General features: G+C 43.3%; 58 protein-coding genes, 1 tRNA gene and 1 riboswitch (1 of these 60 only partly in view). Of the genes, 26 read left to right on the top strand and 33 right to left on the bottom strand.

The window, feature by feature from the left end; translation table 11 throughout:
• Positions 1–286: 286 nt before the first annotated feature.
• The 6 genes from MHZ95_RS07360 to MHZ95_RS07335 form a co-directional block, all read right to left on the bottom strand.
• Entirely contained in the window at positions 287–1,231 is a 945-nt protein-coding gene (locus tag MHZ95_RS07360; RefSeq protein WP_239389964.1) for an L-threonine 3-dehydrogenase, read from the bottom strand.
• Between the two features lie 296 nt (positions 1,232–1,527).
• A complete protein-coding gene (locus MHZ95_RS07355; RefSeq protein ID WP_370642940.1) occupies positions 1,528–2,760 on the bottom strand; it encodes a glycine C-acetyltransferase in 1,233 nt (410 codons plus the stop codon).
• 20 nt (positions 2,761–2,780) lie between these two features.
• Positions 2,781–3,848 carry a hypothetical protein gene (locus MHZ95_RS07350; RefSeq protein WP_239389962.1) on the bottom strand — a complete coding sequence of 356 codons (1,068 nt, stop codon included), beginning with the start codon at positions 3,846–3,848 and terminating at the stop codon, positions 2,781–2,783.
• An 87-nt stretch (positions 3,849–3,935) separates the two neighbouring features.
• Positions 3,936–4,568, bottom strand: a complete 633-nt coding sequence (locus MHZ95_RS07345; RefSeq protein WP_239389961.1) for a YczE/YyaS/YitT family protein — start codon at positions 4,566–4,568, stop codon at positions 3,936–3,938.
• Between the two features lie 35 nt (positions 4,569–4,603).
• The gene (gene ybaK, locus MHZ95_RS07340; RefSeq protein WP_239389960.1) at positions 4,604–5,095 is read right to left on the bottom strand and encodes a Cys-tRNA(Pro) deacylase; all 492 of its coding nucleotides are present in this window, start codon (positions 5,093–5,095) and stop codon (positions 4,604–4,606) included.
• A 64-nt stretch (positions 5,096–5,159) separates the two neighbouring features.
• Positions 5,160–5,762 carry a hypothetical protein gene (locus tag MHZ95_RS07335; RefSeq protein WP_239389959.1) on the bottom strand — a complete coding sequence of 201 codons (603 nt, stop codon included), beginning with the start codon at positions 5,760–5,762 and terminating at the stop codon, positions 5,160–5,162.
• 450 nt (positions 5,763–6,212) lie between these two features.
• Between MHZ95_RS07335 and MHZ95_RS07330 the strand changes: the two genes are divergently transcribed.
• The 12 genes from MHZ95_RS07330 to MHZ95_RS07275 all read left to right on the top strand — a co-directional run bounded on the left by MHZ95_RS07330 (position 6,213) and on the right by MHZ95_RS07275 (position 13,674).
• Entirely contained in the window at positions 6,213–6,677 is a 465-nt protein-coding gene (locus MHZ95_RS07330; RefSeq protein ID WP_239389958.1) for a hypothetical protein, read from the top strand.
• 116 nt (positions 6,678–6,793) lie between these two features.
• Entirely contained in the window at positions 6,794–7,075 is a 282-nt protein-coding gene (locus MHZ95_RS07325; protein WP_239389957.1) for a colicin immunity domain-containing protein, read from the top strand.
• A 141-nt stretch (positions 7,076–7,216) separates the two neighbouring features.
• On the top strand, positions 7,217–7,483 hold the full coding sequence (locus MHZ95_RS07320; protein ID WP_239389956.1) for a hypothetical protein: 267 nt from the start codon (positions 7,217–7,219) through the stop codon (positions 7,481–7,483).
• Positions 7,480–7,992 carry a hypothetical protein gene (locus MHZ95_RS07315; RefSeq protein ID WP_239389955.1) on the top strand — a complete coding sequence of 171 codons (513 nt, stop codon included), beginning with the start codon at positions 7,480–7,482 and terminating at the stop codon, positions 7,990–7,992. The genes MHZ95_RS07320 and MHZ95_RS07315 overlap by 4 nt, the downstream gene beginning before the upstream one ends.
• 419 nt (positions 7,993–8,411) lie before the next feature.
• The gene (locus MHZ95_RS07310; protein ID WP_239389954.1) at positions 8,412–8,771 is read left to right on the top strand and encodes a hypothetical protein; all 360 of its coding nucleotides are present in this window, start codon (positions 8,412–8,414) and stop codon (positions 8,769–8,771) included.
• 146 nt (positions 8,772–8,917) lie between these two features.
• On the top strand, positions 8,918–9,085 hold the full coding sequence (locus MHZ95_RS07305; protein WP_239389953.1) for a hypothetical protein: 168 nt from the start codon (positions 8,918–8,920) through the stop codon (positions 9,083–9,085).
• A 171-nt stretch (positions 9,086–9,256) separates the two neighbouring features.
• A complete protein-coding gene (locus tag MHZ95_RS07300) occupies positions 9,257–9,814 on the top strand; it encodes a hypothetical protein (RefSeq protein WP_239389952.1) in 558 nt (185 codons plus the stop codon).
• Positions 9,815–10,080: 266 nt separating this feature from the next.
• Positions 10,081–10,200, top strand: coding sequence for a putative holin-like toxin (locus tag MHZ95_RS07295; protein WP_239389951.1), 120 nt, complete (start codon positions 10,081–10,083; stop codon positions 10,198–10,200).
• Positions 10,201–10,575: 375 nt separating this feature from the next.
• The gene (locus MHZ95_RS07290) at positions 10,576–11,169 is read left to right on the top strand and encodes a hypothetical protein (RefSeq protein ID WP_239389949.1); all 594 of its coding nucleotides are present in this window, start codon (positions 10,576–10,578) and stop codon (positions 11,167–11,169) included.
• Positions 11,170–12,303: 1,134 nt separating this feature from the next.
• Positions 12,304–12,552 (top strand): hypothetical protein, encoded by a 249-nt coding sequence (locus MHZ95_RS07285; protein WP_239389948.1) that lies wholly within the window; start codon positions 12,304–12,306, stop codon positions 12,550–12,552.
• Positions 12,553–12,869: 317 nt separating this feature from the next.
• Positions 12,870–13,016, top strand: coding sequence for a hypothetical protein (locus MHZ95_RS07280; RefSeq protein ID WP_239389947.1), 147 nt, complete (start codon positions 12,870–12,872; stop codon positions 13,014–13,016).
• A gap of 148 nt (positions 13,017–13,164) precedes the next feature.
• Complete coding sequence (locus MHZ95_RS07275; RefSeq protein ID WP_239389946.1) at positions 13,165–13,674, top strand: hypothetical protein; 510 nt, start codon at positions 13,165–13,167, stop codon at positions 13,672–13,674.
• Between the two features lie 200 nt (positions 13,675–13,874).
• Here the strand turns inward: MHZ95_RS07275 and MHZ95_RS07270 are convergent, their stop codons facing one another.
• The 4 genes from MHZ95_RS07270 to MHZ95_RS07255 form a co-directional block, all read right to left on the bottom strand.
• Positions 13,875–14,318 (bottom strand): hypothetical protein, encoded by a 444-nt coding sequence (locus MHZ95_RS07270; RefSeq protein ID WP_239389945.1) that lies wholly within the window; start codon positions 14,316–14,318, stop codon positions 13,875–13,877.
• Entirely contained in the window at positions 14,287–15,546 is a 1,260-nt protein-coding gene (locus MHZ95_RS07265; RefSeq protein ID WP_239389944.1) for a replicative DNA helicase, read from the bottom strand. Before MHZ95_RS07265 ends, MHZ95_RS07270 begins: the two co-directional genes overlap by 32 nt.
• On the bottom strand, positions 15,543–16,346 hold the full coding sequence (locus MHZ95_RS07260; RefSeq protein WP_239389943.1) for a DNA replication protein DnaD: 804 nt from the start codon (positions 16,344–16,346) through the stop codon (positions 15,543–15,545). The genes MHZ95_RS07265 and MHZ95_RS07260 overlap by 4 nt, the downstream gene beginning before the upstream one ends.
• Positions 16,347–16,537: 191 nt before the next feature.
• Positions 16,538–17,665 (bottom strand): trans-sulfuration enzyme family protein, encoded by a 1,128-nt coding sequence (locus MHZ95_RS07255; RefSeq protein ID WP_239389942.1) that lies wholly within the window; start codon positions 17,663–17,665, stop codon positions 16,538–16,540.
• Between the two features lie 242 nt (positions 17,666–17,907).
• Here MHZ95_RS07255 and MHZ95_RS07250 point away from each other — a divergent pair, with 242 nt between their 5' ends.
• Entirely contained in the window at positions 17,908–18,345 is a 438-nt protein-coding gene (locus MHZ95_RS07250; RefSeq protein ID WP_239389940.1) for a general stress protein, read from the top strand.
• Between the two features lie 419 nt (positions 18,346–18,764).
• Positions 18,765–18,983, top strand: coding sequence for a hypothetical protein (locus MHZ95_RS07245; protein WP_239389939.1), 219 nt, complete (start codon positions 18,765–18,767; stop codon positions 18,981–18,983).
• Positions 18,984–19,168: 185 nt separating this feature from the next.
• On the opposite strand, the gene MHZ95_RS07240 is transcribed toward MHZ95_RS07245, so the two are convergent.
• Positions 19,169–20,125, bottom strand: a complete 957-nt coding sequence (locus MHZ95_RS07240; RefSeq protein ID WP_239389937.1) for a bile acid:sodium symporter family protein — start codon at positions 20,123–20,125, stop codon at positions 19,169–19,171.
• A 181-nt stretch (positions 20,126–20,306) separates the two neighbouring features.
• On the opposite strand from MHZ95_RS07240, the gene MHZ95_RS07235 reads away from it, so the two are divergent.
• Both MHZ95_RS07235 and MHZ95_RS07230 read left to right on the top strand, forming a co-directional pair.
• Entirely contained in the window at positions 20,307–20,759 is a 453-nt protein-coding gene (locus MHZ95_RS07235; RefSeq protein WP_239389936.1) for a hypothetical protein, read from the top strand.
• Between the two features lie 584 nt (positions 20,760–21,343).
• A complete protein-coding gene (locus tag MHZ95_RS07230; protein ID WP_255726633.1) occupies positions 21,344–21,463 on the top strand; it encodes a putative holin-like toxin in 120 nt (39 codons plus the stop codon).
• 188 nt (positions 21,464–21,651) lie between these two features.
• Here MHZ95_RS07230 and MHZ95_RS07225 read toward each other — a convergent pair whose 3' ends face one another.
• The 6 genes from MHZ95_RS07225 to MHZ95_RS07200 form a co-directional block, all read right to left on the bottom strand.
• A complete protein-coding gene (locus tag MHZ95_RS07225) occupies positions 21,652–22,203 on the bottom strand; it encodes a cob(I)yrinic acid a,c-diamide adenosyltransferase (RefSeq protein ID WP_239389935.1) in 552 nt (183 codons plus the stop codon).
• On the bottom strand, positions 22,196–23,590 hold the full coding sequence (locus MHZ95_RS07220; protein WP_239389934.1) for a cobyrinic acid a,c-diamide synthase CobB: 1,395 nt from the start codon (positions 23,588–23,590) through the stop codon (positions 22,196–22,198). Before MHZ95_RS07220 ends, MHZ95_RS07225 begins: the two co-directional genes overlap by 8 nt.
• Positions 23,583–24,971, bottom strand: coding sequence for an ABC transporter ATP-binding protein (locus MHZ95_RS07215; RefSeq protein WP_239389933.1), 1,389 nt, complete (start codon positions 24,969–24,971; stop codon positions 23,583–23,585). Before MHZ95_RS07215 ends, MHZ95_RS07220 begins: the two co-directional genes overlap by 8 nt.
• The gene (locus MHZ95_RS07210; protein ID WP_239389932.1) at positions 24,968–26,038 is read right to left on the bottom strand and encodes a FecCD family ABC transporter permease; all 1,071 of its coding nucleotides are present in this window, start codon (positions 26,036–26,038) and stop codon (positions 24,968–24,970) included. The genes MHZ95_RS07215 and MHZ95_RS07210 overlap by 4 nt, the downstream gene beginning before the upstream one ends.
• Complete coding sequence (locus MHZ95_RS07205; RefSeq protein ID WP_483315925.1) at positions 26,001–26,945, bottom strand: ABC transporter substrate-binding protein; 945 nt, start codon at positions 26,943–26,945, stop codon at positions 26,001–26,003. The genes MHZ95_RS07210 and MHZ95_RS07205 overlap by 38 nt, the downstream gene beginning before the upstream one ends.
• Positions 26,946–27,114: 169 nt before the next feature.
• Positions 27,115–27,316, bottom strand: a riboswitch (cobalamin riboswitch).
• Positions 27,317–27,392: 76 nt separating this feature from the next.
• A complete protein-coding gene (locus MHZ95_RS07200) occupies positions 27,393–28,721 on the bottom strand; it encodes a sigma-54 interaction domain-containing protein (protein ID WP_239389930.1) in 1,329 nt (442 codons plus the stop codon).
• Positions 28,722–29,510: 789 nt separating this feature from the next.
• On the opposite strand from MHZ95_RS07200, the gene MHZ95_RS07195 reads away from it, so the two are divergent.
• Entirely contained in the window at positions 29,511–30,851 is a 1,341-nt protein-coding gene (locus MHZ95_RS07195) for a 2-hydroxycarboxylate transporter family protein (RefSeq protein WP_239389929.1), read from the top strand.
• Between the two features lie 56 nt (positions 30,852–30,907).
• Here the strand turns inward: MHZ95_RS07195 and MHZ95_RS07190 are convergent, their stop codons facing one another.
• The 9 genes from MHZ95_RS07190 to MHZ95_RS07150 all read right to left on the bottom strand — a co-directional run bounded on the left by MHZ95_RS07190 (position 30,908) and on the right by MHZ95_RS07150 (position 40,083).
• On the bottom strand, positions 30,908–31,126 hold the full coding sequence (locus tag MHZ95_RS07190; protein ID WP_370642942.1) for an acetyl-CoA carboxylase biotin carboxyl carrier protein subunit: 219 nt from the start codon (positions 31,124–31,126) through the stop codon (positions 30,908–30,910).
• A gap of 52 nt (positions 31,127–31,178) precedes the next feature.
• Complete coding sequence (locus MHZ95_RS07185) at positions 31,179–32,318, bottom strand: acyl-CoA dehydrogenase (protein WP_239389927.1); 1,140 nt, start codon at positions 32,316–32,318, stop codon at positions 31,179–31,181.
• Positions 32,319–32,345: 27 nt separating this feature from the next.
• Positions 32,346–33,614, bottom strand: a complete 1,269-nt coding sequence (locus MHZ95_RS07180; RefSeq protein WP_239389926.1) for a dihydrolipoamide acetyltransferase family protein — start codon at positions 33,612–33,614, stop codon at positions 32,346–32,348.
• A gap of 18 nt (positions 33,615–33,632) precedes the next feature.
• Positions 33,633–34,616 carry an alpha-ketoacid dehydrogenase subunit beta gene (locus MHZ95_RS07175; protein ID WP_239389925.1) on the bottom strand — a complete coding sequence of 328 codons (984 nt, stop codon included), beginning with the start codon at positions 34,614–34,616 and terminating at the stop codon, positions 33,633–33,635.
• A gap of 12 nt (positions 34,617–34,628) precedes the next feature.
• Entirely contained in the window at positions 34,629–35,621 is a 993-nt protein-coding gene (locus MHZ95_RS07170) for a thiamine pyrophosphate-dependent dehydrogenase E1 component subunit alpha (protein WP_239389974.1), read from the bottom strand.
• Positions 35,622–35,683: 62 nt separating this feature from the next.
• On the bottom strand, positions 35,684–37,108 hold the full coding sequence (gene lpdA / locus MHZ95_RS07165; RefSeq protein ID WP_239389924.1) for a dihydrolipoyl dehydrogenase: 1,425 nt from the start codon (positions 37,106–37,108) through the stop codon (positions 35,684–35,686).
• A 41-nt stretch (positions 37,109–37,149) separates the two neighbouring features.
• Positions 37,150–38,409 carry a 3-isopropylmalate dehydratase large subunit gene (locus tag MHZ95_RS07160; protein ID WP_239389923.1) on the bottom strand — a complete coding sequence of 420 codons (1,260 nt, stop codon included), beginning with the start codon at positions 38,407–38,409 and terminating at the stop codon, positions 37,150–37,152.
• Entirely contained in the window at positions 38,409–38,918 is a 510-nt protein-coding gene (locus MHZ95_RS07155) for a LeuD/DmdB family oxidoreductase small subunit (protein WP_239389922.1), read from the bottom strand. The genes MHZ95_RS07160 and MHZ95_RS07155 overlap by 1 nt, the downstream gene beginning before the upstream one ends.
• A 1-nt stretch (position 38,919) precedes the next feature.
• Positions 38,920–40,083, bottom strand: coding sequence for an aconitase family protein (locus MHZ95_RS07150; protein WP_239389921.1), 1,164 nt, complete (start codon positions 40,081–40,083; stop codon positions 38,920–38,922).
• Positions 40,084–40,454: 371 nt separating this feature from the next.
• On the opposite strand from MHZ95_RS07150, the gene MHZ95_RS20855 reads away from it, so the two are divergent.
• From MHZ95_RS20855 to MHZ95_RS07135, 4 genes are all read left to right on the top strand, one after another.
• A complete protein-coding gene (locus tag MHZ95_RS20855) occupies positions 40,455–40,580 on the top strand; it encodes a hypothetical protein (protein WP_255726632.1) in 126 nt (41 codons plus the stop codon).
• A gap of 420 nt (positions 40,581–41,000) precedes the next feature.
• Positions 41,001–41,477 carry a DUF4362 domain-containing protein gene (locus MHZ95_RS07145; RefSeq protein WP_239389920.1) on the top strand — a complete coding sequence of 159 codons (477 nt, stop codon included), beginning with the start codon at positions 41,001–41,003 and terminating at the stop codon, positions 41,475–41,477.
• Positions 41,478–41,537: 60 nt separating this feature from the next.
• The gene (locus tag MHZ95_RS07140; RefSeq protein WP_239389919.1) at positions 41,538–41,912 is read left to right on the top strand and encodes a hypothetical protein; all 375 of its coding nucleotides are present in this window, start codon (positions 41,538–41,540) and stop codon (positions 41,910–41,912) included.
• A 92-nt stretch (positions 41,913–42,004) separates the two neighbouring features.
• Positions 42,005–42,568, top strand: a complete 564-nt coding sequence (locus MHZ95_RS07135; protein WP_239389918.1) for a methyltransferase family protein — start codon at positions 42,005–42,007, stop codon at positions 42,566–42,568.
• Positions 42,569–42,677: 109 nt separating this feature from the next.
• On the opposite strand, the gene MHZ95_RS07130 is transcribed toward MHZ95_RS07135, so the two are convergent.
• Positions 42,678–44,843 carry a DNA topoisomerase III gene (locus tag MHZ95_RS07130; protein ID WP_239389917.1) on the bottom strand — a complete coding sequence of 722 codons (2,166 nt, stop codon included), beginning with the start codon at positions 44,841–44,843 and terminating at the stop codon, positions 42,678–42,680.
• A 302-nt stretch (positions 44,844–45,145) separates the two neighbouring features.
• Positions 45,146–47,056, bottom strand: coding sequence for a cation:proton antiporter (locus tag MHZ95_RS07125; RefSeq protein WP_239389916.1), 1,911 nt, complete (start codon positions 47,054–47,056; stop codon positions 45,146–45,148).
• Positions 47,057–47,434: 378 nt separating this feature from the next.
• Here MHZ95_RS07125 and MHZ95_RS07120 point away from each other — a divergent pair, with 378 nt between their 5' ends.
• Positions 47,435–48,529 carry a hypothetical protein gene (locus MHZ95_RS07120; protein ID WP_239389915.1) on the top strand — a complete coding sequence of 365 codons (1,095 nt, stop codon included), beginning with the start codon at positions 47,435–47,437 and terminating at the stop codon, positions 48,527–48,529.
• 23 nt (positions 48,530–48,552) lie between these two features.
• On the top strand, positions 48,553–48,738 hold the full coding sequence (locus MHZ95_RS07115) for an SE1832 family protein (RefSeq protein WP_239389914.1): 186 nt from the start codon (positions 48,553–48,555) through the stop codon (positions 48,736–48,738).
• Between the two features lie 108 nt (positions 48,739–48,846).
• Here MHZ95_RS07115 and MHZ95_RS07110 read toward each other — a convergent pair whose 3' ends face one another.
• The 3 genes from MHZ95_RS07110 to MHZ95_RS07100 form a co-directional block, all read right to left on the bottom strand.
• Positions 48,847–50,307 carry a phospholipase D-like domain-containing protein gene (locus tag MHZ95_RS07110; RefSeq protein ID WP_239389913.1) on the bottom strand — a complete coding sequence of 487 codons (1,461 nt, stop codon included), beginning with the start codon at positions 50,305–50,307 and terminating at the stop codon, positions 48,847–48,849.
• A gap of 236 nt (positions 50,308–50,543) precedes the next feature.
• Entirely contained in the window at positions 50,544–51,089 is a 546-nt protein-coding gene (locus MHZ95_RS07105) for an RNA polymerase sigma factor (protein ID WP_239389912.1), read from the bottom strand.
• 169 nt (positions 51,090–51,258) lie between these two features.
• Positions 51,259–52,497, bottom strand: a complete 1,239-nt coding sequence (locus MHZ95_RS07100; protein WP_239389911.1) for a hemolysin family protein — start codon at positions 52,495–52,497, stop codon at positions 51,259–51,261.
• Positions 52,498–52,752: 255 nt separating this feature from the next.
• Between MHZ95_RS07100 and MHZ95_RS07095 the strand changes: the two genes are divergently transcribed.
• Both MHZ95_RS07095 and MHZ95_RS07090 read left to right on the top strand, forming a co-directional pair.
• Positions 52,753–54,150: a dipeptidase gene (locus MHZ95_RS07095; protein WP_239389909.1), complete on the top strand. Its 1,398-nt coding sequence runs from the start codon at positions 52,753–52,755 to the stop codon at positions 54,148–54,150.
• 437 nt (positions 54,151–54,587) lie between these two features.
• Entirely contained in the window at positions 54,588–55,433 is an 846-nt protein-coding gene (locus MHZ95_RS07090; protein ID WP_239389907.1) for a DegV family protein, read from the top strand.
• Between the two features lie 82 nt (positions 55,434–55,515).
• Here MHZ95_RS07090 and MHZ95_RS07085 read toward each other — a convergent pair whose 3' ends face one another.
• Both MHZ95_RS07085 and MHZ95_RS07080 read right to left on the bottom strand, forming a co-directional pair.
• Positions 55,516–56,010, bottom strand: coding sequence for an amidase domain-containing protein (locus MHZ95_RS07085; RefSeq protein WP_239389905.1), 495 nt, complete (start codon positions 56,008–56,010; stop codon positions 55,516–55,518).
• Positions 56,011–56,249: 239 nt separating this feature from the next.
• Positions 56,250–56,322, bottom strand: a tRNA-Ala gene (locus tag MHZ95_RS07080).
• Between the two features lie 68 nt (positions 56,323–56,390).
• On the opposite strand from MHZ95_RS07080, the gene MHZ95_RS07075 reads away from it, so the two are divergent.
• Positions 56,391–56,573, top strand: partial view of a DUF2804 domain-containing protein gene (locus MHZ95_RS07075; protein WP_239389904.1) — the 5' portion only. The gene runs 837 nt beyond the window's last position; only the first 183 of its 1,020 coding nucleotides appear in the window; the start codon lies at positions 56,391–56,393; the stop codon falls past the right edge of the window.

The raw sequence follows: 56,573 nt of genomic DNA, 5'->3' as shown, positions 1-56,573 counted from the left end.
TGAAGAAAGTTATGAGCACTCCCTAACTCCTTTGATCACTTGAAGAAAGTTATGAGCACTCCCTAACTCCTTTGATCACTTGAAGAAAGTTATGAGCACTCCCTAACTCCTTTGATCACTTGAAGAAAGTTATGAGCACTCCCTAACTCCTTTGATCACTTAAAGTAAATAATGAGCGCGCCAGACGTAGTTTGATCGTTTAAAGTAGATTATGAGCTCCCCCAAAGTATTGCGTGCACTCCCTCCATGGAATAAAGGCCTCGGAATCAGTTCCGAGGCCTTCTTTTCAAGCTTTCAGTTTCAATTGTAATTTCTCCAGCATATCGACAGTCATTTTATCAAGATCATATTCCGTTTTGAATCCCCATTCCTCCACTGCTGCGGTTGCGTCGATGGCGTCGGGCCAGCTATCGGCGATGGCTTGGCGTTCCGGGTCGACGTCGTAGTCGATTTCGAAGGTTGGGATTTGTTTACGGATGGCGGCTGCGATTTGAGAGGGTTCGAAACTCATCGCGGTGACGTTGAATGCGTTGCGGTGGACGAGTTTTGCAGGGTCCGCTTCCATCAAGTCAACGATTGCTTGCAGTGCATCAGGCATATACATCATGTCCATATAGGTGCCTTCCGCAATATAGGATGTGTATTTTCCTTCTTGCAATGCTTTGTAGTAAATATCAACCGCATAATCGGTCGTTCCTCCGCCCGGCTGTGCTACATAGGAAATGAGCCCCGGGAATCGGACGCCACGTGTGTCCAGACCGAATTTATGGAAATAGTAATCACAGAGCAATTCCCCTGCAACTTTATTGACCCCATACATCGTCGTCGGGCGTTGCAGCGTATCTTGCGGTGTCCCTTGTTTTGGCGTGGACGGTCCAAAAGCACCGATTGAACTTGGTGTAAAAAATTGCAAATCCAGTTCACGGGATACTTCCAACGCATTCATCAATCCACCCATATTGAGATTCCAAGCGAATAATGGATTTTTCTCCGCAGTGGCAGACAATAAAGCAGCCATATGCATCATCGTATCCGCTCCGAAATCTTTCGCGAGCACGTGCATTTTATCCGCATCGGTCACATCAAGTCTCTCAAACGGTCCCTCTTCCTTGTTATCCGATACCCGTATATCCGTTGCCAATACATTAGCCGTACCGTATTCGGCGCGAAGCTTCGCAACCAACTCTGAACCGATTTGACCAAGCGCGCCTGTTACCATAATTTTCTTCATTCTCAACCACTCCTTACCTTAAAACATATGTATTTTTAGAGAGGACATTAATTTTTAATTTAATATAAAACCCTTTAATATTAACTTTAATATACTATAATTCGTTCTCCCCAAAAATACAACTAAATTTTAGTGAAAAATAAATTCTTTCGATGAGAACGCTTGAAAAGAAAATTCCAACGATTTTCCGTTTATCTCAGTATGTGTTCGTTTCAGTAAAAATGCGCATGATTCTTTAAACTTCGCCCCAACAAAAAATCCCGGACAGCACAAAGGCTATCCGGGATTTCTCGTAATTATGAAATGACGCCGAGCTCTTTTCCTACTTTTTCGTAGATCGCGAGCGCTTCGTCGAGCATTTCTTTTGTATGGGCTGCAGTCGGCATGTTGCGGACGCGGCCTTTTCCTTTGGCGACTGTCGGGAAGACGATCGATTTTGCGTAGACGCCTTCTTCCGCCAGACGTGCTGAAAACTGTTGTGTCAACTTCTCCTCGCCGATAATGCATGGCGTGATCGGCGTTTCGGATACACCGATATCGAAGCCTAATTTCGCCAATCCTTCTTTTAAGTAGTTTCCGTTTTCCCATAGTTTGTCATGCAGCTCTGTGGATGCTGTAATCTTATCGAGCGCGCCCATGATAGCAGCGACATCGCCTGCCGGGAGTGCTGTTGAGAATAAGAATGGACGGGAACGGACTTTCAGCCAGTCGATCAAATCTTGTGAGCCCGCCACATAACCGCCGACAACACCGATCGCTTTGGAAAGTGTACCGATTTGGAAATCGATCTCTTTTTCCAAACCGAAATGTTTCACAGTCCCTTTCCCTTTTCCAGTGACGCCAGAACCGTGCGCATCATCCACATAGGTGATCAAATCGAATTCTTTGGCGATCTTGACGATTTCCGGCAAATTCGCAATGTTGCCGTCCATTGAAAAGACGCCATCTGTAATGTACATCACTTTTTCATATAGACCGGATTCCGTCGCTTCTTTCGCTTTCGCTCGTAAATCATCCATGTCTTGGTGATTGACACGGATAATTTTTGCACCGGACAGGCGGCAGCCGTCGATGATGGAAGCGTGGTTCAATTCATCGGACAAAATGGCGTCTTTTTTCGTCATGACAGCGGAAATGGCCGCCATATTACAGTTAAAGCCCGATTGGTAGGCAATCGCCGCTTCCGTCCCTTTGAATTCCGCCAGTTTTTTCTCCAATTCTACGTGTATATCAAGCGTTCCGTTAATGGTTCGGACCGCCCCTGCACCGACACCGTATTTTTCAGTCGCTGCAATCGCTAATTTTTTTAGGTCTTCATCCGTCGCAAGTCCAAGATAGTTATTGGAAGATAAGTTCACCAGTTCTTTTCCTTTGATTTTGATCTTCGGGCCATTCGGGCCTTCTACTGGATCAATTTCGTTGTAGAGCCCTTGATTGCGGAGCTCTGCTAAATTTTCCGTTAAAAAAGTATTGAGTATGTTAGACAATGGAATCTTCCTTTCAAACAGGTGATGCCTCCATAGTAACATACGACCCCGATGGAATGAAGTCAGATTAAATTCAATAACGCGATCGCTTTCTTTTCAAAAACGGGCTGTTTGATAGCGGTATCCATCGTGATTTTCATACTGTTTTCAGCCTGTGCATAGGCCTGCATATAACCGGAAGCATCGAGCATTGTTTCGGCATAAATGCCGCTGATCACGTTAATTTTTTCATCGGCTTCTTTATTTTCCTCACACATTTGCACGAGGTCGAGAATTTCGTCTCCCGTACGTTCAGGGTCATACGCATGCGGTTTCGTCGCATCGAAAAGACATACCGACAGTTCGGGGATCTGAACGAGATCGACACCACTCGGATCCAAGCCGCACCAACCGTAGAGCACATCGAATCCCCGCTCTTCCGCTTCAGCGCCCACCGCTTTCATCAGCGTTGACTTCCCTGTCCCTGGCAGCCCTTTAATGAGCATGCGCCGCTCCAAATCTCTCGTAATCGATGGAATAAAATCTTGCGCCCCCGCCGAAGTCAACGAGCCGATTAGACGATGGGAGACACCTGCAGACTTATTCAATCGAATCGTGCCAAAGAGCTCTTCCTTCAAAGCTCGTATGCGTTCTTCATGGAACTCCCACATCATGCGCTCGATATTGACCGCTTCCCAATCATCGTGAATCTTCTTCGCTTCGGATAGTGTCTGGAGTGCTTTTTCGAGTGCGGTTTCCGATTCCGTCAGCTTTTCGACGATGACACCATTTTTTTCACGCAGCAGATTTTCATCGTACATATCATAAAAACTGATGACGCAATGTTTTCCGCCCAAATCCGATGGTTCGAGGGCCACAGGATGCGATGCCTGCAAAACAAGCAAGTTCGGTCCATTTACATAGATGGCGTCCGTTTTATCGGGTTGAATAGGACTCATGAATTTATCAACGTCAAACCCCCGCTTCAGATAAAGTGCTGCCGTTTCATTCAACACATCGGAAAGGGTATTGGTAGGTGGACATTTCAGAAAAATCGTTTTGGACGCATTGGCAATCAATTTATCGTACTTATGGGAGATTCCAAGACCTGTATAGGCTGTCCCCATATATTGGGTTATTGTTCCATACATGCTCATCATCCTTTCTCTACATACGATTAGCCTATGCCCAAATCATAAAAAAAAGCACGGCTCCATCGCCTATGCTTCAAAAAAATTTCAGTATAGTAGATTTTCATTTTCTTCATGAATGATTTTCAGTAAAAGCTTCCGACATTGCGGCAATGTATAATGGACGACCTGCCCTAAAAACAATGCAATCAGAGCCGTCCCAAAGCCGATCGGCCCCCCGAATATCCAACCGATAATGGCCACACACACTTCGATCGTTGTCCGGATTTTCTTTACACTGGCACCTGTTTTTTGGACAAGCACAAGCATCAGACTATCGCGTGGACCTGCACCGATATTCGGACAAATATAAATGCCAACCCCGATTCCTTGTACGATAATTCCTCCCGCAAAAATGATCATTTGCGCCCAAATCGCAGTCATATCCGGAATCATCCAGTTGAATAAATCAATAAAAGCCCCGACCAACACCATATTCAACCATGTGCCGATTTTCGGCCATTCCCTTAACACAACAGCCGTGGAGGTGACAATGATACATCCCGTCAAAACGCTCCACGTGCCAATCGACAATCCGAAATGCTGGAATAAGCCTACATGCAGGACATCCCAAGGTCCGATGCCAAGCCTTTGCCCTTTAATAGTCATGGAGATCCCTAAGGAAAGGACAAGCATCCCGACCAAGTAAAAGGCCCATCTCCATAATAAAACTTTTCTCATACACGCCCTTCTCTCTTTAACGCTCAAACATCCTTTCAATCTTTTAATACATCATGAAATGTAGAATCCGTCACTTGTGCCAAATGTTCCGGTAACAGCTTCATCTGCAAGCCGATCTTTCCGGCACTGACAATCATATAGTCTAGTTTTTCAGCGGACTGATCCATGAATGTCGGATATTTCTTTTTCATTCCGACTGCCGAACAGCCGCCCCGCATATAACCTGTTTCTTTTGTCAGCTCTTTCAGCGGGAGCATCTCCAGCTTTTTCACACCTGCCACGCGCGCCGCTTTTTTCAAATCCAATTCCTTAGCGACGGGGACTAAAAAAACAAAAAGTTCTTGGGGCCCTGCAATCGTCACAAGCGTCTTGAAGACTGTCTCCATTTCTTGACCGGTTTTATCCGCCACGGAAACGCCATCGAGCAACCCGTCGTTGACCTCGTACGCTTTGAGCTCATAAGGAATCCCTTCTCCATCTAAAATGCGTACCGCATTGGTTTTCACTTTTTTCTGTTGTTTTGCCATGCGCTGTTAACCCCTTCTTCAAATATGAAAAGGCCGCCATTGGTTGGCAACCTTCTCGGATCATTTATGCGATTTTATAAAAACTCGGACGTTCGATTTCAAACCCATTTCGTTTCATCTGTACATGGAAAGAGTAGGACGAAATGGCTTGATCATATCGTTTCTGCAGTAGGAGCACTTCCCTGTCAAGAGAGGGAAGGTCCTCGGATGCCATGCTAGCCGTTTGCAATTCATCCTGAAACAGCTCCGTTTCCACTTCCGATTGCGCCCGCTTCTCCAGTGCAATCTGCGCTTCGGTCTGCCTGATGTTCGCCGAAGCGGTTGCCGCCAGCTGATAATCCGCAGTGGATGGTTCCGGTACCGACAGCGCATCCGCCCGCACACCTCGCCACAAATCGATCGTCTCCTCGAGCGTCTTCCCTACCGGAAACGTCACTTGTTTCACTTGACCGGCGTCAAGTGTTTGAGGGGGTTGACGATCTGATTGGGGCGTCGCGGCTGGTCCGCCCTCACCTGCCAATAAAGCATCCAGTTCTTTCAACACTTTCTGATTTTCCCCGTTGTAACGGGCATGGCGATCATAAGCGGCTTCCGCATTTTTACGCCGGACCGCATCATATCGTTGCAATGGATCCCTTCCACTGGCATAGGTCATCACAGCATTCATGGATCCTCACCTCCGCAAAACCGTATTTGCAAAATTCTAGTTCTTCCATTATACCCGCTGCAATTGAAACAATAAACACAACAAAAGGGCTAGCATTAATGAATTTATAAACTAGTGCTTTTTGCCATTATGAGAACAGTAGATACTCAGATAATAAACCTAAAACTATATCACTCCCAATTTATCAAAAGAAAAAGGTTATACTTATTATTGGAGGTGTGAATATTCAATAAAAAAGGAAACATTGGATAGGTTTATTTGTTGGAATTGTGGTTTTATTATCTGAAATTTAATTCCCAATACAAGTCTTATTACCCCAATGATAATTGCCGGATTATCTGCTTTGGTCGGTGGGTTAATGGGGATAAGCTATTTCCAAATATATCTCGAAGAAATGCCCTTAACTAACGTAAAGAGGATTTTACAGAAATTACAGGAAGACATCTCATATTGAACGGGCAGGTTAGCGCAACAAGCGTGTTAACTTTTGTTGCGCAGTTGGAATCAAAAGGGAGAGTTAATATCGTGGAGATTTCCAAGAAAAAGACACTGAAAAATCGGATTGCTTTCTTAATATTAATTTTAGTAATGGTTGGTGGAGCAACGTATTATGATGTTTTCTATACACCTAAAAATTCGTTAGAACTATATCAAGCAATTTCATTTGCAGATGACTTTGAAGACGCAAAGAAGTTAATGTTAGATGGGTATGAAGCTAATTTCAAGGAAGCAGATTTTGAATTTATAAATAGTTTGGATACGTCTCCAAATCGTGTAGGTCAATTCACTTTTTTTGAATATGACGAAAGAACTTTTGTGGTCATGACTTCACCAGGTACAAAAAAATTAGAAGTGCTTGCAGTTGATGAATTGCCAACAGATATTAGGAATTACTTTCTCCAATTAGCACAATAAATCCTCAGCTCAATTAGGGGTTAAACACCCTTTTCTTATCTTACTAAAGGGGTTAGTATAATAAGAAAACAGTAGAGAGAAGAAAATTAAAAGTTACTTATTGTGGGTAGGGAAAAATGGACGTAAACAAATACAAAAAATTGATGGTGGATTTTTTAGAAGAGAAGTTATCAGCAGATGAATTTCAAACACAATATTTTAAAGTGTTTAAAGAATCGGATGATATAATGGCCAAACCCTTATTTGAAATTCTGAATGGGGTATTTGAATCAGCAGATTGTTACTGGCATGAGTGCCTTCCTGGACAAGAGACTACATTCGAAATATCAGAACAACAACTAAGAAAAGAAATAAATGAAGCATTAATTAAATTAAATAACCTGTTACATAGTCGTTAGAGCTTCTTTAACTAACGGGTGCTTTACTTCAAGAAGGAGTAAAGCCTTTTTTCTTATTACAAATAGAGAATTTACTTAAAATTGGAACCCCCATTCGTTTCAAACGTAGTAGAAGTAGTATTTTGATTTAGGGGTGAAGGAATGGTCAGAAGAAGAGGAACGTATCGAATAAAAATTCGTGACAAGCAGCTCATTTGTTTATTTTGTCAGCACGATGAATTTCTGCATCGTGAAGTTTATATGGATTTAAATCCTTTAGAGGAACCAATAACAGAACAGCTCACATTGCAAACATTTTCCTGCACATCATGTGGTGATATCCGGATGTTTCAAGAAAAGAATCGATTTGATCATACGTTACAACAACATGTATCTATTATTGAATACACGGAAGTGACAAAAGTATGAGTGTCGATTATTTATCGCCGGAAAAAAGTCGTATTACGATTTTTGATGAGCCCGTTATTTGTAGTTTTTGTTCACATGATGTGTATATCCCCTATGAAGTTTTTGTGAATGTTGAACAACCAGGTGTCGGTGTACGTCATGTCCGTTATCTAGCAATTTGTCAACATTGTGGGCAAGCCAAACAATTTGGAGATCCAAGCCATTATGATTCTGAAAAAGAGGATTTTATTTGGGCCTTGAATCAGTATTTAATTTCCATTAGAAGTTATAGGATTAAAATTTTATTTTATGTCGGGAAAACAAATAACGATAAAATAACTAGTTTTACAAATAAGCTTATGCAAGATTTTGATATAGAAAAAGAGGATATAAAAATCAGAAATTCAAAAGGAATCGCAGAACTTCAAATAAAGATTTCTAGTTTAAATGAAATACAAAATATCAGAACCCATATAATGGATATCGCAAGGCGACTTTATATAACGATTAAGGAACTGATCATTAAATAGATTTTCTAGGTGCTGTCATTATGAGTAAAAACATTATTATTGGCACAATTAGTAATGTTTTTCTCCAAACAAAATCAACCTCAGTTTTTCTGGCTACTCAGACGGTTCTTTCTTGTTTAACCTTACAGGCTCCAATCAGGCTATTTAGTGAAGTTTGGAGGTGTGTAAAGTGGGTGTATTAGCTGTAATAGTCACAATAATATTTGGACTTTCAATTTTAGTGTCCTTCCTCTCTTTTTTCTATGCTGTGAGTAAACTTTCATGGAGAGCTATGTTAGTTTGTTTTATTACAAGTCTTCCTATTTCTCTGTACTTTCTAAGCGGTAATCCACCCATATCTTTTATAGGTTTATCGCCTCTTCTTTTCTTGATCTTAACAATTTTATTTCGGATGCGCTTTCAAAAGGAGGTACTCTAAATTGAAACTGATTTGTAAATCCTGTAATTTAGAAGTTTCCAAACAAGTATCGGAGTTACTAGACTTGAATTTGTTGGATAGGAATGTTGGTCACAATTATATTCCTGAAGGTTTTTATGTAATTGATGATGGAATAACTTACCCAGTAGGATTAAAAGGTTATATCCTAATTAACATCAAGGATTTAACGAATACAAACTACCATTCGGATCAAAGCAGGTTAAACGGTTGTTGCGGATATGATGGTTGTGATGGTCTGAATAGGATTTGCTTAAATAATCACGAAATCGGTACGGAACGCTCTGATTGCTGGATGCCTCATTATGTAGCATTTAATCCAGAGTTAGTACAATTAATTTAACAGATATATTTATTATTTTTTCACAAAGGAGGTTATGAAAAGTCGAAAGGAAGTATAGTACGTATTCCATCATTCTAATTGTCGTTGGGATTTTTATTGCGTATATGATTTTCCCACCATTCAATTTAACCTTCGGAGAGTGGTCTATGGTAGCCATACCCATTGGTTTTGCTATCTATTTAACAGGTGTAGCACTTGGAATTATCGCTTTCATTAAGAAGGAAAAAGGGTTTATTAAATATATCTCGCTAATTTCCATTTCATTGGGTGTTTTATTTGTTGTATTCCTCTTTTCGATATTCGGAGGGATCTAGGTAATGATGAAGTAGCAACTTAACAAACTGATGCTTTACTCGAAGATCATTGAGCCACGTAGAAGTATGTTTTTCTTGTTCAACTAAAAGTGAAGGTTATGATGACGTGTATACAATAAATATTAAATCAAATACTACTAAGGATAATGAAAGAGAAGGATGTGTTTATCCTTGGTTCAAAAAAGTCTTTTTATATTTTTCATTGTTTCTTTTTTCACTCTATTCTTATCAGCTTTTGAAGAGACCGATGAAAATACAGTATCTGCAATACTAACCGCAAAAGTAGAAGCACCTTTTAATGAAGATGCACCCATTCGTAACGCCCGAATTATTGTCATAAATTCACTAGGCGCGGTAATCGGAACAGAGTTAACAAATTTTGAAGGCGAAGCAAATATACCTGTTACGGTTCACAAAGACCCTAGATTCCCCATGAAAAACATGGGAGAAGTTACTGTCATAGCAGTTGCGAATGGCTATAACGAGCATATAAACTTCAGTGTTCCGATAAATGAGTTAAACGATAATTCAGCAAGAGTTTCTGTACCTCTCTGGAATATAGATTCAAACAGACGAAATGAACCGCAATTTCTCAATGGCAGTTTTCATCGTTTTGCAGTTTTTGAAATGCTTGATTATTATGCTGAGAAAGTAGGATTAAAAAGGCAAGAGATAACCGTAGATATTGGAAAAGAACCACCTTGGAGTTCTGAATTGAGAGTTGACTAAAGTGATTGGCTTTCCTTTTGTTTCAAGGTAGTCCATTAACTGTACATCCACCCTATTCTGCGCCAGCTCCCCTCTTGAATGGGATGCAAAAAATCCGGCTCCTCTATTTGATTGCTTAGCCGAGGGGCCGGATTCTCCATTATGGGATATTGCTGTGCATTCTTTCAAGATCCCTTACAGCTTACCGAAATTATGCTAAACTAAGGGCAGCAGTCGTATAAGGCAGATGAGCGGTTGGCACTCCCTTCTGAAAGGGGGTGTTATAGATGACGGTAACCTTTGAAGCTATGAATATGCTATTTCAATTCGGCATATTCCTTGCTACAACATTAACAGCAGTTGTAGCCATAATAGTTGCAATCGTTATCACAAATCAAAAAAAGTAACCGCCATCACCTCTAGCCAAGGATAAACATGGGGTTACTTTTTTTGTTACACTCACTTGTTATACTTGGTCAACCGCTCTTCAAGCGGTATGTGACTGTGACTAGCTGGACGTTTGCCGACGTTCAGCTTTTCTTATTATACGTTGATTGTAGCATAATCATACCGCTTAATTCAATCCACGCACTTACACTGTAACGTATGAAAAAGACACAATGCAAAATCACCGCCCCGCTTCTTCCCACTCATCTCCCCCATATTTTCAATAACCCCAAAGTGATAGCCGGTAATAAGGACAGTTTTGTTGAAAAGATAGTTATTTGAAACTTAGGACTATTTATGAACGTATATATAGAAAGAAAGGAGTTGTATTTATAATGAAAAGCAACGGGATGTTAAAGTTTGTTATAAGTATTTTCTCAGTTCTATTACTCTTGGCAGGGTGTTCGAGTAAACCTTCTGTAGATTTAGTCGGCTCAACAGTTGAAATTCGAAGTGATGAAGCGAGATCAGGAGGAATCGGGATTACTTCAGGCGAAAAAAAGGGAGAAATTATAGTACCCGTTGCACTCAGTTATGAGTTCGTTTTAAAGAATACCGGTAAAAAGAATCTTGGGGAAGCCAAAAAGATAAATGAATTGAACTTTGTATTTGACGATGGAATAAAGGTTAGAATCGAACCTCATGAAAAGTTGAAAGCCATTTCAGAAGAAGTGATGGGTATTAATATTTATAACGAAGAAGAAAATTTAGGTATGGGACTATCGAGTATGCCTGTTCTTGAACCCAATCAGGAAGGCAAATACACCTTTGATTATACTTTAGGAGCGTTAGAGGAAAATCCCGAAATAAGACTTGCCCCGTCGCCCGAACAATTGGAGAAATTAAAGGAACATGCGATGGATGCAATTTTAATTGTGACGGTTGAAGATGAAGAAATCGCACGTTTTGACCTTAGTCATTCAGAATAATGTTATAATTATATACAAACTTTTATAAGAAGATTAAAGGGAGAATTGATTACTAACGGATGTCCGTAATGGATCGACCTTCCTCCCCCAGCTAACAAAACAGCAGGTGGTGATAATTATGTACGAAACCAATGACTCGTATTTCTTTATTTTTGATACACCTTCCTTAATTATGATTGGTGTCGCCATTATTTTGGTAATAGTTAGTGTTTTCTTCTTCAAAACAAATAGGAAACAAAATAGGGAGAGGTAGTTATGCTTTTACTGTGGTACGCTTCATTTTTGACATCAATGATCACATTGGCGTTCGGGATTTCTAGGCGTTCTTGGCTTTTCATGCTAATCAGTACAATTACTTTTATCCCTATCGCCTACTATTTTTTCGGAGCAAATAATGCTTTCAAATATGTAGGCCTGATCCCAATTGCTTTTCTGTTGTTGACGGTATTCTTTTGGTTCCCAGGAAGAAAACATACTATATAATTCGGTGAACAGGCGCTCCACTCAAAGTTCGTAGGGCTGCTAGACGGCTCTTTTCTTTATTGAACTATTGGACCAAATCGTTAAGGTAAACTGTACTTGACTCCCAAGCACCAATAAAAATCGTGTCCTTCATATGAAAATGGACACGATTTTTTATAGGATCAATTTTATTTCAACCACATCTTTTCCACAACAATCTTAATCCGCGTAGAACTAAAGGGAGGTTAGTTGAAGAGTGTTGTTTAACTTGTGTTCAACAATCGGTTCAGAGTGCGGAAGAAAGAGAATGGATTTCATAGGAAGTAGGTAGCCGTTTGAAAAAGAATGTTATCCCCCATTTATATCTATTGTCCGGAATACTTATATTTATTTCGAATGAAGGGGTTTTCCAGTCATCTGGTTTTTATGGTCACCTGTTTTATTATCTTTCAAATGTCATGATATTAGTTAGCATTATAGTAATAGTAAGCAATTTATTCAGAAGGAAAAGCGAAGAAAATTGAATTTCACCAATCGGACGCGATTGTTTAAGAAGCGTCACTGTTTTTCTTAAACTAACAAGGCAGGTTAGTTCAATAAAGGTAATATAGAAAAAAAAAGAATTTGTTCATATAAGGTATTATTCGTTTTATAGAGGAAGGGGTATTTAAAATGACAAGACGAGGTACTGGAATTGCGTTTATAGCTATATCTGCTTTTTTAATATCAACGAAATATATAAGTGCTGCAATTTTTGGTTCAGGGGTTTCAAGTTGGAGTCAAGATTTATTCGATGGGATGTTATCTTATGTAGGATATACTTTAAACATTTTTAGTGTGCTGTCTCTACTTGTAGGTATTCTTTATATCGTATGGGGAGAATATGAAGAATTAAAACTTAAAAGGAGAACTAATAAATAGTCTTCTTCAACTAACGGGGTGCTTTACTTGAAGAAGGAACCAAATCCTCGGCTTCGTGATAAGCGAAGCAGAAAAATTTCTTTCTCACGATGAAATGTATCCGAAAGAAAGGAATACGCCCTATTCTGCGCTAGCTCCCCTCTCGAATAGAATATAAAAATTCAGGCCCCTTCTAACTGATTTCTTAGTCAAGGAGCTAAAGAAGCGAATTTCTTCCAATAGAACCTCGTTGAATAAACTATTTCCATTATGTTTCCCTAGAGGAAAGTAATGTTAAACCGGAATTACCAAGTTATATGTGGCGGGAGGAGATATTGTTGTTGGGATTTGTGAAAGACTTTGCAGGTGCTGTATACGATGTTTTAAAATTTATGATATGGGCGGTTGCCTATTTGTTTGCTGGTATGATAATTGTTGCAGTTCCACTGTATTTGATAGCTTGGATCTTTGGACTTTTTCAGTGAACAACTTCGATTAATGGGTGCTTTACTTGAAGCTTGTTAAGCAGCTTAGATGGCTCTTTTTTCTTGTCCAACTAAAGAACAGGTTTGTTTAGACTGATGTAAAGATTTCACAAGCGTTTTTTGCTTTTTCAGGAGGGATTTTAAGCAAGTGGAGAAAAAATCGAAGAAATTTTTAGTTCTCACTATCGTCCTATCCATCTCTTTAAATCTCATCTTTGCTATAAATTATTTTGTAGAAAAACAAAATAAAAAAATTGAGTTAATAGAAGCAGTAGAGTCTATCTTGAATCGAATTCATTATGCAGATAGTCTTTTAAACGATGGAGACGATAGTACATCCGATTATGAAAAATGGATTATGTTAGCAGCATTTGAAATAACAAAAAGTAGAAGTTTGGTTGATACACATGAGAAAGATTTACCTCCGAATCTCGTTTCTTGGATTGGTGATGTGGAATTAGGGCTAAGGAGTGGTGCTCTCGAAGCGAATGAAAGTAGCTTTAGACGTACTGCGCAGAACTTGAAAAATTTTAATGATGGGGTTGAAAAAGAAGTTCAAAACTTACATAACGGAAAAAACCATACTGAAATACTGAAAATTGTTGAAGATGTCCTCAGTAGCCAAGAATATATGGGAAACAATTATATAAGTAAATAGCATTCAATTAACGGGCGCTATCGTTATCACAAATCAAAAAAGTAACCGCCCATTCCTTTGACGAGGACTAAGATGGGGGTTACTCTTTGGTTTAACACCTGTTCGACCTTGGCCAACCGCTCTTCACGCGGTATGTTAACTGTGATCAGCTAGACGTTTGCAGACGTTCAGCTTTTCTTATTATAGCATCAGCATACCGTTTAATTTAATCCACCCATCTCCCCCACATAATACGGAAACTGAAGCACTTGCCGCTTCACTTCCCGGAATGACTGCCATTTTTGCGTGTCTTCACAATACGCTCCGGCGTCCATTTTGTCACTAACATCTCGAATCGTTCGCGCGAGTTCGCCATACATTTTATGATGCTCGGCACGCGCTTCATCCTCTCTTTCTGCCAAATAGAGTGCGAATCGTTTGGAGCCCATGGGTATAATGAAAAGCTTTATGCCGCACATCATCAAGCGGTTGTCATCCCGCATTTTTTGAATGGCTTCATAATCCAATTGTTCATATGGAATCGCGCTCGCTGGATCTTCCAGCTTCACGATTCCTTTTTGCACGGCATAATAAATCGCATGCGCTAAATACGGTTCATCATATGTAACGGCATCAGCCAATAGCTCTTTCACTACTTGCCCCATAGCTCAAAACCTCCCCGGTAAATTTGTTGTAATGCGCGATTGCCGTCCCGACCGGACCATTCCGATTTTTTGCAACGATCAGCTCCATCACACGGTCGTCGTCATCTTTCGAGTAATACGCCTCGCGGTATAAAAAGAGTATGACATCCGCGTCTTCCTCGATGGATCCCGATTCACGCAAGTCTGCCATCATTGGACGCTTGTCCTGCCTTTGCTCTACAGCACGGCTAAGCTGCGCCAACGTGATGACGGGGCAATTGAATTCCCGTGCCATCGCTTTTAATTCCTTCGTGATGCCCGACACTTGCAAATGCATATTATTCTTGTATTCTTCCGAATGAATAAGTGTCAGATAATCAATTAGAATGAGCGGTTTCAACCCATGATATTCACTCATCGTTTTGCGTATTTTCATGCGCATTTCCGGAATCGTTTGCCTGCTGCGATCGAAAATCTGGATCTTTGTTTCACTCAATACCCCGACGACTTTCGACCAGTTTTCTTTTTGTCTTTCCGTTAATAGGTTGAATGGATCTCTCATCCGACTTCTCGAAAAGCGTCCAGTGGAAGCGATCAGCCGATCTCGTAAGCTGGCTTTTGACATTTCGAGTGAATAGAGGATCGGTACATACCCTTTCCAGCCCGCTTGCTTTGCAATATGGAGCATGACGTCCGACTTTCCCATGGATGGCCTTGCTGCCAAGATGGTCAATTCCCCGTCCTGAAAACCGTTTGTCATCTCATCCAACGCTGTGATTCCTGACGGTGCTCCGTCTTGGATTTCTTTTTCTACAAATGGATCCTCGTACACTTCAACGAGCATGGACGAGATGTCAGCGTGATCACTCACACGATTGTCCGTCAATAACGCCAGTTCGGTCGTAATGCGATCAATTGACCAATTTTCTCGTGCCGAAAGATGCAGTATATTTTTCTTTTCACGCTCCCGCCACACTTCCAACAACGCTCCAACATGATCATCGAATCGTTCAAGCTGCGCATAGTTCGTCAAGTCGTTCAAATAATTTGCGCCGCCTAAATCTTGTGGACTGTATGACGTGAGCAACGTGATGAGATCGACGGTTTTCCCAGCTTTCCGAAGCTCTACCATCGCCTGAAAGATCATCCGATTTATCGGATCTGTAAATTGGGAAGTGGATAAGTTTGACTCCGCGATCAAATAATTTTCTTTCAGCATCGAGCCAAGCACCGCTTTTTCTGCAATCATAAGTCTTCCCCCTTCGTGAGGTCTAGCCTAAATTCCTCAACCGACTTTTTGGGTAAAATTCGAATTTGCCCTTTCATCCGTTCTTGCTTCACCTGAAAAACCATGCGGTCCCAATTCCGCCGCAAGGAAGCCGGCGAGAGGATGACTTTATGCCAAAAAGAATGTGCCTGTGACCATTTCATCAAATGCTTGACCTGTTCGATTGTCCGCTGATCCCGTTCCATAATCATTCTGAATTCATTGGCCCATTCTTGAAAATTCGGCTCATATGTACCCGGATGATTCATTTTTATATGGTCAAATAGTGAATAAGCAAGTTGATAAAAAATAGATGATTCGTCGTAAACTTGTTTGCGACTATTACTTTTCTTTTCATTCTTTACATTCTTTACATTCTTGTTAGCTGTTAACTGTCTGTTAGACGTCTGTTGCCCGTCTGTTGAATGGGCTGTTGAAGGCCTCTCTTCACCTTGATAAACGCCCCAGTTTACAATGGTTATCAGTCGATTATGGGGTGTTGATTCGTCTGTTAGAAATTCGTATTTTGCAAATCGTTTGAGCGCCGTCCTTATTTTCTGGACGCTGCTATTTTTCCCGCATTTTTGGACGAGCGATGGCAAAGACGTCACGAATTGACCGGGACGGGCCGTCAACGGCTTCCCTTTCCATTCCCACTGTTTTTCGCAATGATTGGCCATCATCAATAAAGTGACTAGAAGAACTTTTTGCTCCGGCGTCGCCTCTGTCCAAATCGGCTTTTCCAACAGTTCCCGATGCAATTTAATCCAACCTTTTTCCATAACAATGCCCCACTTTCGATTATTTTTATGATCAGTCGCTTCATCCTATATATAGATAGTTGAAGTGGAAAAGTGGACATCGGGCGCTATTTATTTTTTTAAAAAGCAATTTAATGACAAAAAAACACTGGAAATCCATCGATGGATTTCCAGTGTTTTATATTTTGACGTCTGAATGAAATTTGTATGAACTATTCAAGAGCTTGTATCAAATCTTCTTTCAGATCCTCTACATTTTCAATTCCAACCGATACCCGTAATAGATTAGCTGGAGCCATCGTACCGCTTCCTTCAACTGAAGAACGGTGCTCGATTAGGCTGTGGGTGCCCCCTAAACTTGTAGCACGCATGAATAATCGTAGCTTTGCTGCAACAGCCATCGCCTCACGCTCTCCGCCTTTCACCTGAAATGACAGCATACCACCGAACGAGCTCATCTGCCGTGCTGCAATAGAATGTCCAGGATGACTAGCAAGTCCAGGGTAATGAACAGCTTCTACATTCGGATGTTGCACTAAAAAATCTGCAATTTCTGCCGCATTCGAACAATGGACCCTCATACGCGCGGCTAATGATTGCACGCCGCGTAATGCAAGCCAACAGTCGAAAGGAGAAGGCACAGCACCTTTTGAATGTTGCCAAGCACGTAGATTGGTCAACATCGGACTATCTGCTTTAGCGATAACAGCACCGATCATTAAATCACTATGACCTCCTATATATTTCGTCACGGAATGAAGCGAAAAATCAATACCAAGCGTTAAGGGAAGCTGCAAAACTGGAGTTGGCCACGTATTATCAACTACGGTGTAAGCGCCACCCTCCTGTGCTAGCTTGGCAATAGCTTCAATATCAGTGACCTTTACAAGTGGATTAGACGGCGTCTCGATCCAAACCATACCGGTGGGTGCACTTTTTATGGCTTCTTCAACCTCCTGGAGGTCTGTCATATCAACCATCACAAAGTCAAACTTTGAACCAATATCCGTTTCAGTAATAAGAGAACGAATACCAAAATACATATCGTCCGGCATAATGATCCGACGTGGTTTATCGGAAGGCAGTGCTTCAATTAATGATGCGATGGCAGCCATCCCTGATGCGTATGTAACGCAATCGTGACCTTCCTCGAGCGAGGTAAGGCACTCCTCCAGCGCACGACGATTCGGATTATCTCCACGACTATATAGGAATCCATCTGTATAAGTTCCATCTATATCCCGTTCGTATGTAGTAGAGAGATGGATCGGCGTAGTCACTGCACCAGTTAAACTATCAACCTGGCGTCCAACATGAATAGCCTTCGTTTCAAAACGCATAAAATTTCCCCGCTTTCGCATAATTTTTTAAATAATCGTGCTATAGAATAGTGTATCATCCCCCCTCCTTGAATTGAATGTGTTGGTCAGAAAAAAAAAGAAAACACCTTCAAAACAACGGTGTCCAACAATTTTTGAGCTGATACTATTCTTCAATAGTAAATTCATTTGCAGGACAGGTGAAATATGTCTAGAAAAACTAAAGAACGGGTAAAGGATATATAGTTGGGAGGTAATTTTTAATGAAAAATCATGTTATTGGCGTATATGAAAATGAACAACAAGCGGCTGAAGTCGTGAAAGATTTAAAAGAGAAGGGCTATACCACTGAGGAAATTTCAGTGATTGCTAAAAATACAACAGAACTATCCGAAATCACACAGGAAGTAAAACCCTCCACTAAGGATGGAGCCATTGCCGGAGCTGCAACTGGAGGAGCCATTGGTTTAGCGGGAGTGATAGCAGGATTATCCACTATATTGATTCCTGGAGTTGGCGCTGTGTTAGCTGCGGGTCCTATTATTACAACAATTGGAGGAGCAATCCTAGGGGCCAGCTCTGGTGCTGGCGGATTCAAGCATGCTCTTATGGAAATTGGAGTGCCAGATGATGAAGCTGAACGCTATTCTAATGACGCTCAGGATGGTAAAATCCTAGTGTTTCTTCATCCCAAAGAGTAAGGCGGATTGAATGGTTAACAGTTCCTCTAGTAAAATGACAATAAAGCTATTTAATTTTAAAATAAAACAAGCATCACCCCGTTCTAAATTTAGGACGGGGTTAAAATATATGGCTTCGTTCGCAAATTTCTTACATACATAATCCCCTTCATACCTGATGAATTTTAGTCTTTTTATCACTGTTCATTACCAAGTTAACAATTAGCCATACTACTGATACTTAGTTAGAACTGTTGAATCCTTTCAGTCCCGATGAACGTATTAGGAGTAGAACGATTTCTTATTCAACTAACGATGTGCTTTACTTTGAATTCGTTGAGATGCTTAGAGTGCTCTTTTTGCTTATTGGACTAATTAGGTAGTAGAGTTTAATAAGTGAATGATTTTTTAGTAGTAAGGAATACACAAGGAGGGGTTATATGAAATTATTTTTATCAATAATTTCAAGTTCTATTTTGGGTTACATTTTATTATTAATGGGACCTGTTGGAGGTATTGTTGCTTTGGGGATTGTAGTAGGTTGTATTTTTAGGGGCTTGTACTTACTAAACGATATTCATAAAAGAATTTCAACTATAACACTCAAAGAAGATAAAGTTCAAAAAGCATATAGAGATTATTTAGAGGAAAAAAGGTGAACTGTTGATTGAATTAATTTGATGCTTTAGTTAAAGATTATATGGCGATTTTGGCAGCACTTCTTACTTTTTGAAATAACAGTACAGGTTGGTCCAACAAGGACAAAGAAGTTCCCATATCACACGAGACAAAAAATCTGTAGTAATAAAAAAAGAACACCGCCAAAACAACGGTGTCCAACTATTTAGGAGCTCAGCGGATGATTTAGAGGGACTGCACTTTTTGTAGCTATCTTGCTAAACACGGAAGCTAACACTTGTTGAAATAACATGCCGAAAACAACAGGCATGGCTACTTTACTTGGAAAATAGGTCGTTGCCACAATGACGCCGAGTGCAATATTTCTCATGCCTCCGGTAAATATTAAGGTGATCATTTGAGGATAGTCCTTCAAAATAGTACGACCGATGAGTAAAGCAAAAGCATAACCCGAGACAGCTACGAAAAACACTAACAGTAAAACTGAAATTAAATGTAAGTTAAAATCTTTCAAGTATGGAGCGATCGCACTACTATTAATCATAATGACTGTCAGTAAACAAAGCTTTGAAATCGGAGAAAGTTTCTTTCCATATTTCTTTGGTATCTCCCCTTTTGAAAGTTCATTCACTAAAATCCCTACAATAGTGGGCAGCACAATCATTAAAATTAAGTTAAGCATCAGTGATGCCACATCTAAATGGATTTGTTCACCTGAAACGATATGGAGCATTGCTGGGATGATAAACGGAGTAAGTAGCGTATTAATCAAAATAATCGATAAGCCTAACGGCAAATTTCCTCTGCAAATATTGATCCAAATCACACTGGATACACCTGTAGGTACTGCAACTGATACGATAAAACCGACAGTCAATAAATGGTCATCGAAAATGACAGTCGATAAAAAATAAACCCATAAAGGCATCAAAAGGTGAAGGAAAACAATGGTGAATACAATGAGTACTGGATGCTTCACAAAAATCTTCACGTCTTTAAATTTCATATGCAAGCTTCCTGCAAATGTCATGAAAGCAAAAAGCCATGTGACGAGAAATAATAAATGATGCCCAACACTTTCTAATAAAACCCCTAAAACCACACTGAGCGGCGTTAAGATAGCAATATATCTTTGGAGAAAACTATTTAGTTTTTCTAACACAGAAAGACCTTCTTTTATTGTTTTTTAGCGTATTACATAAAATGTTAAACCTTGTAAAGGATTATATCAACCCAAAACTAGTTTTAAATCCATTATACGGAGGCGTAATGGATCAAAGTTCGGGAACTTAAAAAGGAAGGGATTGTCATTTTGGTTCCTGAATTATTTATGGAGGTATGAGATGAGGAAAAGGCTCTTAACAGCAGTACTATCTGTTATTTTATTTGCAATAATTTTTTCTTGGTTTTTCTTTGTTCCCAGTTCCCAGCGAGAACCTAATGTTTATTACTTCGGATTTTCCGAAACGTTTGTTTTTGTCATTCTTTATGCCGGACCTGTTTATTTACTTGCGGGATTACCAATTTCAATTTTGATTGACAAATTAGCTGCAAAGTTCCAAAGAAATTCAAAATGGAAACGTTATTTTTTCGGGTTTGGTTTATATTCATTAGCGGGTACACTCGTTGGTGCTCTTCTTCTAATTCTACTTAATCAAAATGCTAACCTATTTGATGTTATTCCCTTTTCAATATGCTGCTTAGTAGCATCTAATCTCTACTATCACTTGTTATTGTTGGTTTCAAAAATAGATTTAGTATTGAACAATCGGTGCAGTTTTGTACAAGAAGAGTAAAATGGAAAGGATCTCAGAATGAGTGATGGACTGTTGCTAGGGAGGTGCTGCTTTGAATCGATTTCACAAGATAACAGGGTTTCTATTTTTCGGAATAAACCTCTGTTTTATATGGGTTTCTACTAAAATCGCTGAAATTGTGGTTGCGCTAAGTAGGTTGGACGAGAGTAAAGGGTATATGTTAACCGAAGCTGAGGAATTTATGCTTTTTCTTGTGATTAGTATCCCCATGTTATTGATACAATTGCTGTTCTTACTTTTCGTTTTCATTTATTTGAAAAAAAAGCTCTACAAAAAATCTTCAATCATACTGAACTTAGTAGCACATGCCCTTCTCTTTTCGTGGTTCGTCTTTAGCTTATATCAATTCACAGTAAATGGTTATTAAAATAAAAGTGCAATTGCATAAAGCGGATGGGCGGTTGGCACTACCTTTTTCAAAGGAAAGGCAGACTAAAACCGCCGCGTCCTAAAAGGAAAGTGCCTTAATTTCCGCAAAGATCGCAGAAATACGGCAAATCGAACCCTTCGCTGTTCGATTGGCAACGTCTGCATGACCCACATCGTGTGGGCCCGTGTTATAGATGTTGGTAACTTTTGAAGCTATGAATATGCTATTTCAATTTGGTATATTCCTTGCTACAACTTTAACAGCAGTTGTAGCCATTGTAGTGGCAATTGTTATCACCAATCAAAAGAAATAACCACCCTCCGCTAACGACCAAGTAAGCAGGGTGGTTTTTCTTTTTCAACACTTCTGTACAATGGGTCAACCGCTCTTCATGCGGTAGTGACTGCAATCAGCTGGACGTTTGCAGACGTTCAGCTTTTCTTAATCTATGTTGATTGCAGCATAATTATACGAGTTAATTCAATCCACGTACTTCCCCAATCAAAATTCCAATCCCTTGACCGCCTCTACCCCATCTTCATAATAGTGCTTCTCCGCTTCGATCACCGAGACTAGATCCGCAATTTCTTTGATTTCGGGTTGTGCATCTCTTCCCGTGATCACAAGATGCACATGGGCAGGTCTATTTCGAATCGTTTCCAACACTTCGTCCAAAGGAAGTACATCGTCAATTGGAAACTTATCGATGGCCAATGCATTGTTCAGTTCATCCCAAATGACAACATCGTACTCCCCGCTCATGACGGCATCTCTTGCTTGTGGCCATGCTTTTCTTAGCGCTTCGCGATGCTCTTCAGGCGTTTTCAACCAAGTAAAGCCGATACCGAGCTGCACCATTTCCACGCCGAGTTTTTCCAATGCGATTTGCTCGCCATAAGACCGTTGCGGCGATTTGATAAACTGCAAGATTTTCACTTGATAGCCTCTACCGATACTGCGAAGGGCGATACCCAATGCCGCGGTCGTTTTCCCTTTGCCATGCCCTGTATAAACAAGTGTTAATCCTCGTCGTTCTTTTTTGTGTTCACTCATTTCCCTCATCCCCTTTTCTATTTTGATCGTTTTGACACGCCTGAATCCACCTTTGTACCATATCCAGACAGGTCGCAAAATGAAATCTAGTGAAACCCGCTACAACGTTTTTATTCGCATAGCCGTCCGTTTTGGTCCCTCGCATGCCCGATGTTTCATAAGCATGCTGGATCGGCTCATCCGTATGGAATGTGGCATAGTGAAACTCATGCCCTTTTGCCTGTTGTTGTTCATTGAGCAGGAAATTTGCGGAGCAACCTTTGATCTCCCGGTATCCAATCGCTTGCAACTTCGTATGCATCTTCACATTTCCAGGAATCAATCCGACCATTTCGAAAGATTCTCCACCGGTCGAAATGAGCGATTCCGTCAAATAGACAAACCCGCCGCCTTCCGCTAATGTCGGGATGCCCCATTCAAGCGCTTGGCGGATGGAACGCTTCATCGATTCATTTTGAGAAACTTGCTGCGCAAACTCTTCCGGCAAACTACCGCCCAGATACAGGCCATCTACATTCTCCGGCAATGCTTGATCGGCCATTGGCGAAAAATAGACTAGTTCAGCCCCATACGACTGTAAAATCTCCAAGTTCTCCTCGTAATACGAATTGAAGGCAGCGTCTTTCGCAACCGCTATCCGTACAATTGGACTTTTAGGTTTCCCAAACAATGAATCACCGGAGGACGCAGGCAAAGGTGGCGCCACCGAAATCTCCAATAATTTCTCTAGATCAATCGTTTCCGTTACGAGTTTGCCAAGCCGATCAAAAAATGGATCGAGCTCCCCTCTTTCAATGGACGGAATAAGTCCGAGACTTCTCTCGGGAATTTCAATGTCTTGCTCCCGTTTCAAATAGCCAATCACCGGAATGCCGCATTGCTGTTCAATGGCGGCCTTCACAAGATTGAAATGATGTTCGCTTCCGACTTGGTTGGCGATGACGCCGACTATATTTGGTTCATCCGAAAGCGTTTGAAACCCTTTCACAACAGCCGCCGCACTTCTCGCCATGCTTGCGCAATTGACGACGAGCAGCACCGGACTTTTCGTCAGCACGCTAATTTCCGCTGTACTGCCTTCATCCGACAACGGATCTCTTCCATCATAAAAGCCCATCACACCTTCCATGATCGAAATACCCGCACCCGCACTGCCATGATTGAAGATGTCAAGAACTGTCTCTTTGCCAAGCATCCAACTATCCAAATTCCGCGATACCCGTTTCGTCACCGCGGTATGATACGTCGGATCAATATAATCCGGTCCACATTTGAACCCTTGAACTATGAGCCCCATTTTCTTCAACGCCGCCATCAAGCCGATCGTCAAAGTCGTCTTGCCGACTCCACTACCTGTCCCTGCTATAACAAGCCTACGTTCAGTCATCGACGCTCCCCCCTATTTTTTCAAACGCCTCTTTCAATACAGCAATAACAGCCTGTTCGATCCCTTCCCGGAATATTATTGGTTCCAGATCGTACAACTGACTTTCCACTTGGGTACCTGCAATAAGCAGCACGTCCTTTGCCGATTGCACCGCCCCCAACTGGAATCGCTGACAGGCTTTCACTTTCGCTTCCGTCGCAGCCATATAGCCGTCGAACAGCGCTTTATCGGACAATTGGCCATTGATAAACAGCATTAGATGAATGGCATCTACATTGTCACTCGCTTCTATCGCAGCGACAACCAATAGCTGGCTGTCGAGGAAAGGCCTTTCGCTAATGACCACATGTTGTAGATTGCCATTAAACCCGATGGCAGCCGCTTGTTCAGGGGGAATTCCATATTCCTCAAGCCCATCTAGCAACGATTGTTTGGAATGAACCCGCCCCTTCAACAGGCAAAAATGCTGTAACCACTGCACCCCTTCGCCAACCGTCGCATTGGATAACGACCGCAATGGCTGATAAAAGCGTAGATGGGCTATCTCTTCAACACGTTCCACTTGAAAACGTTCCGCTAACGGTGCCTCCTCCGGCTCATACGCATGCGTTGGCGTCAGATGAAGTTGTGGTTTGGGTACGAAGGGATGGGCTTGCGCATGCACTTCCACTTCATAGACTTGTTTCAACTGTTGCTCTTTCCGTAACGTATTGACGTCCCCGACTTCTAAAAAAGAACCTTCATGCAATAAAGCAACGCGATCTGCATACAGGGAGGCAACGTTCAAGTCATGTAAAATGGCAAAAATCGTCAGCCCTTTCGTCTGCTGCCACTCTTTCAATAAATCGAGCATATGGAAGGTATGCTTGATGTCCAAGTGATTGGTCGGTTCATCCAGCAATAAAATTTCCGGCTCTTGCGCCAAGGCTTTTGCCAATAAGACGCGTTGTTTTTCTCCCCCACTCAACAGACGGAAGTTCGTTTTACGATAGCGTTCCACATTGGTAATCTTCATTACCGAATCAATCACTTGACGATCGTACGAGGACAGTATTTTGAACAGCCCTTTTTGGTGGGGATAGCGTCCAAGGCTGACGATCTCTTCAACGGTATAATCGAAAGTCATTTGCACTTCCTGGGAAAGGACAGCTACCTTTCTCGCTTTTTCCAACTTCGTCAATTTGGATACCGCTTTACCGGTGATGAAAATGTCCCCAGAAAGGATCGGCAATTGTCCGGTGATTAATTTGAAAAGCGTTGTTTTGCCACTTCCATTCGGCCCGAGTAAGGCAAAAAACTCCCCTTTTTCAATTTCCAGATCAATGTCTTGGACAATCGGCTTTTTCCCATAGCCACCCGCCAGTCGCTCCACTTTGATCATCCGCGCTCACCTCTTCCGATTCGTTCCCTGACCAGTAAAATGGCAAAAACAGGCGCGCCGATCAAAGCCGTAATGACGCCAATCGGCAATTCCTTCGGGGCAATGATCGTCCGGGCCAGCAAGTCGGCCAAAATCAAAAACGAACCGCCGAACAGCATCGATAACGGTAGGAGATGCCGATGATTCGGTCCGGTCAGCAAACGGACGAGATGCGGGATGACGAGCCCGACAAATCCAATTGAACCGGAAACGGCTACGGCCGCCCCCGTCAATAAAGAGGCGCCGATCAGCACCATGATTTTCCCTCTTTTCACGTTGACGCCGATATGGTCAGCCGCTTCCTCTCCAAGTGCCAGCGCATTCAATTCCCGATAATGCATCAGCAAAATAATCGCCCCAACAATGATAAATGGGATGACAAGCTGGACATGACTCCATCCCCTCATCCCGACACTGCCGTAGAGCCAGTACATGATTTGCGTCATCGCATCCCGATCTCCGAGCGAAATCAGAAGCGATGTAATGGCACCGATAAACGCGCCGATGATAATTCCTGCCAAAATAATCGTTTCAATGGCCAAACTTCTACTGCTCAAACGGACCAAACCAAACACAATGCCTAAGGTAATAAATCCACTAATAATAGCGACAACCGGCAATGTAAAACTACCAAGCCCGATAATCGTAAATTGAAAAAAGATGACAAACACAGCACCCAATGCAGCACCTGACGACACACCGATCGTATAAGGGTCCGCTAACGGATTCCGTAAAAGCCCTTGAAAGGCGGCGCCTGCAAGCGATAGCGAAGCACCGACACAAAGAGCAAGTATTACCCGAGGGAGTCGGATATTCCAGATGATCAATTCTTCATTCCGCGGAATGTTTTCAAGCCAACCGAGCCCGAATGACTTGTCCAACACGATATGTAAAATGGTCATGATCGGAAACTGGACGCTGCTGACGAATAATCCAAGCAGCAGCGCACCGAGCACCAATCCGATACTCAGTAAGTACAACCAAGTGATTTTATTCCCCAAAAACTTCCGGATAGACGATTTTTGCAAGTGTTTCCACTCCTTGGATCAAACGAGGTCCCGGACGCGTGACCGTGTCACTATCCACATCGAATACTTGTCCTTCTTTTACTGCTGTCACTTCCGCCCAGCCTTCACGTGCCAAAACTTGTTCAGCTGGATTGTCGATATAATAACCGTATGTCGTAATGATGACGTCCGGATTCAATTGGACGATTTCCTCTTCCGTCAACTTCACCCAACCATCCTGATCTTCCGCGGCATTGGTGGCATTGATCGTTTCCAACATTTCATGCATGAACGTGTTTTGCCCGGTTGTGAAAATATCCGGCGCAGGGGACACTTCCACCCATACTTTCTTTTTGTCAGTAATGGCTTTTGCCTTTTCTTCAATCGCTGCACGTCGCTCTTTCATATCAGTAATGATTTCATCCGCTTTTTCAGCAGTTCCCGTCGCCTTGCCGATCATGTTCATCGTTTGGTAAGCATCGTCAAAAGAAGATGCACTGCCTGTCACGACGACCGTAATGCCCGCTTCTTCATATTGTTTCAAGATATCTCCATGCGTGTTGTAGTGGTAAGACGTAGCGAGGACAATATCCGGCAGGAGCGATAAAATCAGCTCCGCATCCATATCTTGTCCGCCGACTTTCTGTACTTCAAGCGCTTCCGCCGGATAATTATCGTAATCGGATACACCAATCAAGCGGTCGCCCACCCCAAGTGCATACAAGATTTCTGTGTTGCTCGCCTGGATGGAAACAATCGTTTCCGGTTCGCTCTCAATGGTCACTTCCCGCCCCGCATCATCCGTAATCGTTACCGGGAACGCTTGGGCGACTTCTTCACTGACATCCGTCGTCCCTGCATCCGTCACATCTTCCACTGCGTCATTCGACTGCTTGTCCGTCCCACATGCCGTCAGGATCGCCAGCATGAAGACGAATACAAAACTGAGTAAACCCCATTTTTGAAATAAATTCTTCAATTTCTTCTCTCCTTTTTTCACATCAAAAAAAGCGCTCTTCTAAAAGAAGGCGCGTTTAAAAAGCGTTAGGGTGCCTGGCATCCTATGTACACACTTTAAACATTCCCTCCTCGAGGAAGCTTAACAATCAAAATAGGCAGGTCTCCTGACTTACGTCTCATCAGCTAACTAACTCCTTCCCATGTCTAATACACAGTGGATTTCATCTTAGTCGCTTCAACGCTTACAGTGACGGGATCGTGTTGGACTTTCACCAACTTCCCTCTTCGTTCCAAACAATTATGTCCAACTGTTTGAAAACCTATTTCTCCATTATTCTTTTTTCAATGTTATGATTTCAGTATCAAGTATAGCATAACTAGAGTGTTCGTTTAGCTGCACCATTCACTTCTCAAATCATTTTTCCATATTTTTTAATTTTCTCCATAAAGTTGTACGATGAATACCTAATCGTCTGGCCGCCCGCCCCATATTGCCCTCTTCTTCTTTTAACACTCGTTGAATCTGTTCCTCTTCCGTTTCTCCCATCGCAGGTGTTAAGGAGTTATTCCCTTTTTGCACGGTTTGTCTCTCAGCATTTATCCATAAATGAGAGTCCAACAAATCGATCGATTCCCCTGTATCTTGCAAAACCAATGCGCGTTCAATAAAATTGCTCAACTCACGTACATTACCAGGCCAAGAATAGTTCTGCAGTTTTTGCATGTTCTCCTCTGTGATCTGTAAGGTATTCGCCTTGTCCTCATTACGCAAAAAAGCTTCAATCAGCCAAGGGATATCCTCTTTTCGCTGGCGTAAGGGAGGGATTTTCAAAACAAGTATCGCCAATCGGAAAAATAAGTCTTCTCGGAACAAGCCTTCGTGCATCTGGTCCACCAAATTTTTGTTGGTAGCAGCAATGACTCTGACATTCACCGGGATCACTTTGTTGCCGCCAATACGCATGACTTCCTTCTCCTGCAAAACACGTAATAAACGCCCTTGTAAAACGAGGGGCAACTCGCCCATCTCGTCTAAAAAGATCGTGCCATGATGAGCCATTTCAAAAAGCCCAGGTTTGCCTCCCTTTCTTGCTCCTGTAAAAGAACCTTCTTCATAGCCGAATAATTCACTCTCAAGTAAATTCTCCGGTAAGGCAGCACAGTTGATCGCTACGAAAGGACCTGTTTTCCGTCGGCTGGCCCGGTGTATGCCTTGCGCTAACATTTCTTTACCCGTCCCTGATTCCCCCTGCAACAAAACAGTGGAATCGGTGAGAGCGTATTTTTTTGCCAATGCTAGCAGGGATTCCATGGACTTCGATTTGGCGACCATCTGCTCTAAAGTCCATTTCGCTTGCAACCCCTGTTGCACCATTTTTCGCCGCATCGTCTCTTCGTATTGCTGTAATTCCGTGATATCACGTACGGTTGAAACAGCTCCAATTAATTCATCGTCCATGTAAATAGGCGCCCGATTAATAATCGCTGTACGCTTCCCCAGTTTTCGCAGTTGATCAAGCTGCACACTTTTCTCCGAAAGAACCCTTGTTAAACCGGGATGATCCGGATTTACTTCCGTCACCAATTTTCCAATGGCCTGTTGCACGGGAACACCAAGAAAATCCGCAGCGGGCTGATTGTACAAGATAATGCGTCCATCCTTGTCCACGCCAACGATGCCCGAATGCGATAAATCTAAAATGGTTTCATAAAACTTTAATTGTTTTTCGTTTTTCTCTTTCACAGCAAAATCCCTCAATCCTATTTGATAGAAGTGCAACAGCGTACTTCTACCACCAGTGTTTTCAAAATAAATAGGGTTTTCAAATTTAATTATAGGTGATACATCTTCCGCTTATCAATGCTTATCGTAGCAAAATAGCGGACTCCCCTTCTACCTCATTGTCCTAATCCCGCTATTTTTCCCCTTTACAAAATGGATTCGCTTTTGAATGAAATTGTTGCAATTGTTGCATTTCTAGTTTCGCAACGTTGCAAGCAACAACTATCTTTTCATTTTCAAACGTCGGATGCCGGAAGGAAATAGGTTTCTATTGTTGGCATGTAAATTGCAAGATAATATGGACAATTAGTTTTATCAATCGCGCCTCGGCGTGATTGCGTCCAGATTTTGAATTGCGCTTTCTAATGGCTGGTGCCTTAATTTCTGCAAAGAACGCAGAAATACGGCAAATCGAACCCTTCGCCGTTCGATTCGCAATTAACTCCTTTCAAAATCTGTGACATCCGCCGGAGGCTTTATCTTCATTCAGCAGGTGTTTGAACAACCACTGAACAAGGAAAACAAAACCGCATTCATCTCACTACCTACAGAGGTAGGAGTCTTCTGCTGAATGAAGATAAACTAAAAACTTGGTCAAACGGGGGGAATGAATATAAACAAGCAACCGTTAAAAACATATCCACCTTAAACGTTAAATTATTTGAAAAATGAAACTAAACTGATTGTTGATTCCAACACCTCCGAAAAGACAGCGCTTACAAAAAAACATTTGAAAAGAGGTTGCGTCAAATGAGTACAAAAGAGAGTGTAGTGTTAAACACCAATGTTGAAATGGCAAGGGAAAGAAAATTAACAATAGCCGGGATTAACATTTATCTTTTCATTGGCATTGTCACTATTATATTAATCGGTATCTATATGGAAGTTTTGCCCGATAATATGGCGAGTGGCCTGGTCGTGACGATGGTTCTTGGGCTTGCGTTGAAATGGATCGGTGACCAGATCCCCGTATTTAATACCTTTGGCGGCGGAGCCATTCTTTGTATCATTATCCCGGCACTTTTTCTGTATTTAGGGATCTTTCCGCAAAGCTTTGGTGCTCTGACGGAAAGCTTTTTTACCAGTTTTGCTGATTTGGCTATTTCCGGTATTGTCGTGGGTAGTATTTTAAGTATGGACCGACAAATGTTATTAAAAGTCGGCACAAGATACTTCATTCCACTTATCGGTGCCATAGTTGCAACGATGGCCGTTGGCGGATTACTTGGTCATTTAGTAGGTTTCGGGTTCACAGAAACCATCTTTTTTGTCGTCGGACCTGTTATGGGTGGCGGAATGACAGCAGGTGCTATCCCGATGGCCGAAATTTTTGCCGCAAGCAGCGGAGAAAGTGCGGGAACCATTTTAGAAAGAATTGCACCAGCGGTTTTAGTCTCGAATATGATTTGTATCATTTTAGCGGGTGTTTTGAATGGTCTTGGCAAAAGAAAAAAGAAACCGAAGTATTTCTCGGGTGACGGTGAAATGTTGAGATTGAAAGACGGCGAAAAGAGAATGGATTTCGGTAAAAAAGAGAGTCACGCCCATCCTTTTTCCATTAACAACTTAATGATCGGGATTATTTTTGCAACGACCATTTTTGTACTTGCAAGGATATTAGCTAGTGTCATTCCAGGGCTCCATGCAACCGTATGGATCATTCTAGGCGCTGCAGCATTAAAAATTTTCTGTGCCTTGCCACCGCAAATCGAAAAAGCGACTGAACATTGGTATGATTTCATCAGCAAAGCGCTTGTTCCGGCTATCCTCGTGATGATTAGTGCAGGAATGATCGATTTTGCCGGTGTTGTTAAAATCATCACGGATCCGAGTTATCTCAGTTTAACGGTTATTACCGTGATAATCGCTACGTTAGCTGCTGGATTTCTCGGCTTAATCATCGGATTCTACTTCGTTGAAACGGCTATTGCAGCCGGACTTGGCATGGCGGATATGGGAGGTTCCGGAGATTTGGCAGTACTGAGTGCGGCAGACAGAATGGAGCTCATGCCCTTTTTGCAAATCTCGTCACGGATAGGTGGAGCGATTACGTTACTGATTCTTTCTTTTCTGGCCCCCCTATTACTATAAATCAACCCCCTTCATTAAGAAGTTTCTTCTTAATGAAGGGGGTTTTCGTTCAGGTGTTATTCAATTTCTACAATAACGTCCCCATCATTCACAAAGTCACCTTCGTTCACTTTAATTTCCTTAACTGTTCCATTGGATTCGGCTGCAATCGGAATTTCCATTTTCATGGATTCCAAAATGACTACATCTTGTCCCTCTTCCACACGGTCTCCAACTTTCACTAATACCTTCCATACACTTCCTGCCATGCTTGTTTCAATTGCACTCATTTTTATCGCTCCTATTTTAGAATAGATTTTTTAGTTTCATCACGCGTTCGTTTCATCATTAACTGCAAATTTGTCTAGCAATCACCATTCGTTGTACTTCAGAAGTGCCTTCTCCGATTTCTAACAGTTTTGCATCACGGAAGAAACGCTCCACTTGATACTCCCTCATATAGCCATAGCCTCCGTGAATTTGGACGGCTTGATCACAAACTTTCATGCAAATTTCCGAAGCGAATAATTTAGCCATCGCCGCTTCCGTTTTAAACGCTTTCCCCTGATCCTTTAACCAAGCTGCTTTGTACACCATGTTACGGGCTACTTCAATGTTCATGGCCATATCCGCCAACTTGAACTGGATCGCCTGAAACTCAGCTAAATTTTTCCCGAATTGTTTTCTTTCTTTCGCATATTGCAAGGATTTTTCATAGGCTCCCTGTGCCAGACCAACAGCCATCGCACCGATGCCGATTCGTCCTCCATCCAGCGTGGCTAAAAATTGTTTGTAGCCCCGTCCTTCTTCTCCTAGAAGATTCTCTTTCGGGATGCGTACATTGTCGAGTACTAATTCCGTCGTATTCGAAGCATGGAGACCTAACTTTTCATAATTATTAATGACGGTAAACCCTGGCGCATCCGTCGGGACAATGAATGCCGAAATGCCGTTCATCCCTTTGGAGCGATCCGTTATCGCTGTAATGACAAGGTTTTTTGCATAACTGGCATTGGTGATAAAACATTTGGATCCATTGATAATCCATTCGTCTCCGTCGAGAATGGCGGTGGTTCGAGTTCCTCCCGCATCTGAACCCGCATTTGGTTCAGTGAGTCCAAAAGCGCCTAAGTATTCACCCGTACATAGTGGTGATAAATAGTTCCGCTTCTGCTCATCCGTTCCAAATAGATGAAGGGGGGCTCCCCCTAACGAAATATGCGCGGAATACGTAATCCCGGTAGAGGCGCAAACCCGGCTTAATTCTTCAACGACAATCGCAAAGCTGATCGTGTCAGCGGCGCCTCCTTCGTACTGTTCAGGGAATGGAAGTCCCATTAACCCCAATTCTCCCAACTGACTGAAAACCTCTTCTGGAAATTCACCTGTTCGGTCCCTTTCATCTGCGCCAGGCGCTACTTCCGATTCAGCAAACTCACGAATTAATTTTTTGATCATCGATTGTTCTTCCGTTAATTCAAACCACATAATGTCCCATTCCTTCCGATTCTTCATTTAGTAAAGTTTTATATCCATATCCATAATTTGTAGTTTCTGTTTAACAGACTGCAAAAATCTTCCGCACACAAGACCGTCTAATACTCGATGATCCAAAGAAAGACAAAGGTTCATCATATCGCGGATCGCAATCATGTTATCCACTACGACAGGCCTTTTCGTGATCGCTTCGACACTCATAATCGCCGCTTGAGGTTGATTAATAATGGGAGCCGATAGAATCGAACCAAACGAGCCGGTATTATTCACAGTAAACGTTCCACCCGTCATATCCTCTATCGTTAACTTTCCGGTTTTACATTTTTCCGCCAAATCATTGACTGCTTTCGCCAACCCGAAAATACTTTTTTGGTCGGCATCCTTAATGACGGGCACATAAAGTGCATCGTCTGTCGCCACGGCAATGGAAATGTGAATCCCTTTTTTGACAATAATCTGATCGCCGGCCCACTGCGAATTTAACATCGGAAATTCCTTTAAAGCCTCTACGACCGCTTTAATAAAAAAGGGCATGAAGGTCAAATTGAACCCTTCTTGTTGTTTAAATTCATCTTTTATTTTACTTCGATAGTTTACTAGATTTGTAATATCACACTCGGCCATCGTCCAAGCATGAGGGGCCTCATGCTTACTTTGTAGCATTCGATCCGCGATGGTTCTACGGACTGCAGTAACCGGTATGACTTGATCCTGTTGATGAACAGGTATTTCGATGGAAGTGAGCGGTTTCTGTTCTTTTGCGGCTGGTACAGCAGTTGTTGAAGCGCTTTCAAACTTTACTGCTTGTTTGACGGCGGTTGCCGTTTCTTGTCCCTTCCCTTCTATAGCCGCTTGGATGTCTTTACGCGTGATCCGACCTCCATTTCCTGTGCCCGTCATGGTAGAAATATCAATATGATGCTCTTCAGCAAGTTTTAACACGGCCGGTGACAAGCGCTTTTTCATGCCTTCTTGATGCGGAACAGCAAGAGGCTCTTCATGCTTGACAGGTTCAGTGTCTACCGTATTTCCGTGTTCTTCACTTTCACCTTCCGTCTTGATGGTGCAGATCAATGTTCCGACCTCTACAGTTTCCCATTCTTGGACGATGATTTCGGATATGATGCCACTAAAGGTAGAAGGTACTTCCGCATTCACTTTATCGGTATTGACTTCACAGATGGGATCATATTTATTAACTTTATCGCCGGCATTGACCATCCACTTGGTGATCGTACCTTCCGTTATACTTTCCCCTAGTTGGGGCATCAAAATGTTCTCAGCCATATTCTCCTCCATATACGATTAAAATTGTGCTAACTCTTTCATCGCTTGATAGACTTTGTCCGGGTTCAACATAAAGAACTTCTCCATCGGCGAACTATAAGGCATGGCAGGTACATCTGGGCCGCAAAGACGTTTAATTGGCGCATCCAATTCAAAAAGGCATTCCTCCGAAATCAAAGCGGCCACTTCAGCTCCCACACCTCCCTCCTTATTGTCCTCATGAACAATCAATACTTTCCCTGTCTTACGAGCCGCCTCGACAATCGACTCCTTATCGAGTGGATAAAGCGTTCGCAGATCTAAAATATGCGCGCTATATCCGTCGACTGCTAATTTTTCAGCAGCCTCCAAAGCAAAATGCAAGGTAAGTCCATAAGAGATAACGGTAATGTCTTCGCCTTGCCGCTTAATATCCGCTTGACCAATCGGTACGATATAATCGGAGTCCGGCACCTCTCCTTTGATGAATCGATAGCATCGCTTATGTTCAAAGAACAGGACAGGATCTTCATCTCTTATCGCCGCTTTTAATAATCCTTTGGCATCGTACGGGGTGGATGGCGTTACTACTTTTAAACCGGGAATGTTACAAAACATCGCTTCCACACTTTGAGAATGATAAAGGGCTCCATGAACGCCTCCTCCATAAGGTGCACGAATGACAATCGGACAATTCCAATCGCCGTTCGAGCGATATCTGAGCTTTGCTGCCTCATTCACAATCTGGTTCACAGCCGGCATGATATACTCTGCAAATTGGATTTCCGCCACCGGTCTCATTCCATAGGCTCCTGCCCCAACCGATACACCCGCAATGGCCGCTTCGGATAACGGACTGTCTATGACTCTGTCTTCTCCAAATTCTTCATGGAGCCCCTGCGTTACCCGAAACACGCCTCCTCGAACTCCAACATCCTCTCCTACTACAAAGACTCGGTCATCCGCTTGCATTTCTTCTCGTAAGCCTTGCGTAATTGCATCTATATAAGATGTCACTGCCATTGTTTTTTCCTCCTATTCTGCGTAGACATGTTTAAGGGCGTATTCCGGCTCCGAATTTGGCGCGTTCTCGGCATATTCAGTCGCCTCGTCAATTTCTTTAGCAATCCGTTTGTGAATCTCTTGCTCTTTCTGCTCGTCTAATAGTCCAACTTGCTTTAAATAAGAACTAAATGTGAGGAGAGGATCTTTCTCCTTAGCTTGTTCCACTTCCTCACGAGGACGATAAGATCGATCATCGTCATCACTGGAATGAGGGGTTAAGCGGTTGACGACAGCTTCGACCAGCGTAGGGCCTCCTCCATTTTCCGCTTTTTCGACCGCCTCTTTCATGACCCTGTAGACCTCGAGGGGATCGTTCCCATCCACCGTCACCCCTTCAAACCCATAGCCGATTGCCCGATCCGCAATATTCTCACAAGCTACCTGTTTCGAAAGAGGGACCGAAATGGCATACTGGTTATTTTCACAGAAGAAAATAACGGGTAACTTGTGTACGCCTGCAAAATTCGCGGCTTCATGAAACTCTCCTTGATTACTCGACCCTTCCCCAAAAGAAGTTAGCACGACAGGATGATCTCCTTTCATTCTGCCGGCTAAAGCAATGCCGACTGCATGCGGCACTTGGCTCGTCACGACACTGGAACCCGAAAGAATATTATATTTTTTACTGCCATAATGTCCTGGCATTTGGCGTCCTCCACTGTTCGGGTCTTCCGCTCGGGCAAATGCCGATAGCATCAATTCCTTTGCCGTCATTCCAAAAACAATGGCCATGACCATGTCGCGGTAATACGGGCAGAGGAAATCCTTCTTTTTATTCAATGCATAAGCCGCCCCTGCTTGTGCCGCTTCATGGCCTTGACAAGAAACAAGGAAAGGCAGTTTGCCGGCCCGATTGAGGAGCCACATCCGCTCATCCACTTTTCTTGCTAACACCATATCCTCATACATGTTCAACACCATTTCGTCTGACAAGCCTAGCGCTAGATGTCTGTTCTCGTTCATCGTCTCTGTTATACTCATGGATTTACCCTCCTAAGGTTTTCTTTTATATCCATTGCAATAAATCATGCATGAATCGCCAGTCCGTCTACCGCCAAGGCCGCTTCTCCCATGATCTCTGCCAGGCTCGGGTGCGGGTGAATCGTATGAGCGATTTCCCATGGCGTTGCATCCAACACTTTCGCTAAAGCGCCTTCTGCAATTAAGTCAGAGACATGAGGGCCGATCATATGAACACCTAACAAATCATCCGTTTTTTCATCGGCCACGATCTTCACAAAGCCATCGCTTTCACCATAGATTAACGCCTTGCCAATCGCTTGGAACGGGAAGATGCCCGTTTTAACAGAAATCCCTTTTTCTTTAGCCTCTTGCTCCGTCCAACCGACACTCGCGATTTCAGGGCGGCTATAGGTCACTTTCGGTACATTGGTGGTATCCATCGGACGAGGCGCAAGGCCCGCCATATGTTCGACAGCGAGAATCCCCTCATGAGAAGCGACGTGCGCTAATTGCAGGCCGCCAATGACATCCCCGATCGCATAAATATGACTTTCAGCTGTTTGGTAATAGTCGTTAATCTGTATGACGTTTTGCTCTACGCGCACTTCGGTATTATCTAGCCCAATATTTTCGACATTTGCCACACGACCAACCGAGACGAGAATTTTTTCCGCTTCAAGCGTCATGACGGAGCCATCCTTCTCCGCTTGGATAGAAACGGTTTCATCATTCTTTACAATTGTTTCTGGGAGAACCTTAGCACCCGTGTGCACTTGGATTTTCCGTTTTTTCAATAACTTCGTCATTTCCTTACTGATGTCCACATCTTCTAAAGGTAGGATCCGGTCCGCAAATTCCACGATTTGTACATCCACCCCCAAATCGTTCAGTAAAGAAGCCCATTCAATCCCGATGACGCCACCTCCAACTACAATCATCGACTTTGGCAATGATTGGAGTTGAAGCGCCTCGTCACTTGTTAGGACGTCGACACCATCCACTTCCAATCCGGCAAGTGTACGTGGTCTCGAACCTGTGGCAATCAGTAAATTTTTGGGGACTACAATCTCGGATTCACCATCATCCCGAGTGACAGAAACTGCTCCGGTTTGTGGCGAAAAGATGGAAGCGCCCATGATTCGCCCTTCTCCGTGAAACACCTTGATATCTCCTTTTTTCATCAGATATTGAACACCTTTATGCAGTTGATCAACGATTTTTTGCTTTCTTTCCTGCATTTGCAAAAAGTTAATGGAAATAGTGGAAACATCCACCCCGAATTCAGCACTTTCCCTAACGGTATGGTGGATTTCTGCAGAGCGCAGAAGCGCCTTACACGGGATGCAGCCGCGGTGCAGACAAGTTCCCCCAAGCTTGTCCTTTTCAACCACCGCCACTTTCATCCCTAGCTGACTGGCACGAATCGCGGCGACGTAGCCACCGGTTCCACCCCCTAGAACGACTAAATCAAATTCATTTTCCCCCATGATCGAACACACCCCTACCCTAGATTTCTACAACATGCCCCCTACAGTGCAACCGTCTCTGGTGCAACAATGACTCCGGCTAGCGCGGATGCTGCTGCAACCGCAGGCGAACTCAAATACACAAAAGAGCCCTTGCTCCCCATTCTTCCTACAAAATTCCGATTGCTCGTAGCGACCGCCACCTCGCCATCACTCAATAGACCAAACGGGAATCCCGCACAAAGCCCACAACTCGGATGGGACACCGAAGCTCCCGCTCGTAAGAACGTTTCAATATACCCTCGTTTGATCGATTCCTTAAAGACGACATTCGATGCAGGAATAATGATCATTTTTAAATAAGGGGCGATTCGTTTGCCATGAAGAATTTCCGCGACGACCGCCATATCCTCAATGCTTCCGTTCGTACAAGACCCGATGAACACCTCATCGATGCGGTCACCGATGGCTTGTGAAATATCATGCACATCATCGACACCTTTAGGCTTTGCAATATGGGGCTCCAATTGGTCCAAGTCGTAATGAAGAACAGATTCATATTCGGCATCTTCATCGACCGTAATCCAATCGATTTCATCCAGCGGCATATCAAAATACGCAGCCGTCTTGTCATCCGCTTCGAATAACGCACACTTCGCTCCGGCTTCCAGCGCCATATTGCAGATGGTGTATCTTTGACTCATGGATAATGAATGAGCTCCGGGACCCGTGAATTCCAGTGATTTGTATTGCCCGCCGTCCGCCTTCAAATCACCGACCAGCTTTAACACGATATCCTTCGCTGTAACATTCGGCTTCAGTTGACCGTCCAAATACACTTTAATGGCCTCCGGTACTTTCAACCAGATTTCATCAGTGCCAAGCAGGGCCGCCATTTCGGTATAGCCAATCCCTGTGGACAAGCATCCACCACCGCCATAGGTCGTCGTATGACTATCGGTCGCAATGACAATCATACCGGGTTTGGCATACCCTTTTTCGTGCATGATCGTATGGGAGATGCCTGTGCCTTTTTCAATTCTCTTAATGCCATATTTCTCATGCAGTTCAATCGCTTTATCCAGACTATGCGAATCAATATTCGGTTTACCTAATGGCAATAAATGGTCAAGGAAGAGCACCGCTTTTTCAGGATATAAAATCTTATCGAACTTCATTTCTTCGAGCTTTTGAACGACGGATGGTGCGTAAATATCCAATGTCATATAGCAATCAGGATGCACAACAACAATATCTCCCGGCTTAATGGACGCGTCACCACTGTTCTTGATAATCAATTTTTCGACAAGTGTATGCCCCATTAGTTTGCACCCTCCTCTGCTAATTCATTTCGTTGGCGATGGTAATTGACCAAGCCCCCGACACGGGAGATTTCCTCTAAATGCCGAGGAAATCTAGGCATCTTGTATACTTTTCCATTCGTTTCGATGGTACGATTTTCATAGTCCACTTGAATGGCATCACCATCTGCGCAATGCGCTTGAATGTCTGCATTTTCCACTAATGAAATGCCGATGTTCACGGCATTCCGGTAGAAAAGCCTTGAAAAGGATTTCGCGACAATACAAGTGACGCCGCTAGTATAGATCGCTTCCGGCGCATATTCACGGGACGAACCACACCCGAAATTTTTACCGGCTACAATCACATCCCCTTGTTTGACTTCCTTTGCAAAATTCGGAACCAAATTCTCTAAACAATGTTGACTTCGTTCTTCTGCGGTATTTAAGAAATGCTTCACCGCTAGAATCACATCTGTGTCGACGTCATCTGGCAAATGCCAGATTCTACCCGTTGCTATTGCGCTCATGTTAAACCTCCAATGTTAAGCCTGAGTAATTTTCAGCATGCGTAATTTTCCCTTCAATTGCGCTGAGTACCACTGTCGAGACCGACGACATATACACTTCCGAATCCTCGACACCACAACAACCTGTATAGTTATAAGCCCCAGTCGTCAGCATCACCTCTCCAGGTCCGACCCCGCCAACTGTGTTGCGCTGGCAACTCCCGCAGCCTGGTGTGAGAATCTGTGCACCACCGTCTATAAAAATGTCAATCAACCCTTCTTGCATCGCCTGCATATACGTTTCTGCTGTTTGCGGGCAAACATTTAGACGGACACGAAGATGGACTTGCTTGCCTTCAAGGATCTTAGCCGCAACGCGCAAGTCCTCAATCGAACCTCCCGTACAGCTGCCGATAAAACCTGCATTGATCGGCTGACCTTCGACCGACTTCAATCCATCCACGTTAAATATGCTGCCCGGCTTCGCAACTTTCGTTTCGATCGTTGCCAAATCATACGTGTATGCCGCCGGAGAACTAGCGGTTTGCTCGCTACGATAGAACACCGCGCTTGCACCCGTCTGTCCAGCCATGGAACAAAGAACAGTTTTCTCGGCCTGCGTCAATCCATCTCCATAAAACTCGATTGACTTATCTTCAAATCCACTTTCACCGCTATCCTTCAGCAACGTTAAAGCTAAATCTTTCACCTCAACGCCGTCCGACAAGGTATTCGTCAATTCAATCTGAACGGTTTCGGGTACCTTGACATCGATATAGCCTTGTTCAAGTGCATCGACAAACTGTCCGACATCCGCCTGGATCCCCCATGCCTCATCGGCACCGACAATGGAACAGTGAGATCCGGTAGATAAAACAATTTCTCCCGGAGACAAATACTTTTCGATCAACACGTTATAGGCAACTCCCTCCGCATTCGCAAAATGTGTCCGATGCTTCGCGGCAAAACAGGCCAGTTTTTTCTGTATTTCCGCAGACTCAATCGTACTGGCAGGCACATCTCTATCAAACATGATGAGTACTTTTTCAGCGTTGGCCATGTTCCTATTTTCCATAGCCTTTATAATGGCCTCTCCATTGTTTTCCGTAATGATAAACCAATCAGGAATGACCCTTGTAAAATCTCCTGTCTTTGCTTTTGTTATTGTTTCAATTAGGATAGACATGATCTACACATCCTTTCAATCTGTATGCCCCCTCTTATTCTCCGTCCATTGCTCCTTTTTCCCATGCACCTATATCCTATGCAATTTCCATGCCAAGAAAAAGTACCGGTGGATTAAGGTTATCTATGAAACTCTTTGTTGCATGCAACATAAAATTGCATCATTGAAAAGCAACAATCGCAACACAGCACAACAGTCGGCTTATTTTCACCTTAAGTTTTAACAAAACCTTATTTTTCGAATTAAAGGAATGAAATAGAAGTTATGAGTGATCAATCATTTTTTCTGTTCGTGTTTTAATTAAGATGCGTTCTGGAAATGATTCATTCAATGCTATAATGGTGTAAATAATTGGCGTGGCGGTGTTTGAAATGAGTGTTAACCGTGAAGAACTAAAACGGCTAGTTGACATTATTCATGAAGATGATGCGGCTGAAGTATATGATTTTATCGGTTATCTGAACATGGAAAACGATAATCATATATGCCCACTTTGACTGCGAAACAAATAACGGGTGGGACTTTAAGAGGCTACTGGGTACGACTTGGTTTATATCAAGTCATTCCAGTATTTGAAGTAAATGAAGAAGAAGCCGTTGTTTGGATTGATGATATTAAACATAAAAGAGAAAATGTTTATTGGAAAAGAAAGTAACCATTAAGTAGACACCAAAAACCTAATTCCCCGCACAATTTCGGAGGGATTAGGCTTTTTTATCTAGCAAAATCCTTAATGGTTTAATATCGTACTTTCCGACTTTATCCGATTTATCAGGAATAGACAGCGTTTCTATACCTGCCGTTTTATTTATATGTAGGATGTTTCGCAAGCGAGCCTTTTGATGACATAACCAAATTTATATTTGCTGAAACGAAAGGAAAGAGAGGGCGTCTAATTTTAAAAGAGGGGGATGACATTGAAAAAAATTAGTTTGGTTCTGTCTTTAATTCTTTTATTAACAGGATTACTAGGCTGTCAACAAAAGGAAGAAACAAAGGAGCCTACGATTACAGGAGAAGTTACTGAAATACCTTATACACCCGAGGAGGCAATAGCGAATGGCGATATTGTCAACCTTCACGGAAAAACCAGTAACTTACAAAGACTCAATGCGTTTCGCAAGCACGTAAATGACGGTGTTGAGGATGAAATTCGTATTACGATTTACACTGTTGAAGGCGCCCCAATTTTCTATGATCTGGATTATGACGGAGAGATGATTCAGTATACGTACGATAATTCGCACGACGGATACGCCGGTTCTGACCAAGGAAGAAAAAGCACGTCTTGTTCGAAATTTGTATCGGAACATGAGGACAACATGGTGAAGTATTCGTTAAGCGGCTGCTCTTCAGAAATTGGAGACACTTTTTATTTTACCGTTCAAGAATAATGCAAGAATTTCTGAGGGAGGGAGGAATAAAATGAACGATTGAATACAGGAGGACATTACATGAAACAAGTAGGAATTATTTTAGGCTTCGTAATTATAGTAGCAATGTTTATGATTGCAAATAAATCATACTACCCTCCCCTACCGATCGATCATCTATCGGCAAAAGATGCACTTGAAAAACTAAAAAGTTCCGATGAAAGGATAGTAGAGATCGCAACAGACAATGATTACACGTGGTATATCACAAAAAGTCAAAGTGAAGTCGATGAGAATATTAAACAAATGATTAGTTCAAACGGCTGGGAATTTAAAGAGAAAGAGGGTTCTGGTCTGTTCTTTGAAAAAGAGGGTGAAAGATTGATTGCTACTACCCAAATGTGGACTAAAAAATACGTCCTTGTTCAGTTACAAAATACATTCAAAGAGCTTTAAAGTATGTCCAAAGTAACAATGATTGAAATAAGATCAGTCTTCCACAAACGGAGCTGAATAGAAAAAGTACTGATTAAAAGGTGGTTGGATGAATGAAAGGATATATTGCTGTTATTACTATTGTTTTGTTAATCATATTGGTAATCATTCGTTCAATACAATTAAAAAAACTTGGCATTAAGGCATTTAAATTTGGTGAAATGGACAAAAAGGATTTCATTATACCGCCATTTGCTTTGCTATTATTTTATGTAATTTTCTCCAATGCCTTTCACTTACCGCGATTGGGAGCGGAATTATTTAGAAATGAGTTCGTTGGCTGGATTGGCGTAGTCTTATGCTTACTGGGCCTTTCCCTATTCCTTTATAGCTTAATTTCGTTCGGAAAAAGCTTCAGGGTAGGAATTGATGAAGACAATCCAGGTCCTTTAATTACGACTGGCGCCTTTGCCATCAGTCGAAATCCAATATATACTGCTTTTGGATTGGTCTTATTAGGCGAATTTCTCATTTATCCAAATTGGATTCTACTTTTATATTTGATGGTAGGTTATTGGCTTTTCAATCGCCAAGTACTGCTTGAGGAACAATCGTTGAGGAAAATTTACGGTGAGGAATATCAACTATACAGTAAAAAAGTCCGTCGCTACCTTTAGATGAACTATCTTATTAAGCAATCGGGCACGATTGTTGAAGATCAAAAGCCCAATCCCTCACTAAAAAGTACCGAGGGATTGGGCTTTTTTATCTTCTATTCAGATACATTTATTTATCAAACAACTTCTTCAACGCATCGGCCATCGCCGTGTTGACTGGCTCTTCTTGTTTCTTCATATATTTCTGGACATCACGCTTGTCCGCTTTCTTCCCGCCAGATTGCGCTCTGCGTTTTTCAAATGCAGACAGCTTCTCGCGGTGACCGCATTTACAAACGAATATCCGACCGTCGCCTTCTCCGCGCAGTTCCAATTTTTTCTTACAGACCGGGCATCTCGCATTCGTCAATGTCGAGACGTTTTTACGGTGGCCGCATTCACGGTCTTGACAGACAAGCATCTTGCCGCGTTTGCCGTTCACTTCCAATAGAAGTTTCCCACAGTCCGGACAAGTTTTTCCTGTTACATTGTCATGCTTGAATTTTTTGTCGTCTGTCTTGATTTCCGTAACGGTCCGTTTGGAGAAGTCGATCATGTCTTTCATGAATACCGCTTTTTTCATTTGTCCCTTGGCGATTTTCGTCAGGCCTTGTTCCCATTCCGCCGTGAGAGCCGGTGATTTCAAATCTTCCGGAACGAGTTCGAGCAATTGGCGCCCTTTTGATGTCGTGTAAATATCGTTTCCTTTTTTCTCGACAACGAACGAGTTGAACAGCCGTTCAATGACATCCGCACGGGTTGCCACGGTTCCAAGTCCACCCGTTTCACCGATCGTTTTGATCAGATCTTTTGATTCCCCTTGCATAAATTGCACGGGATTTTCCATCGCCGCGAGCAATGTGCCTTCATTGAAGCGGGCAGGCGGCTTCGTTTGGCCATCTGTCATGACGATGGCACGAATGTTCACGTCATCGCCTTTTTTGAATGCAGGAAGTGTATCCGTATCGGCCTCTTCCTCATCCGTCGAATAAACTTTTTTCCAACCTTCATCCGTAATGGTACGACCTTTCGCTTTGAATAGTTCCCCACCGACCGCCAGCTCAGCCGTCACTTGATCATAACGGAACGGACCGAAGAAAACGGCTAGGAAACGCTTGACAATCAAATCATATAAACGCTGCTCTTTATCCGATAAATTTTGAAGCAATGGCGTCTCTTCAGTCGGGATGATGGCATGGTGATCAGACACACGTTTATCATCAATGACGCCTTTCTGCGGTTTAACGTTGTTCGAACGCAGTAGTGTGTTGACCGATTTGCGGTATGGACCGATATCCACCGCTTTAATGCGCTCTTTCAACGTATTCGCCATATCGGACGTTAAATGCTTGGAATCGGTACGCGGATACGTGACCGCTTTATGGCGTTCATATAGATTTTGTAGCGTCGAAAGCGTCTCTTTCGCGGACCACGACCAACGGCGATGCGCTTCTTTTTGCAGCTCCGTCAAATCGAAAAGAGGTGGTGCCGGTTGGGATTTCGGTGTCGTTTTCACATCCGTCACTTTTCCGGAATGAACCCCATCGAGCTCGCCAAGCAATTTCTCGACAGCCTCTTTATCGAAGGACTGCGTCTGCCCTGCTTTGTCATGCCACGTAAATTTTGCAGATTCCGTCAATGCCTGCAAACCGTAAAACGACTTCGGCCTAAACTCACGGATCTGTCTTTCCCGTTCTGCAATCATCGCCAAGGTCGGTGTTTGCACACGCCCCGTTGATAATTGTGCATTGTATTTTACCGTCAATGCACGTGTCGCATTAATGCCGACAACCCAGTCCGCTTCCGCACGAGCGACCGCCGCCTCATAAAGATGCTCGTAAGCACGGCCATCTTTCAAGTTTTTGAAACCGTCCTTGATCGCTTTGTCGGTAACGGATGAAATCCACAACCGTTTGACAGGTTTGCGGACTTTCGCCATTTCCAAAATCCAGCGTGCGACAAGTTCCCCTTCACGCCCCGCATCCGTCGCGATGATGACATCTTTCACATCATTGCGTTTCAATTGCGCCTTTACCGCATTAAATTGTTTCGATGTCTGACGGATTGGCACAAGTTTGAACGGCTCTGGAATGATCGGTAAATGTTCGAGCTTCCACTCTTTGTATTCATTGCCGTACCCTTCTGGATCCGCATGTGTCACAAGATGGCCGAGTGCCCATGTGACGATATAATTTGTTCCCTCAAGAAATCCGTTCCCTTTTTTATTACAGCCGAGCACCCGCGCAATATCGCGTGCTACGGACGGCTTTTCAGCTAATACTAATGATTTGGACATAAAAAAATCCCCTTTCTTCTTCCATCAATTATAAGGGAGAATTGTATTTGATGCATGCCATGCGAATAGATCTCGTTGAACAACGAAAAAACAGTGACTTTCTGTAGCGGCCTGTTTCCTGCGCGATTTGATTGCACTGATGGAGCGTTTGATTGCACTCGGACCGTACTTGATTGCACTGATGGATGATTTGATTGCACTCCGCGTCGCATTGATTGCATTCTAGGACTTTCGAATCAAAACAAAAACAGGGCGCCAAGCACTCACACAGATTTCTGGGAGTCCCGGCACCCTGCCATCAGTCATTTCGAAGAGAGTGGGGCATCCCCCGGAATCACCGTCTTCTCCACTTTATCATCCCCAATGAAAAGCTCTTCGATTTTTTCATAAGGGACTGCTTCTTCCAAACGCTCTTTCACCCGTTCAATCGTTTTAGCCGGGGACGTCAGTGAGACGACTATATCTCCTGCAAATGCTTGCAGCTCCACTTCCGGTGCAAAGAATTCAATCGTTCCATCTAATCGAAGCACATAAAGAAGAATGGATTTATCATCCCGCTCGCGCAAATATTGCGTGTAACTATACTGTTTCGTGATCATCGTTTTTCGAATGACATGCCCTGCACTCATCCGATCTTCCAACTCGTAGATGGAGACATCCGGTGTAAAGATTGTCTGTCCGCCTAGGATTGTAAACGTTTGGACATCTTTCCCAACGTGAAATGCCGTTTGATACAAATGATCACGTCCCAGATCTGGCGTGAAATCCGCACAAACATGGGCATTGTACATATCTGCCTTCGTCATCGCCAACATATACCGGTACGGCGTTAAGTCAAGATGATATTCCGTCTGTTCGGAAAGGATATCGCCAATGTAAATCGGCATACCGAGTTGACGTGCATACGTCAAATTCGCCCATGAACGGTCAACGATCAACACTTCATTGCCCGTATCTTTAATCGATTGGGCAAGTGCCGCAGCGAACCGGCTGCCACCAACAATCAGTACGCCCGACTCATCCGTCGTCGTCAAGTTCAATTTCTTGGCAAGAAAGCTGATTGAAAATCCATGAAGGATCACCGTCGATAGCACAAGCGCGAATGTGAGTGCTGTCAACAACCCAGCGTCTTGGTAACCATTCTCCAGTAAAATCGTCGCAAAATAGCCCGAAACGGTTAACGCGACAATACCCCGCGGTGCAATCCAGCCGATCAATAGTTTCTCCCGGACATTCAATTCGGTTCCGATTGTCGAAAGCCAAATCGACAAAGGACGGACGATAAACAGCATCGCAGCGACATAAGCGATAATATTCGGATTAAAAATTTCAATGAGCGTCTGCGGCTCCAATGACGCTGTCAGCATGACAAAGATGCCCGATATGAGCAGCACCGAAATATTTTCTTTGAAATGACGAATGTCTTGCAACGTCGTCAATCGCATATTCGCCATCGTCATCCCCATTGCCGTCACCGCCAGCAAACCCGTCTCATGCATCATTTCATCCGCAAAAACGAAAGTGAAAATGACGACTGCGAAAAGAACTGGCGCTTTCAGAAATTCAGGCAAAGTGCCGCGCTCAAACGCATTGCCCATCACCCGGGCGGCTCCCCAGCCGATGAATGCGGCAAATGCGGACGCCGCAAAAAATAGCAGCAGTGAAGTCAATGTCACTTCACGATCTAAAAACTTGATGAATTCGAATGCAAAGACCGCCAGCAACGCACCAAAAGGATCAACAACAATCCCTTCCCATTTCAAGATTGCTGCAGGCCGCGGTTTCAATTTCGCCTGCCGGAGGAGCGGCAAAATGACGGTCGGTCCTGTCACGATGAACAAGCCGCCGATAACGAAAGCGACCGCCCACGACAGCCCCGCCAAATAATGCGCCGCCAGCGATCCCGCAATCCATGCAATGAAAGCGCCCAGTGTGACAATCCGCGCAACCGGCTTACTGAATCCTTTAATTTCTTTAAAATCCAGATTCAAGCTGCCTTCGAATAAAATAATCGCCACCGCAAACGTAATAATAGGTCCGAACAGTTCCCCCATACTCTCTTGCGGATTGATGAGCCCGAAAATGGGTCCGACCAGAAGCCCCGCTATTGACATCACTACAATCGCCGGCATTCGAAAACGCCATGCCAACCATTGCGATAATACGCCGATCAACACAACAAGCATCAGATCAAATAATAATGAATCGAACAATGGAATCACTCCATTTCCAAATATGAAATACTGCCAGTTTACCATAATGTTTGATGCAAACCACTTGATAGGGCTAGCGGGTTTTAGAGGTTGGAATTCTTCTTAGACTATGTAATTTAATAGCGGCTGTTCATTGTTTTGTTTTGTTTTGTTTTGTTTGTACGTTGCGATATTTTTGCGGTACGTTGCTTTATTGCATCGAAACATTGCCACCTTCTTTTAATATTGCTTGCTTTGATTCATACATTGCCTACTTTCCTTCGAATGTTGTTGTGTTCCGTGAATGCATTATCTCCCCTCCACCTTGAAGGCATACAAAATGGATGTCTCTAGGCGATTTCCGCATATTCACCTTTTCTAGTACATAGGGTGGTAGAGATGAAGGACTTAATGTTGCAAGAAAGGGTGATTACGATCGTCGGACATGAAAAGAAAAAAATCGCCATCTATATTTCCCGCTCGGACGGAAAAGGGACATACCCGGCACGCAGAGCTGCGATGATTGCACAGACGTTGACTACAGAAATGGACATCCTATTTTTACGCGGAGAGGATTCCCCTCCGACACCCGCTGGTTATAAAGAGATCGAAGTTGGCAACAGCCATTCCTTATTACGAATCTTAACAGACATAAAGCCTGACCTGCTCCTCCGCGATAGCGGTTCCACAGTGGAGGAAGAAGTGGAAAAAATACGGGGTATCGTCCCATCCATCATCCATTTCGATGATTTTGGGGACGGTGGAAAAAGTGCCGACCTTGTGTTCCAGACACTTTATACAGAAACGAATGATCCAGTGCCTGAACATTACGTCGTCGGGCTGGACAGTTTTATCGCCGATGAAGAGATCCTATCTTATAAACAGATCGGCTTACGGAAACAGGAGCAAAATCCCCTTCCCCATTTAGTCATTTCGTTCGGGGATGAAGATGACGGGAATTTATCATACCGGGCTTTGCGGCATATGTTGCAGCTCCAAATCCCGTTGAAAGTAACGGTTCTCCTCGGCGAAAATTATGCACATGATATTAGCACTTTGCGCATGATGGCTCTTGGAAGAAGAAACACTTCCATCTTGGAGTATCCGCATAATTTCGCAGAAGTATGTGCATCCGCTGATGTCATTCTTTGTGCATCCGGCTATATGCCGTATGAAGTGGCAGTGATGGGCATTCCATGCGTCGTTTTAGCACAAAATGACTTCGAGGCTGAACTCGCATTTCCGAAAGAGCAGCACGGGTTTATCCACCTAGGCCTTGGACGCAAAGTGAAACAATCGAGTTTACTAAACGCCATCATGGAGCCTTTGCTGCATGAGCCGCTCCGCAAAAAAGCGATCGCACGTCAAACAGCTCTAGGACTCGGAGATGGGAGAGATGCCGTTTGCGAGGCGATCCGCTATTTTGTAGAGTATCCAAAACGCAGCCGACTACTGGACCGGTCAGGAAAAGAAGCTTCCAATATGATACACTAGGGTAAAAACCGAGGTGTTCCCTTATGGAAAAACGTCAAGTGGAGTCAGCCATCGCCGAACTGAAAATGGATTATATCAATCTACAAGGCGATATCGAAAAACTTGAATCGACCGGCAATGACAGCTTTGTCAAAAAAGCGGAGATCCGCCTTGCCGCAATGGAAGAAAAACTCGCGCAACTGAATAAGCAACTAGCTGATTTCGAATAAAGAATCGATGCTAGGCACGTACTACTGCAGCAGGCCGACAATTGGCCAATAGCCCGCATAGCCATTGGCCAAGCGGGCTTTACATCATTGAATGGAAACTTCACCTCATCAATAAGTCGTCAGTTTAAGGAGTTTCTGTAGTGTATAAATCCCATGTTGGATAGAAGTGAATGTATCCTGATAAGTTTCAACAGGTAGTGTATAAAGGGCATCTTCATTATCCAATAGTCTATTAAAATACGCATCGATATCCTTGACCAGCTTGCTGTTGTTGGAGGCGATGACGCGCAAATTTGCCTCCAGATTGTAATCATCCAGCGTTCTTTCCGTCAGGTTCGCGGACCCGTTCGAAATATAGGTCCCGTCATGGGTCTGCACCACTACCAGTTTCGTATGATACTGCCCGATAACCGTGTTATACCATTTGACGTTGATTTTCCCATCTGTTTTTTCCAACATTTCCTGAACGACAGGCCTGTTCGGCAATCCGGATTTTTCACGGCCGAATGAGTTTTCATTGGGATCGAGAATCAGGGTGACGTCCACTCCCCTGTTGGCAGCATCGATCAACGCATGGATGACATCACGTTTTGCGATGAAAAACATCCCTATTCGAATGTTGTCTCCTTGTTGTGCTCTTGCAATGTCCCCAAGCATGGCATGGAGTATCTTTTTCTCCGTTAAATATTGCACTGCATATTCCCCGCCACTCTGTTCCGGAACGTTCACTCGCGGCAGCTTCCCTCCGTTCGTATAACGGACAATCGCCTCTTCCGCCTCCAACATATCGTTCAAAATGGAACCTTTCACCTTCAATGCAACATTGCCATGAAAGCCACTGGCATTATGCGGATTCGATGATGTGACAAGCCCTTCCTGATCGGTAATCACCGTTTTCCGATGATTCGCTTTGACGTTCAACAACGCCATGTAAGAAGCAAGTGTCATCTTTGGCGCTTTACTGGACATCGCGTTGGCAATCCAGCCTTTATTCTCAATATGCATCCATTGAAATACAGTCCGGTACAAACCTGAATAGATAGGCGTTGAATCACGGAGGGGATCCAAATCCGTGTAAACGACTTCGATGCCCGCATCTTCCAACATACCGAACCACTTTGTTTCGTAGGAACCATATCCTTTATTCAATGGATCTGTGATAAAGATGATAGGCATCTCAGGATTATCCTCTTTTTTCTTTATAAGTTTCGCAGTCATCGTTTCGACAATGTCAGGAAAATCAAGGTTTTCATCATAATAATGATCGAACAGAAAGAAATCGAGAACGATAAATTGTTCGGCACGGTCAATCATGGCATTCACTTCATCAAAAATCGTTAATTCATGGACCATGCCCTCCCCCTCCTGATCCTGTGCATAGGTCAGATCGGTGAACAGTTCAACATCATTTGTCCAATGGATATCCCCGGCATAAGAGATCCCATCGGGCAATGGTTTGTATGTATGCCAAAGCATAACGCCGATATAGAGCAGTATGAACACAATAAGAATCACAAAAAGGATCCGTTTACGAACACTGCGTCCTTGCTTCACATTTTTTGTTCCCACAGCGTTTTCCTCATTTCTATGTATGTTGCATAGGTGAATAGGTTAGTGGGTATATTCCCTTTGCGGTGTTTTTGCAAACTAAAAGCACAGCCATGAACGGCTGCGCTTTTGTCGTCTAGTCTTCGGGCGCCAGATGCTCGGGTCATAAGCCTGCTCGGCTACGAGGCAAAAAACGCCTCTAAGCCAATCCGTCTTATGCCTGTCGCATCTTAGCAGGCGCCCTACGCTTTTGTGTGTTAAGCAATGACATATTCCTGTACCGCAGTATCTTCCATCATCAATTCTTTCAAATATTTCTTCGCACGGAACAGCCGTGACTTCACTGTGCCGATCGACACTTTCATCACTTCCGCGATTTCAATCAAGGAATATTGATAGACATAGAAGTATTCAATCGTCGTCCGATAAATCGCATCCAGCTCGCCGATTTTCCGTTGGACAAGTGTTTGGATATCGTTTTGTTCAAGCAGCTCCGCCGGTGTCATGTTGTCACTCGGGACAAGGTCGAGAATCGGGACATCGAGTGTCTCCGGCTGATGCATGACATGCTTGCTTCTTCTAACGTCTTTCCGATAACGATCTCTGAACGTATTCATACAAATTGTCGTCAACCATGCTTTCATATGATCCACATTATCCATACGGCCACTGTTGCGTACAACTTTCAGCCAAACATCCTGCATCAAGTCTTCCGCTTCGTCTTTATTTCGTGTCAATTTCAAGCATAGATGATATATGTAACGGCCGTATTCTTCGTACAACCCATTTAAATTCATTTTCATAGAAAAACCCTCCGCTTTCTAACTGTTAACTCCATTATCGTCAATCCCCACCTTTCAAACCATCGGATTCTCTTTCACTTCACTTACAAACATGTAAGGTAAGAAATATGTTTGCCAATATGCGAAAAAAAACCTTGGAACGATACACCAGTCCCAAGGCAGTTCTGTTCTATTCACTTTCTTCCTCTTTCACAGTAATCATCATTCGGATGATACGACTACGGTCCATTTCCTCGATTTCAACAAGCAGTTGGTCATATGTAAATCGTTCGCCCTCTTCAGGTACATGGCCCAGCTCCTGTAACACGAAGCCCCCGAGCGTATCGTTATCCGTCGGCAGCTCAATGCCAAGAAGCTCCATCGCATCAACGATTTCTAACCGACCGTGGCAAATGAGCATATTATCCGTTTTTTCGTACACGAGCACTTCTTCATCGATATCCGTTTCATCTTCAATATCTTGTCCGATCATCTCTTCGATAATATCCTCATGTGTGACAACACCAAGCGTGCCTCCGTATTCATCCAAGACAATCGCCATATGTTTTTTCTTGGCAAGCATCATTTTGAATACTTTTTCAACACTTGCGGACTGCACAACGTATAGCGGTTTGCGGTCAATCAATTCACCAAGTTTCAACCGTGGATTCATCGACCATTCAATAAACTTCTTCGAATAGAATACTCCGATAATCGTATCCATGTTTTCGTCATATACCGGATAGCGTGTATAAGAATACTCGAGAATCGTATCGCGCACTTCTTCATAGGTTGCTTCGATCGGTAAACCGATAATATCGGTCCGGTGCGTTTCCAAGACGTCAGAAACGTCCTTGTCAGGAAAATCAAGCACCTCTTTCAAACGGTTCGATTCTTCCTGCTCAAACGTCCCCTCTACCGATGCAATATCCACCATCGATCGTAAATCATCCTTTGTCAAGGTGGCTTCTGTCACCGCCCCTTTTGAAATAATGCGGATGAAGATATTTGTAAACAAGGAAAGCAATACGGTCAACGGCGTTAGCAGTTTCACCAAAAGTGAAATGCTCGGAGCGACAGCATAAGCGACCTGTTCTGAAAATGTCGCGGCAACCGTTTTCGGCAACACTTCACCAATCAGAATGATAAGCACTGTCAAAATCGCCGTTGCAACACCGATTTTCCATCCATGGTCCAACGCAATGATCGTAACGATCGTCGGCATCATAATATTGGCGATATTATTACCGATCAAAATTGCCGTGATCATCCGGCTCGGCTTCGAAATCAAATTCAATAGCCGAATGGCCTTTTTATCCCCCTGATCTGCACGTAACTGGACCTTCATCCGATTGACTGCTGTAAGCGCTGTCTCACTACCAGATAGGAAAAACGATATGAACAGCAAAAATCCAAGTGCGATAAACAAAAGCGGTTCCTCCCAATGTCGGTTTGTTCCGATTTAAAATATGTAAAGCCAAGGACGAGAAGCCCAAGCCTTTAGATTACATGTATTACCCGTTTAGGTTTTCAAGCTTTACAAGGTAAATAAAACATATCGTTTCACTTTTCAAATAGCATACCATATTTTACTGCTTCACGTCTGCCTCACACTTCCTCCTGAATCACCCACTCTGTTATACTAAAGCTATTCAAAAAAAGTATGCGGAAAAGAGGGATTGTGTTGGATCATTTACAAACATTGGACAAGTACTTCCAAGAACAACGAGATACACATCTTGAACAATTAAAAGATTTCCTCCGGATTCCAAGTATCAGTTCTTTATCTGAGCATAAAAACGATATGCAAAAAGCGGCGGAATGGCTATTGAATGCTTTCCAAGCGGCCGGACTCGAAAACTTATCGATCGATGAAACGGATGGACATCCTGTCGTTTACGGCGATTGGCTCCACGCGGAAGGCAAACCGACGATCCTCGTCTACGGCCATTACGACGTGCAACCTGTTGACCCGCTTCATTTATGGAAAAGCGGACCATTCGAGCCCGAAATCCGGGACAATAAAATGTATGCACGCGGTGCGAGCGACGACAAAGGACAAGTGTTCATGCATGTCAAAGCGGTTGAAGCACTGATGAAACAGAATGGCAGTTTACCGGTGAACGTCAAATTCATCATCGAAGGAGAAGAAGAAATCGGTAGCCCCCATCTAGAAAAATATATTGAAGCAAATAAAGAGAAGCTCGCAGCCGACATCATCGTCATCTCGGATACCGGCATGTATGGCCCAGGACATCCTGCCGTTTGCTACGGATTGCGCGGACTATGCGGCGTTCAAATCGATGTCCAAGGTGCCAAAGGCGATCTGCACTCGGGATTATTCGGAGGCGGCGTCGCCAACCCGATTCATGCGATTGCTGAAATCCTCGCCTCCTTCCACAATCAGGAAGGCACCATTACCGTCGACGGATTTTATGATGATGTCCGTCCTTTAGCAGACGAGGAACGGGAAGCCTATAAAGCCCTGAATTTCGATGAAGAAGCGTTAAAAGAAGAGATCGGCGTGACGGAGCTTTTCGGTGAAAAAGGGTTTAGCCATCTCGAACGCACATGGACACGCCCGACATTGGAAGTGAACGGCGTATTCGGTGGATTTTCCGGCGAAGGCCTTAAAACCGTATTACCAGCGGAAGCAGGCGCCAAAATAACTTGCCGTCTCGTCCCCGATCAAGACCCTGACGTCATCATTGAAAAATTGAAAGCCCATATCGAAAAACATAAACCAGCCGGTGTCACCGTAAACGTCACCGAATTCGACAAAGGCAAACCGTTCATCACACCATTCGAGCACCCTGCCATCCAAGCAGCCGGGCGTTCTTACGAAAAAGTATACAATGTCCCAACTGCATTCACGCGCATGGGCGGCTCCATTCCAATTGTCGCCGCCTTCGATGAAATCCTGGAAGTGCCCGTCGTCTTAATGGGCTTCGGCCTCTCATCCGAAAACTTCCACGCACCAAACGAACACTTCCATTTGGAAAACTTCGACCAAGGACTGCGCGTCATCGGCGACTACTATTATGAAATCGCCGCGTTTTCGAAAGATGAATTGAAAAAATAAAGTTTTTACCGGATTTCCTCCTAGGGGGGATCCGGTTTTTTAGTGTTTTGAGGGGGATTTTAGGGGGAATGAGCGTATTGAGGGAGAGTTTGAGCGCGAGGAGATAATCTTTGAGCGTGAGGTGACATACTTTGATCGCTTGGGAGACGCTTTGAGCGCACGGGGAGATTCTTTGATCACTTAGAAGGCGTTTTGAGCGCGAGGCCGAAGTGCTTTGATCACTCGAATAACACTTTGAGCGCGTGGAGAAGTCCTTTGAGCGCGCAGGGAAATACTTTGATCACTTGGTTGACGCTTTGAGCGTATGGAAGATTCTTTAAGCACTGAAGCACCGCTTTGAAAGTTAGCCTTATTGTCACTTATCAAAATGCTCCCCTATTACTTTTCGTGCTATAGTATTCATAATGAAAAAACGACGATAAGGGATGATAGATTGTATGACAAAAAAGCCGCTCGCGTGGATTGTAGATAGCACCGCCTATATTTCCAAGGAACTCATTTTACATCCGGATTTCTTTTCGGTCCCTTTGAATATACATTTTGGCGAAAAACAGTTTGTCGACGGAATCGACCTGACGCCGACACAACTTTATCAAAAAATAAAAGACACGGACGATGTTCCGAAAACATCGCAGCCTTCCCCCGGAGATTTTGCTGAACTGTTCAAAAAGGTCGGCGAACAATATGAACAGGCAATCGCAATCCATCTATCAGGAAAATTAAGCGGAACACTCGCCGCATCCAAAGCAGGTGCTGAAATTGCTGATTTTCCCGTGACATTCATCGACTCACTCAGCCTGTCCTACGGGATTACAGGAATGATCGAACGCGGCATGGAAATGCAGGATAGCGGAGTTCCGATCCCTGAGATTATCGCTCAACTGGAAAAAATGCCTGGAACGATGCATAACTATATCCTGATCGGCAAATTGGACCAATTGTATAAAGGCGGGCGTATGAGCGGCGTTCAATTTTTTATCGGTAGTCTATTAAAGATAAAGCCTATCGTCCAAATCACCAACGAAGGTGGATTACAAGCGATCGAAAAAGTGCGTTCTGAAAAAAAAGCACTGCAATATTTAATTGACAAAGTAGTGGAAGGTCATCATGCCGGCAGACGAAAAATCCGTATTATGCATGGCAATGTGATGGACCAAGCCAACCATTTGAAAAACTTGATTTTGGAACAGGTTCCAGACCTAGAGGTAGAAATCGGTGATATCAGCTCTGTTCTTGCAGTTCACGGTGGCGAAGGGACACTAGCGGTTTTATGGTTTGATTAAAAAAGAACAAGCAGTCCGTCGTTTCAAGACAGACTGCTTTTCACAATTATAGATGCTCCCGCTAATTGCGGCATCCGCTTTTCTAAACCGGAGAAATTTGATCATTAATTTTAAAAAAGACATACTTAGCATTCGGTGAAAACATATACGAATCCTTGTACGCCCAATTGCGGTGCTGCGCGTCAAACGTATGAGCATTGACGAGCGGGACATTCCCATCCTTGGCAGTGACAATCGTCGAATGATCATATCGGCCATCCCCCTGAAAATCATAGAAGATGACATCCCCCAACCCCAATTCCTCCGCCGAAAATACTTGCTGCGCCGTCAACCCTTTTTTCGATCCCGCAAAATACCAGCGCAAAGAATGTGGCGTCGACCAACTGAAACTCCAATTATTCCCCCGCAACCACCATCCGCGTTCACGATTCGGATAGCCATGCATCGGAGCTCCGCCCGCCAACAAACATTGCGATATAAAATTCGTGCAATCGACATCGAACGATGGAAATGCCGGATTGCGGCCATCCCACCACTTATTCGCGTAGTTGACAGCCGCTTCCCTGTTATAAATCATCCACACGCCTCCTTACAGTAACGTATGAAAATAAGGAAAGAGGAATGCATTTAGGAAGGAAACAATGAAATCACTGACGTTCGCAACATTTTCATGAAAATAAAAAACTTCTCACACAAGCTAAACAACGCAAACCAAAATGAAGTCAGATACACTTCAGTTAATATCATTCCTATTTCTATTTCTGAACAAAAAAAAGAAACCCCGACAAATATGATTTGACGGAGTTTCCATTATTATGGAGCATACCGGGTTCGAACCGGTGACCTTCACACTGCCAGCGTGACACTCTCCCAGCTGAGCTAATGCCCCGAAAGTTTGGTACAATATGAATTATAACAATTAACTTTAGAAAAGACAATAGGTAGGTGGAAGTCTACATGCAACACGCAGAAAGAGAAATTACAGAACCTGTGGCATTATGCGTCGAGAAGGGGCTACTGAACCCGGAAGCAATCGGATTTTCACGCCATCCCTACATCCAGAGCAATCTTACGGGACATTTCATGCGGAAAAAGAAATGGAATTACTGGTGTGTGTATGGTGAAGATCTTCTCTTTTCT

The sequence above is a fragment of the Sporosarcina sp. ACRSM genome (assembly GCF_022346545.1).
Taxonomy (GTDB): Bacteria; Bacillota; Bacilli; order Bacillales_A; family Planococcaceae; genus Sporosarcina.
Note: the sequence above shows the minus strand (reverse complement) of the source record. Positions and strands in the feature narration are given on the sequence as shown.

Coding starts and splice junctions, on each gene's coding strand:
- MHZ95_RS07360 (WP_239389964.1), bottom strand. CDS start 1,231: ATGAAGAAAATTATGGTAACAGGCGCGCTTGGTCAAATCGGTTCAGAG.
- MHZ95_RS07355 (WP_370642940.1), bottom strand. CDS start 2,760: ATGTTACTATGGAGGCATCACCTGTTTGAAAGGAAGATTCCATTGTCT.
- MHZ95_RS07350 (WP_239389962.1), bottom strand. CDS start 3,848: ATGTATGGAACAATAACCCAATATATGGGGACAGCCTATACAGGTCTT.
- MHZ95_RS07345 (WP_239389961.1), bottom strand. CDS start 4,568: ATGAGAAAAGTTTTATTATGGAGATGGGCCTTTTACTTGGTCGGGATG.
- ybaK (WP_239389960.1), bottom strand. CDS start 5,095: ATGGCAAAACAACAGAAAAAAGTGAAAACCAATGCGGTACGCATTTTA.
- MHZ95_RS07335 (WP_239389959.1), bottom strand. CDS start 5,762: ATGAATGCTGTGATGACCTATGCCAGTGGAAGGGATCCATTGCAACGA.
- MHZ95_RS07325 (WP_239389957.1), top strand. CDS start 6,794: ATGGACGTAAACAAATACAAAAAATTGATGGTGGATTTTTTAGAAGAG.
- MHZ95_RS07320 (WP_239389956.1), top strand. CDS start 7,217: ATGGTCAGAAGAAGAGGAACGTATCGAATAAAAATTCGTGACAAGCAG.
- MHZ95_RS07315 (WP_239389955.1), top strand. CDS start 7,480: ATGAGTGTCGATTATTTATCGCCGGAAAAAAGTCGTATTACGATTTTT.
- MHZ95_RS07305 (WP_239389953.1), top strand. CDS start 8,918: ATGGTAGCCATACCCATTGGTTTTGCTATCTATTTAACAGGTGTAGCA.
- MHZ95_RS07295 (WP_239389951.1), top strand. CDS start 10,081: ATGACGGTAACCTTTGAAGCTATGAATATGCTATTTCAATTCGGCATA.
- MHZ95_RS07290 (WP_239389949.1), top strand. CDS start 10,576: ATGAAAAGCAACGGGATGTTAAAGTTTGTTATAAGTATTTTCTCAGTT.
- MHZ95_RS07285 (WP_239389948.1), top strand. CDS start 12,304: ATGACAAGACGAGGTACTGGAATTGCGTTTATAGCTATATCTGCTTTT.
- MHZ95_RS07270 (WP_239389945.1), bottom strand. CDS start 14,318: ATGGGGCAAGTAGTGAAAGAGCTATTGGCTGATGCCGTTACATATGAT.
- MHZ95_RS07265 (WP_239389944.1), bottom strand. CDS start 15,546: ATGATTGCAGAAAAAGCGGTGCTTGGCTCGATGCTGAAAGAAAATTAT.
- MHZ95_RS07260 (WP_239389943.1), bottom strand. CDS start 16,346: ATGGAAAAAGGTTGGATTAAATTGCATCGGGAACTGTTGGAAAAGCCG.
- MHZ95_RS07255 (WP_239389942.1), bottom strand. CDS start 17,665: ATGCGTTTTGAAACGAAGGCTATTCATGTTGGACGCCAGGTTGATAGT.
- MHZ95_RS07250 (WP_239389940.1), top strand. CDS start 17,908: ATGAAAAATCATGTTATTGGCGTATATGAAAATGAACAACAAGCGGCT.
- MHZ95_RS07245 (WP_239389939.1), top strand. CDS start 18,765: ATGAAATTATTTTTATCAATAATTTCAAGTTCTATTTTGGGTTACATT.
- MHZ95_RS07235 (WP_239389936.1), top strand. CDS start 20,307: ATGAGGAAAAGGCTCTTAACAGCAGTACTATCTGTTATTTTATTTGCA.
- MHZ95_RS07230 (WP_255726633.1), top strand. CDS start 21,344: ATGTTGGTAACTTTTGAAGCTATGAATATGCTATTTCAATTTGGTATA.
- MHZ95_RS07225 (WP_239389935.1), bottom strand. CDS start 22,203: ATGAGTGAACACAAAAAAGAACGACGAGGATTAACACTTGTTTATACA.
- MHZ95_RS07220 (WP_239389934.1), bottom strand. CDS start 23,590: ATGACTGAACGTAGGCTTGTTATAGCAGGGACAGGTAGTGGAGTCGGC.
- MHZ95_RS07215 (WP_239389933.1), bottom strand. CDS start 24,971: ATGATCAAAGTGGAGCGACTGGCGGGTGGCTATGGGAAAAAGCCGATT.
- MHZ95_RS07205 (WP_483315925.1), bottom strand. CDS start 26,945: ATGCTGGCGATCCTGACGGCATGTGGGACGGACAAGCAGTCGAATGAC.
- MHZ95_RS07195 (WP_239389929.1), top strand. CDS start 29,511: ATGAGTACAAAAGAGAGTGTAGTGTTAAACACCAATGTTGAAATGGCA.
- MHZ95_RS07185 (WP_239389927.1), bottom strand. CDS start 32,318: ATGTGGTTTGAATTAACGGAAGAACAATCGATGATCAAAAAATTAATT.
- MHZ95_RS07180 (WP_239389926.1), bottom strand. CDS start 33,614: ATGGCTGAGAACATTTTGATGCCCCAACTAGGGGAAAGTATAACGGAA.
- MHZ95_RS07175 (WP_239389925.1), bottom strand. CDS start 34,616: ATGGCAGTGACATCTTATATAGATGCAATTACGCAAGGCTTACGAGAA.
- MHZ95_RS07170 (WP_239389974.1), bottom strand. CDS start 35,621: ATGAACGAGAACAGACATCTAGCGCTAGGCTTGTCAGACGAAATGGTG.
- lpdA (WP_239389924.1), bottom strand. CDS start 37,108: ATGGGGGAAAATGAATTTGATTTAGTCGTTCTAGGGGGTGGAACCGGT.
- MHZ95_RS07160 (WP_239389923.1), bottom strand. CDS start 38,409: ATGGGGCATACACTTGTCGAAAAATTGATTATCAAGAACAGTGGTGAC.
- MHZ95_RS07155 (WP_239389922.1), bottom strand. CDS start 38,918: ATGAGCGCAATAGCAACGGGTAGAATCTGGCATTTGCCAGATGACGTC.
- MHZ95_RS07150 (WP_239389921.1), bottom strand. CDS start 40,083: ATGTCTATCCTAATTGAAACAATAACAAAAGCAAAGACAGGAGATTTT.
- MHZ95_RS20855 (WP_255726632.1), top strand. CDS start 40,455: ATGAGTGTTAACCGTGAAGAACTAAAACGGCTAGTTGACATTATTCAT.
- MHZ95_RS07140 (WP_239389919.1), top strand. CDS start 41,538: ATGAAACAAGTAGGAATTATTTTAGGCTTCGTAATTATAGTAGCAATG.
- MHZ95_RS07135 (WP_239389918.1), top strand. CDS start 42,005: ATGAAAGGATATATTGCTGTTATTACTATTGTTTTGTTAATCATATTG.
- MHZ95_RS07130 (WP_239389917.1), bottom strand. CDS start 44,843: ATGTCCAAATCATTAGTATTAGCTGAAAAGCCGTCCGTAGCACGCGAT.
- MHZ95_RS07120 (WP_239389915.1), top strand. CDS start 47,435: ATGAAGGACTTAATGTTGCAAGAAAGGGTGATTACGATCGTCGGACAT.
- MHZ95_RS07115 (WP_239389914.1), top strand. CDS start 48,553: ATGGAAAAACGTCAAGTGGAGTCAGCCATCGCCGAACTGAAAATGGAT.
- MHZ95_RS07105 (WP_239389912.1), bottom strand. CDS start 51,089: ATGAAAATGAATTTAAATGGGTTGTACGAAGAATACGGCCGTTACATA.
- MHZ95_RS07090 (WP_239389907.1), top strand. CDS start 54,588: ATGACAAAAAAGCCGCTCGCGTGGATTGTAGATAGCACCGCCTATATT.
- MHZ95_RS07085 (WP_239389905.1), bottom strand. CDS start 56,010: ATGATTTATAACAGGGAAGCGGCTGTCAACTACGCGAATAAGTGGTGG.